Source organism: Pseudomonas sp. SDO5522_S412 (assembly GCF_054071215.1).
This window is the reverse complement of the sequence record NZ_JBSVWQ010000010.1, coordinates 1-55729: the sequence shown is the minus strand read 5'-3', so window position 1 is coordinate 55729 and position 55729 is coordinate 1. Positions and strand designations below refer to the sequence as shown.

Genomic DNA, 55729 nt, shown 5'->3' with positions numbered 1-55729 from the left:
CCGCACCCAGTTCATGCCGCGTCCCGGTGGCCGCGCGCCGGAGCCTGTTCGCGCAGAGCCGGCGCCGCTGTCGATGCCCGCTGCGCCGATTCTGACCGGCAAGGCCCAGGGCCTGAACCCGCTGGAAAGCGCCGCCGGCCAGTTGTTGGCGCTGCTGACGCGCCTGCGCAACACGATCTCGCACCCTGCGCCAGCGAGCCTGCGTGCGCAGCTGCTGGCTTACCTGCGCCAGTTCGAAGAACGTGCCGAGGCGGCCGGCGTGGCCCGCAACGATGTGCTGCTGGCGCGTTATGCGCTGTGCACCGCCCTCGATGAAGCCGTGCTGAGTACGCCGTGGGGCAGCGCCAGTGACTGGGGCAAGCAGAGCCTGCTGATCACCGTGCACAACGAGGCCTGGGGCGGCGAAAAGGTCTTCCAACTGCTGGATCACTGCCTGCAAAGCCCGCGGGAACGCCTGTACCTGCTGGAACTGCTGTACCTGTGCCTGTGCCTGGGTTTCGAAGGTCGCTACCGCGTGATGAACGATGGCCGCAGCCAGCTGGAAGCCTTGCGCGAGCGTACCGCTGCGGCGATTCGCAGTGCCCGTGGCGAGCATGAGCGCGAGCTGTCACCCCATTGGCGCGGCGTGACCGTGGCCCGTGATCGCCTGGCGCAGTTCATGCCGCCGTGGATCGCGGTGGCCATCGGCGTGGCACTGCTGTTGGCATTGCTGTTCGGGTTGCGGATGAAACTGGCGTCGGATGCCGAGCCGGTGTTCAAGAATATTCATGCCCTGGGGGAGATCCCGGTGCAGGCCATCGACCGTCCGGTGGCCCAGCCGAAAATCATTGAGCGACCGCGTCTGGCGGGCTTCCTGGTGGAAGACATCAAGGCCGGTCGTGTAGCCGTGGAAGATGCCGTCGACCGCTCCGTGGTGACCATCCGTGGTGATGAACTGTTCGCCTCGGCCAGCTCCAGCATCGTCGATGACTTCCAGCCGCTGATGCTGCGTATTGCCGACGCCATCCGCAAGGTCAAGGGCCAGGTGCGGGTCACCGGCCACAGCGATAACCGTCCGATTGCGACCCTGCGCTTCCCGTCCAACTGGGCGCTGTCCGAAGCGCGGGCAAAGTCGGTGCTGGAGATTCTCGCGGCCAAGACCGGCCAGCCGGAACGCTTCAGCGCCGAGGGCCGCAGCGACACCGAGCCGGTGGCGACCAACGCCACAGCCGAAGGCCGTGCGCGCAATCGCCGGGTAGAAATCACCGTATTGGCGGAGGGCGTCGAGTGAAGGCGTTTTTCAGTTTTGTGATTCGCTGGGTGATCCCGCTGCTGGGCCTGATCGCCTTGAGCCTGATCATCTGGTTTGTGGGCCCGTTGCTCGATGTGCTGGTGCCGGAAGGGCGCCGCTGGGCGCTGATCATCCTGGTGTTCGCGGTGTGGATTGCCTACCGCGTATTCCGGATTATCCAGGCCCGGCGCCAGGCCGCCGAAGTGATGCGCAGCCTCGCGGCGGAAACCCCGCCAGACCCTGCCAGCGTCGCCACCGCCGAAGAGCTGGCGACCCTGCGCCAGCGCATGGACGAAGCCCTGGCCCTGTTGAAAAAGGCCAAGCTGGGCGGTGACGAGCGCCGCAACCTGTATGAGCTGCCGTGGTACGTGATCATCGGCCCGCCGGGCTCGGGCAAGACCACCGCGCTGGTCAATTCCGGGCTGCACTTTCCCTTGGCGGCGCAGTTGGGTGCCGGTGCGGTACGGGGCGTGGGCGGTACGCGCAATTGCGATTGGTGGTTTACCGACCAGGCCGTATTGCTCGACACCGCTGGCCGCTACACCACCCAGGACAGCAACTCCACGGTGGATAAAGCCGCCTGGCTGGGCTTTCTCGACCTACTGAAAAAGCAGCGTTCCCGGCGCCCGATTGATGGTGCGTTTATCGCCATCAGCCTCTCGGACCTGCTGCTGGGCAGCGACGCCGAGCGTGCCGCCCATGCCGCCGCGATCCGCCTGCGCATCCAGGAGCTGTACACCCAACTGGGCGTGCGCTTCCCGATCTACCTGATGCTCACCAAGCTCGACCTGGTGCCGGGCTTCATGGAGTTCTTCGACAACCTGAGCAAGGAAGAGCGCGCCCAAGTGTGGGGCATGACCTTCGCCCTGGACGACGGCAAGAACAGCGACAGCCCGCTGGCCCATCTGCAAAGCGAGTTCGCCGGCCTGGAACAGCGCCTCAACGAGCGCCTGGTGGAGCGCCTGCAACAGGAACGCGACCCGGCGCGGCGCGACCTGATCTACGGTTTCCCGCAGCAGTTCGGCGCGTTGAAGGATTGCCTGCAAGGCTTCCTCGAAGGCGTGTTCAAACCCAACGCCTTTGAAGAGCGCGTCTTGCTGCGCGGTGTGTACTTCACCAGCGGCACCCAGGAAGGCAGCCCGATTGACCGCTTGATCGGCGCCATGGCCCAGAGCATGAACCTGGACCGCCAGCACCTGGCGCGCCAGACCGGCACCGGGCGCAGTTACTTCATCGAAAAACTGTTCACCGCCGTGGCGTTTGCCGAGCGTGGCCTGGTGGGCGTCAACCCGAAGGTCGAGCGCCGTCGCAAGTGGATTGCCCGGGGTGTGCTGGCCGCAACCGTGGCGCTGGTACTGGTCGTCAGCACGTTGTGGTGGGTGAGTTATCGCGCCAACCAGGCCTACATCGCCCAGGTTGACCAGAAGGTCGCGCCGTTGGGCCAGACCGTGCAGAACCTCAGCCCGGCACAGCGCGAAGTACTCGCGGTGCTGCCCCTGCTTAACGCCGTGAAGAACCTCGCGGGCGACTCGCCGAGCTGGTCCGAAGGCTTGGGCCTGTATCAGGGCGACATGCTCGAAGCCGAATCCGCCAGCGTCTACCGCAAGCTGTTGATCGCCGTGTTCGCGCCCCGTTTGGTGACGCGCATCGAAGAGCAACTGCACGGCGGCGGCAATTCCGACTTCCTCTACGAAGGCTTGAAGGCCTACCTGATGCTCGCCGACAGCGAGCATTACGACCCGGACTTCATCAAGGCCTGGATCGCCCTCGACTGGGACCGCAACCTGCCGCGCGACCTGCCGGCAGACCAACGCCAGGCACTGATCGGGCACTTGCAGGCCTTGTTCGAGCGGCATCCGCCCAGCGCCCGTCTCGACCCGCGCTTGATCGACGACCTGCGTCGGCAACTGCAGCAACTGCCGGTGGCCCAGCGCGTCTACGACCGTATCAAGCGCCAGAAACTGCCGGAAGGCGTGCCGGACTTTCGCATCAACGAAGCGGCGGGCCGTGATGCGGCGCTGGTGTTCAGTCGCAAGAGCGGCAAGCCGTTGGGCGAACCGTTGAGCGGTTTCTTCACCGCCAAGGGTTATCGCCAGGGCTTCCTGCTGGCCAGCCTGAACCAGACTGGCACCCTAGCTGAAGAGCAATGGGTACTGGGCCACGAGCAGGCCGACCAACAAAACGTCGTCAGCCTCGCCGCCGATGTGCGCCGCCTGTACTTCCAGGACTATCAACGCCAGTGGGATGCGTTGCTGGCGGATATCGACTTTGTGCCGATCACCAGCGTGGCCCAGGCGGCCGACGTCTTGCGGGTGATTTCCGGGCCGACCTCGCCGCTGAAGAAGCTGCTGGTGGCGGTCTCCAAAGAGACCGACTTGCAAGCGGAAGAACGCTTGCTGGCCGCCAAGGGCGCGCCGGTGGAAGGTGGCGTGGACAAGCTCAAGGAACGCCTCGGCAGCCTGCTTGGCCAGGACCAGCCAACTGCGAATGCACCAGCGGCCAGTGAAGATCCGGTGACGGCGCACTTCGCCGAACTCAACAGCATCGTCAGCAAGAACGAAGGCGAACCGGCAGCCATCGATGGCCTGCTGGCGGACATGAACGCGCTGTATGTGCAGGTCAGCGCCATGGTCGGTGCCAGTGGCGATGCGTTGCTCGGCGAAGCGAAAAACCAGGCGGCGGCTGCGGCCACGCGGGTCAGCCTGAATGCCGAACGCCAGCCGCCGCTGGTGCAGGGCATGGTCAAGTCAGTGGTCAACTCCACCACCAACAGCATGATGGGCGGGGTGCGCAACCAGCTGAATGCGGCGTGGGTCAGCGAAGTGGTGAACGTGTATCGCCAGTCCTTGGCCGGGCGTTATCCGATGTCGCCCGGCAGTGCGCGGGACGCGACCCTGGATGACTTCGGCCAGTTCTTCGGGGTGGGCGGGGTGATGGACAATTACTTCCGCAAGTACCTGCAACCTTACGTCGACACCTCCACGCAAACCTGGCGCTGGCAGCCGGGCGCGGCGCAGAAGCTCGGCATCGCGCCGGGCGTGCTGCAAACGTTCCAGCGTGCGGCGACCATTCGGGATGCGTTTTTCCGTGCCGGTGGCACCCAGCCGATCGTGCGCTTTGAACTCAAGCCGGTGGCGATGGACGCGACCATCACCCAGTTCCTGCTGGACCTGGACGGCCAGCAACTGAGCTACGACCACGGCCCGAGCCGCCCGGTCGCGATGCAGTGGCCGAATCCCGGCAGCATTGGCGTGGTGCGCATTTCCATCATGCCGCCGTCAGCCAGCGGGCGCTCCGGTGTAACGCTGGACGGCCCGTGGGCCTGGTTTCGCCTGCTGGAGCAATCGGACCTGACCGCCGGCAATTCGCCGGACCGCTTCAACTTGCGTCTGCGGGTCGACGGCGCGAGCATCTCCTACGAGTTGCGGGCCAACAGTGCGTTCAACCCGTTCAAGAGCCGCGTGCTTAACGGCTTCAGCCTGCCGGAGCGGCTATGACCACGCTGGGTTTCTACGGCAAGTTGGCGTGCCGCGGCGACTTTGTCAGCCGCGCGCTGCCCCAGAGTTTTATCGGCCCTTGGGACAGTTGGCTGGCGTCCGGATTGCTCGCCAGCCAGACCCGCCTCGGGGCTGACTGGCTGAATGCTTACCTGGTCAGCCCATTGTGGCGCTTCGTGTTGGCGCCGGGTGTGTGCGGGCCGGACGCGGCGGTGGGCGTGGTGATGCCGAGCATCGACCGGGTGGGGCGCTATTTCCCGCTGACGGTGGCTGCGCTGTTGGATCACGACACCGACCCGGCCTCCGTCGTTGGCGGCCCGGACACCTGGTTTGAACAGGTGGAAGAGTTGTTGCTGAGCACGCTGGACGCCGGCGCCAGCTTCGAAGGTTTCAGCGGCGGGATCGAATCCCTCGGCGCTCCAGCCTGCCAACCTCGCACCTTGGGTAGTCGCTTTGCGGGCTTGCAGCGTGTCAACGCCACAGACCCGCAGGCGCGGATGACTGCGCTTGCCGAACAGGCCTGCGAAGGCGCGAGCCTGTGGTGGGGCCGTGGTTCGCAACAGATTTCTCCCGGTTTAATGCGGTGTCAGGGCTTGCCTGCCGCCGACGATTTTGCGCAATTTTTGCTCGGCCAAGAAGGTGTTGTGTAGATGCGGTCCACGTTCAAATCCGCCAGCAAAAGCCACGTCGGCATGGTTCGCCAAGTCAATGAAGACGCTTGCCTCGACCTGCCGGAAAACGGCCTGTGGGTGGTGGCCGACGGCATGGGCGGGCACGCGGCGGGGGATTACGTCAGCAGCCTGATTGTCGACAGCCTGCGCAGCATTCCCGTGGGCCGTTCTCTTGAGGAATACACGGCGGCGTTGCGCAGCGACCTGCTGCGAGTCAACGGCGCGGTGCGCGAAGAAACCGCCCACCGTGGCGTGACCATGATGGGCAGCACCGTGGTGTTGCTCGCCACCCGAGGCTTGCGCGGCGTGTGCCTGTGGGCCGGCGACAGCCGCCTGTATCGCCTGCGCGACGGCCTGCTGGAAAGCATTTCCCGCGACCACAGCTACGTGCAGGACTTGCAGGACAGCGGCCTGCTCAGCGAAGCCGATGCGCGGGTGCATCCACGGGCGAATATCGTCACCCGCGCGATTGGCGTGGAAGCACAGTTGGCGTTGTCGTCGGTCGACCTGTTGATCGCCCCCGGCGACAGTTACCTGCTGTGCAGCGACGGCCTGAACAAGACCGTCGAAGACCACGAGATCCGCGAAGTACTGAGCCATGCCGAGCCGGACGAAATCGTCCGCAGCCTGGTGCACCTGGGGCTCAATCGCGGCGCGCCGGACAACATCACCGCCATCGTTGTGAAGGTGTCGACATGAACATCATCATTCCCGGCTACGACATCGAAGGCGAAATCGGCGTTGGCGCCATGGCCAGCGTGTACCTGGCGACCCAGCGTTCCCTGGAGCGCAAGGTGGCGCTGAAGATCATGGCGGCGGCGCTGGCGGCCGACCCGAGCTTCTGCGAGCGCTTCCTGCGCGAAGGCAAGACCCTGGCGCGCCTGTCCCACCCGCACACCGTGACCATCCATGACATCGGCAATGTCGGTGAGCTGTACTACATGGCCATGGAATACCTGCCCAATGGCACGCTCAAGGAGCGGATCGCCGCGGGACTGACGCCGGAGCAGGGGCTGACGTATATCCGCCAGATCGCCTCGGCGCTGGGTTATGCCCACGCCCAGGGCCTGGTACACCGCGATGTGAAGCCGGCGAACATTCTGTTCCGCGCGGATGGCACGGCGGTGTTGTCGGACTTTGGTATCGCCAAGTCCCTGGATGACCGCACGCAGTTCACCCAGGCCGGATTTGCCGTCGGCACGCCGAGCTACATGAGCCCGGAGCAGGCCCGGGGCCAGGAAATTGACGGGCGCGCCGACCTGTATGCGCTGGGCGTGGTGCTCTATGAAATCCTCGTGGGCAAGTTGCCTTACAACGGCACCGATGCGCTTTCCACAGCACTGGCACACCTGACTGAACCGCTGCCGGAATTGCCGGTGCACCACGGGCGCTATCAGGAGGTGCTGCGCAAGCTGCTGGCCAAGGACCCGGCGGAGCGCTTCCCGGATGCGGCGGCGCTGCTGCTGGCGCTGGATCAGTTGCCGAAGGAGGAGCAGGTAGAGGCGACGTTGATTCGGCCCCTGCCGATTCCGGTTGCGGTCTCCAATGACCTGGCCGGACTCACGCCGGTTTCCATCGAAATCCCGACCGAAAAGCCGCAGCCACAACCCGTGCGGCAACCGGTGGTGACGCCGACGCAACACTCGGCCGTGTCCGGACAAAACCGTGGGCCGGTGCTGGCGTTGGCGGCAGTTGCCGTGGCAGTCGCGCTGGCGATTGCGGGCGCAAGTTACTGGTGGTTGAAAGATGACGCGCCAGCCGCCGCGCCGCCGGTTGCCGAGGCGGCCAAGACCATCGCGCCGCCTGCCGCGCAACCGGTAGCGGCGCAGGTCGACGGCGGTCAACGCCCGTTGCTGATGGCCGGCAAGAAAACCCTGTTCCAGCGGGTACTGAGCAAGCCCGGCGCCAAGCTTTCCCACGAAGCGGGCGGGGCGCCTGGCGAAGGTTTGCCGGCGTTTTCCGTGCTCTATGTCTACCAACGCAAGGACGTCGACGGCAGCCCCTGGCTGCGGGTTGGCGCCGCCACCGACGGGCGCAGCGACGGTTGGCTGCCGGCGGCGCAAGCCAGCGACTGGAAGCAGAGCCTGGTGCTCAAGTTCACCGAGCGTTCGGGCCGGGCGCCGGTGATGTTCCTGCGTCAGTCCGCTGAAGTGGAGAAGCTTTTAGCCGATCCCGCAGCGGCGAAAAACCTGCTGCTCAAGGTGCAGAAAAACACCGAGGACAACCAGCAGGTGCTGGCCCTGGAGCCGACCGCAAGCGCCGTCCCGCAGAACCAGTTCTATTTGCTGCCGATCTTCGACTCCAAGGAGAGCTTCGACGAAAACGGCCAGCCGGTGCAGCTGCTCAACGTCGCCTCCATCGACCCTGGCAGCACACCTGATGTCATCGCCAAGGCTGTCGCTCGAACGCCGGTGATCGATGCCAGCGCCGATGCCTTCCGCACTGCGGTGGTGCTGGTGGTCGACACCACGGTGTCGATGCAGCCCTACATCGACCAGGTTCGCGATGTGGTCCACGAACTGCAAACCCGCATCGCCGAGCGTGGCGAACTGGACAGCGTGAGCTTTGGCCTGGTGGGTTTTCGCAACAGCATCAAGAAAACCCCCGGCCTGGAGTATGTGGCCAAGACCCTGATCACCCTCGACCAAGGGCGCGACCCGCAACGCTTCCTCGACATGGCGCGGCAGGTCAAAGCGTCGACGGTGTCCAGCCACTCGTTCAACGAAGACGCGTTCGCCGGTGTCATGCAGGCGGTGGAAGGCATGGACTGGTCCGGCTACGGCGGGCGCTTGATCCTGCTGGTGACCGACGCCGGTGCGTTGCGCAAGAACGACCCGTTCGCCACCACCCAGATGAACGAAGCCGAAGTACGCCAGGCTGCATTGGGCAAGCAGATCAAGATCTACGCCTTGCACCTGCGCACCGACGCCGGGAAGAAAACCCACAGCGGCGCCGAAACCCAGTACCGCACCCTGACCGCCGACGCCAACCCGCAGATCGGCGACCTGTACACGCCGGTGCCCGGTGGCGATGTGCGCAAGTTCGGCGAGCGGGTCGACGAGATCGGCACGGTGTTCGCCAACCTGGTGCATCAGGTGCGCAGCAACACGCCGCAGCCGGTGCCGCTGCTCAGTGCCGCGCCGACCCTGGCGGACAAATCCGCCGCCGTCGGTTACGCGATGCACATGGATTTCCTTGGCCGCAAAACCGCGAGCCAGGCACCGCAACTGGTGAGTGCCTGGACCGCCGACCGCGACCTGACCAACACCGCGCTGCCGGCCTTCCAGGTGTGCGTGATGTTGACCAAATTGCAGCTCAACGATTTGCAGCAATCCTTGAAACTGATCGTCGACGCGGCGCGCAAAACCCAGACCTCACCGAAGGATTTCTTCCAGGAAATCGCCAGCGCCTCGGCCTATATGAGCCGCGATCCACAGGCCTTGAAAAAGGGCGGCAACCTGGCGGACGGCGGCATCCTTGGCGAATACCTGGAAGGCCTGCCGTACCGCAGCAAGTCGCTGAACATGACCCAGGATTTGTGGCTGTCGTTGAGCGTGGCCGAGCAGGAAGACTTTATCGACGAGCTGGATTCGAAGATCCGCCTCTACGAAACCTTCCATAACGATGTGGCCAACTGGGTCCGTTTCGGCGATGCCGAGCCGGGTGATGCGTTGTACCGCGTGCCGCTGTCGACGCTGCCGTAATGCTGAACTTGAGCGCAGTGCACAAGAGCCGGGGCGTTGGTGCCCAGCGCTACAGCCTGGTGATACCGGGCTTGCAACTGCGTGCGGGTGAACAGTTGGCGGTGGTCGGGCCGAGTGGCTGTGGCAAGAGCACCTTGCTGGATTTGCTCGCGCTGGTGTTGGCGCCGGATCAGGTCGGGCAGTTCGATTTCAACCGCGTCGACATTGCCGGGCTTTGGCGTAGTGATCAGCAAAGCGCGCTGGCGGACCTGCGTAGTCGGCACCTGGGTTATGTGCTGCAAACCGGTGGCCTGCTGGGCTTTCTCGATGTGCGCGGCAACATTGCGTTGTCGCGGCAACTCCTGGGTTTGAAAGACGACGGCAGCGTGGCGCGGTTGGCCGAGCAGTTGGAAATCACTGATCAGTTGGACAAGAAGCCGACGGCGTTGTCCGTCGGCCAGCGTCAGCGGGTCAGTTGCGCAAGAGCCCTGGCCCACGGTCCGCAGCTGTTGCTGGCGGATGAGCCCACCGCTGCGCTCGACCCGTTGAACGCCGAGCGGGTGATGCAGGCGCTGTTGGCCCAGGCCCGGCATAACGGCGCGTGCTGCGTGATCGCCACCCATGATGAACCCCTGGCCCGGGCCAGCGGCTTGCAGGTGCGGCGCATCAGTTGCCGTCGCGACGCCGACGGCGGCGTCACCGCCACCCTTGGGGAGGCGTGCTGATGCGTATCGCCCTGGTGACTTCCCTGGCCTGGCAGGATTACCGCAACGATGCGTGGCTGTCGGTGTGTTCGGTGCTGGCGCTGGTGGCGGTGATCGCGCCGTTGCTGGTGTTGTTCGGCCTGAAATTTGGACTGGTTAGCAGTTTGACCGAACGTTTGGAGAACGACCCGGCCACCCGGGAAATTATTCCGTTGGGCGGTGGTCGATTCAGCAGTGAATTTGTCGAGCAGCTCCGCCAGCGCAGCGACGTGGCGTTCGCCTTGCCGCGCACCCGGCAGATTGCGGCGACGGCGCAGTTGGGGGCGGTGACGGTGGAGATGCTGCCGACCGCCGCCAACGACCCATTGCTGGCCGGCCTGCCGATGCCCAAGGGCCTGGATCAGATCGTGCTGAGCCACACCGCTGCCGAAAAGCTCGGGGCAAAGGCCGGGGATTGGCTGGAGGCGAGTTTTGGGCGCCAGGTGGCGGGGCGCGTCGAGTCGCAACGCCTGCGGGTTCAAGTGCTGCAGGTAGCGCCGCTGGAAGCCTTCGCCCGGGATGGATTGTTTGCGCCCTTGGGCTTGCTGGAAGCGGCGGAAGATTATCGCGATGGCCGCGCGGTGCCGGCGTTTGGCTGGGGCGGCGAAGCGGTGGGCGTCAGCGAACAGCGGGTATACCCGGCGTTCCGTTTGTATGCGCGGCGCCTGGTGGATGTGGAGCCGCTGCGGGTGTATTTCGCCGGGCAGAATCTGTTGGTGTCGACCCAGGCCCAGACCATCGCCCAGGTGCAGTCGTTGAGCCGCAACCTGTCGATCGTGTTCTGGATCATCGCCGGGCTGGCGTTGGCGGGCGCGTTTGCCGCGATCTTTGCCGGGGCGCTGGCGTCGGTTGCACGCAAGCGCCGGGAGCTGTCGGTATTGCGGTTGTTGGGGTTTTCCACCGCCAGGTTGTTGCTGTTTGTGGTGTTGCAGGCGCTCTACAGCGCGGGGTTTGCCGCTGCATTGAGTGGGCTTTTATATGGCTTGGCAGAGTCCGGCCTGAACCAATTATTCGTGCAGGTGCCGGGCGAATACGCCAGCCACCTGCTGGCGCGTCACTACGGCCTGGCCCTGGCAGCTGTCCTCGGCGTCAGCGCCGTGGCGGCGGCGTGTGGTGGTTGGCGTGTGGCGCGTATCCAGGCTTCTGAAGGAATCAGAGATGTATAAGTTACTGGGCGCCGCCATGGCGCTGACCCTGTCCTGTGTGGCCTGGGCCGATGAGGCGAGCGACAAGCTGGACAACCCCAAGCCGTTGCCGGACGACGTCAGCCTGCCGCTGCCCTGCGAAGGCAACATGGTGTTCCGCTATGCCTACGTGCTGGCCCAGGGCACCCTGGATGACCGCGAGATCAGCCTCGGCTACCCGTTCAGCGAAGGTGAAGCGGGCTATCAGCAGTCGTTCATTTCCGGTTATCGCCGCGACTTCATCAACGGCCAGTTCACCCTCAAGGACCTGCCCAAGGACTGGAACAAGGTCATCGCGCCGCTGATGCCGAAGACCGACGCCAAGACCCCGCTCAAGCCGATGCTGTACTTCATCGGCAAGTACGAAGTCACTGCGCGGCAATATGCGCAGGTCATGTCCCAGGCGCAATCCCTGGCCAGTGGCGAACCCGCCCCGGCGTGTGATGTACCTACCGGGATGGCGGCGCGCTTGCCGAAGGTCAAGCTGTCGCGCTTTGAAGCCGAACGCTTCTCGGCGGTGTACAGCGCCTGGTTGATGAAATACCACCGCGAGCTGCTGCCGGTGAGTGGTCGCGGTGCTTCGGCAGATGACGGCGGCCTGGGCTTTGTGCGCCTGCCTACTGAAGTGGAGTGGGAGTTTGCCGCGCGCGGTGGCCAGGCGGTCAGCCGTCAGGACCTGGAAGGCCGGCTGTTTCCACGGCGTACCGAGGGCAGCGAAAGCGATGGTCCCCTTGCCGATTACGCGGTGTTCAATCAGGTCGCGGGTGGCACCGGCCAGGCCGCACGGCTGATGCCCATCGGCACCAAGCTGCCCAACCCGATCGGCATGTTCGATGTGATCGGCAACGCGGCGGAAATGGTCCAGGAATCCTTTCAACTGGTGCACGCCGGGCGTCGTCAGGGCACCTACGGCGGGTTCGTGGTCAAGGGCGGCAACTATCTGGAAGGCGAGGGCACGCTGTTCACCGGCATGCGCCGCGAGTACCCGTTGTTCGCCGCCGACGGTACCGAACAAAGCAACGAGACCACCGGCTTTCGCGTGGCGATTGGCGCCTTGTCGGCACCGCGTTCGCGCTACAAGGAACTGTTCGCCCAGTGGCAGAAGGAAGGTCGCCTGGCCTCGCTGACCGATGCCATCGACGACGCCCAGGACCCGACCAAGCGCCTGGACAGCATCATCGCCGCCAGCGTCGACCCGCGCCTGCAAGCGGAGCTCGGCCTGGTCAACGAAGAGCTCAAGCGCAACGTCTCGCTGATCGCCCAGCAGCGCGAAGAAGCGGCCGGCAACCTGATTCAGTCCGCGGCCCTGGTGGCCGAAACCATCAACAACTACAACATCCGTCTGATCAATTTGCAGAAGAGCCGCCAACAGGCCATCGACGCCAAGGACGAGGCCAGCGCGCAGCTGTTCGCCACGGCGATCACCAATGGGCGCAGTGCGCTGGACGGCGCGGTGGCGATCTACATCGACAACCTGGCCACCGGCACGCGCTACACCGATGCGGTGATCCAGGCGCAGTTTCAACGGATCAAGGAAGAGTTGGATCGCAAGCCGGTACTGGGCAAGAGCCTGGTGACGCGTGCGACGTTATTCGTTCGCCATGTGGGCAACTACCGCAAGCAACAGCGGGCCGACCCGGCGACGATTTTGAAGGAATTGCTCGCAGCGAGCGGTCAGCGGTCTTGACCGCTGGTTGTACGGCGAGCTTGGAAGGGACTCAGGCGGCGGTGGGCCGCGCTGGGCAAGTCAAACTTAAAAGAGAACACAACGATGATTTTTTCCCGTAAGGCGGTTTCCAAGCGTCATCTGCTGCTGATTGTCGCAGGCTTCAGCACGGTGCTGACCGGTTGCGCAACGTCGCCGACCAACCAGGTCGCCTCGACCACCAAGGTCGAGTACTACCCGAACTGCTACGAGCCGGTGCAGCACTTGCGTGCTACCGATTCGGACCTGACCAAGTCGGTGGTCACCGGTGCCGCCCTGGGTGCGGCCGGTGGTGCATTGCTGGGCGCCCTGACCGGCGACTCCGACAAGCGCGGCCGCAACGCTGCCATCGGTGCAGCGGGCGGCGCCCTGGCCGGTGGTGCTGCGGGTTACTACACCGAGCGCCAGAAGCAGATCACCGATGACAACCAGCGCATCGCCTCCTACGCCACCGACGTCAACAAGCGTGCCTCCGACATCGACCGCAGCACCGCGTACGCCAAGGCGTCCCAGCAGTGCTACCAGAGCGCGTTCACCAAGCTGGTGGCCGACCGCAAGGCCAAGACCGTCAACGACGTTGAAGGCCGCAAGCGCCTGGCAGAAATCGTCTCGGGCCTGAAAGAGTCCAACGACCTGATCGTCGCGGTGAACGGCAAGGCCAGCGAAGACCTGAACAACTACACCCAGGCGTACGAGCAGGACCTGCAACAAGTGGGCGTACAACGTGCTGACGTGGTCACTGTTGCGACTGCCGATACCACGCCGGTGGTGACGCCAGCCAAAGGCAAGAAGCCGGTAAAAGTCGCGAAAAAGCCGGTACTGCCAACCGTGCCGAAAGAAGCCGTAGCCACCGAGAAAACCATCCAGACCGCCCAGACCAAACAAGCTGAAAGCAAGCAGGTTGCCAGCGCCGGTAAAGCGCAGATCGAAGGCACTTGCCGTGATCCGAACCTGGCGGATTGGGCACCGGTTCCTTGCCCTAACGTCTGAGGAAAGTTGTTGCTATAAGCGTTAAACGCCAGCCGATCTCCTGCTAAAACGGGAGATCGGTAGCGTTATTTGCACAAATCGTTAAACTGCTGCGGCCACCCAATAATTACACTGAGGCCGTGTGCATGAAATTTCGTTTTCTTCTCTGGATGCTTGGCCTGTTGATGGGCAAAGCCAGCCGCACCAACCCTGCGTTCCAGCAGCAGTTGGGTGACAAGGACCTGGCGTTCCAGTTGCAGACCCTCGACGGCAAGGTTGCCCGTCACTTCATCGTCAAAGACCAGCGCATTACCAGCCGCTCGGGTGTTCATCCCGCGCCTGCGTTTGCCATCGCCTTCAAAGACGCCGCCTACGGCTTCGCCACGATGCAGGCGAAGAACAAGCAACTGGCGTTCATGACGGGGATTCAGGACAAGTCGATCCAGATCAAGGGCAACCCGGCGCTGGTGATCTGGTTCCAGGGGTTGACCAAGTATTTGAAGCCGAAGAAAAAGCCCAAAGGCTAGGGGGGTTCTTCAGCAATACTGCGTCGCCTGCATTCGCGAGCAAGCCCGCTCACACATTCAATCCCATTCCAAAGTTGGAACTCGGTCGAATGTGGGAGCGGGCTTGCTCGCGAATACGGTGTAACAGGCGCCCGATTTATCCCTGGCTGAACTGCGAAGCCAACTCGCGCAACAACGTTTCCGCGTCCAGCACCTTGCTCACCACATCCTCTGCCTTGTCCCGGGTCAGCCCCAGGCGCTCAAGCAGTTCGTCCGGGATGGATTCATCCGGCCCCGAGCCGATGCCGCGGCTGCGCAACAAGCGCACCGCCAGGCACACCAGGTTCGGGTATTCCGCATATTGGCCGTCGTAGGTCGGGTCGTGCTGGAAGCGCAGGGCGGTGGACAGTTCGTCCGGCATGTCCCAATAGCGCATCAACCACGCACCAATCTGCTCGCGGCTGATGCCCAGCAGATGCTGCTCGATGTAGCTGTGGCACAGGTGCGGGTTGACCTCCAGGTGCCGGCAGATCAGTGAGAAGTGCGGCGGGAAGACGTGGGCCAGCAACAGGTAGCCGAAATTGTGCAGCAGGCCGGCGAGGTACGTCAGGCCGGCTTCCGGGCGCTGGGCGCGGGGCATGGCGCGGGTCAGGCCTTCGATGACGGCAGCGGTGTAGATCGACTGGTGCCAGTACGGCGTGGCCTGTTGCGGGTGGTCCTTGGGCAGGCTCAAGGTCTTGCCCAGGGCCAGGCCGAGTGCGAGGTTGATCACCAGGTCAAAGCCCAGCACGCGCACGATGGCGTCTTCCACCGAGCGGATCTTGCCCGGCGAGGCGTAGTAGGGCGACGCGGCCCAACTCACCACCTGGGCGGCCAGGGCCGGGTCGGTTTCGACCACGCCGGTGATGTCGTCGATGGTGGCGTTGGGGTCGACCCGCAGCTTGATGATCTTTTGCGCGGTATCGGCCAGCGGTGGAATTTCGATGGTCGCTTCCAGGCGTTGCTGGATACGGCGGGCGGTGAACGCCTGCATCGCCTGGGTGATTTCCTCGCGGTCGTCATTGGGGCGATCCAGGTTTGGCCGGATGTTGCTCAGCGGCTCGCCGAAATGCGCGGCGCTGGCCTTGGTCAGCATGCTCTTGAACGCGTCGCTGGAAATCTCCAGCAGCAGCCCGGCTTCGCCCGAGTGCACCAGCACGGTCGGCTCACGCAACAGGCTTTCTTCGTAGAGGCAGGGAGAGCTGGTCAGCGGCGGCAGGCCGGGCAGCAGGCTCAGGCTGTGCTTGCCGAGCATGCGCTCCAGGCGCTCCGGCGACACGGCCTTGAGGCGCCGACCGGTGAGCTCGGCGAGGCGATTAAGGTCCAGCAACTGGTTCTGTGGAAACAGCACCATGAGCGCACCCACGGCATCATCGAGCAGTACGGCTTGAACCTTCTGCGCCGGGTTCAGGCCGGGGCGTTCGGTAACTTCCGTGTAGCTGATGGCGAGCTTTGCAAGCAGCGTCCGAATCACCGAGGGTGCAGTCGGTGGAGCTGTGGCGAGGGCAACTTCTGACATGGCCTGAATCCAATTTCCTACAGTCATTGGAGTATAACCAGCTTGATACAAGTGAGGGTTGTCTAAGTGAGTCAGCCGTCACACTTGGCCGTATTGCTGCCCATGTCTCAGCCAGCGATCCAGCAGCGGGCTGACGTGTTCCGGCCAACGCTCCAGTAACGCCTGGGCCGCGTCGCGCACGGCGGGCAGCAAGTCGGCATCGCGCATCAGGTCGGCGACCTTGAATTGCAGCAGGCCGGTCTGGCGGGTGCCGAGCATCTCGCCGGGGCCGCGCAGTTCGAGGTCTTTTTCGGCGATCACGAAGCCGTCGTTGGTTTCGCGCATGATCCCCAGGCGCTGGCGACCGATCTGCGACAGCGGCGGGTGGTACAGCAGCACACAGTGGCTGGCGGCGCTGCCCCGGCCGACGCGGCCGCGCAATTGGTGCAGTTGCGCCAGGCCCAGGCGCTCGGGGTTCTCGATGATCATCAGGCTGGCGTTGGGGACGTCGACGCCGACTTCGATCACCGTGGTCGCCACCAGCAATTGCAGGTTGCCGGCCTTGAACTCGGCCATTACCGCGGCCTTTTCCACCGGCTTCATGCGACCGTGAATCAGCCCGACCTTGAGTTCACCCAAGGCGCTGGTGAGGTCTTCATAGGTGGTTTCGGCGGCCTGGCAGGTCAGCTCTTCGGATTCTTCGATCAGCGTGCACACCCAATACGCCTGACGGCCTTCGGCGCAGGCGCCGCGTACCCGTTCGATGACTTCGACGCGGCGGGTGTCGGTGACCAGCACGGTGTTGACCGGCGTTCGGCCCGGCGGCAGTTCGTCGAGGATCGAAGTGTCGAGGTCGGCGTAGGCGCTCATGGCCAGGGTGCGCGGGATCGGTGTGGCGGTCATGATCAACTGGTGCGGGCTCATGCGGCCGCCCACGCCTTTCTGGCGCAGGGCCAGGCGCTGCTGCACACCGAAGCGGTGCTGTTCGTCGATGATCACCAGCGCCAGATTCTTGAACTTCACTTCGTCCTGGAACAACGCGTGGGTGCCCACCACCATCGGGGCGCCGGCGGCGATCTGCTCCAGGGCGGCTACGCGGTTCTTGCCCTTGAGCTTGCCGGCCAGCCACGCGACTTCCAGGCCCAGCGGTTCGAGCCAGCGCTTGAAGGTGATGAAGTGCTGCTCGGCGAGAATCTCGGTGGGCGCCATCAGCGCCACCTGATAGCCGGCTTCGAGGGCCTGCAACGCGGCGAGGGCGGCGACCACGGTTTTACCCGCGCCCACGTCGCCCTGGATCAGCCGCAGCATCGGTTCTTTCTGGCTCAGGTCGTAGGCAATTTCGTTGCCGACCCGTTGCTGGGCGCCCGTCGGTGCAAACCCCAGGTTGGCCAGGTATTGCGCAGGCAGGCGCTTGGCCTTGGGCATGGCCGGCGCGCGCAGCGAACGCATGCTCTCGCGCAGGCGCTGCTGGGACAGTTGATGGGTCAGCAGTTCTTCGAACGCCAGGCGATGCTGGGCCCAGTGATGACCGAGAGCCAACTCGTCGACGTCGGCGTCGGCGGGTGGGTGATGCAGGTAGCGGATCGCATCATCCAGCGGCGCCAGTTGATAGTCGCGCGCCAGTTCCTGGGGCAGCCAGTCGGGCAGGCTTTTTGGCCCGAGCATCGTCAGAGTCTGCATGCACAGTTGGCGCAAGCGCTGCTGGGTCAGGCCCTCGGTGAGCGGGTAAATTGGCGTGAGGGTGGTGTCTACCGGCGGCGGTTCGTCGCCGGTAATCGCGCGGTATTCCGGGTGATAGATTTCCAGCCCCGAAGCACCGGGCCGGGCTTCGCCGTAGCAGCGCACGCGGGTACCACGCTTGAGGCCTTCCTTCTGGGCGTTGCTGAAGTGGTAGAAGCGCAGGCTCAGGCCGCCGGTGCCGTCTTGCAGGCGCACGACCAAACTGCGGCGCTTGCCCATCACCACGTCGGCGCCGCTGACGGTGCCTTCAACCACGGCGTCCTGCCCAGGGCGCAAGTGGCCGATGGGCACCACGCGGGTGCGGTCCTGGTAACGCAGGGGCAGGTGGAACAGCACGTCCTGGAGATTTTCCAGCCCGACCTTGGCCAACTTCTCGGCCATGGCCTCCCCGACACCCTTGAGTGCCGTCACCGATACCTGCGACAGCTCAGTCATACCGTTACTTAGCTCGCAGCAGGCGGCTTGGCCACCGAACACAGGCGGATCGAGTCGGCGAGGATTTCAATCGCTTTCGGACGCGGGAAGCTCGCACGCCAGGCAATCGCCACGGTGCGGAACGGTACCGGCGGCGTCAGTGGGCGCACGGCGATCACGCCGGGGGCGTAGTGATGGCTGTCGACCGCCGACAGCGGCAGGATAGAGATACCCAGGCCGGAGGCAACCATGTGGCGAATGGTTTCCAGGGAGCTGGATTCCACGGTGGTGTGCTTGGCGCCGTCGTTGCCCTTGGTCAGGGTCGGGCAGGCTTCCAGCACCTGGTCGCGGAAGCAATGGCCTTCGCCCAGCAACAGCAGGCTCTTGTCGTTGAGCAGGCCCGCGTCGATGGTGTCTTTCTGCGTCCATGGGTGGGACGCCGGCATCAGCACGTAGAACGGCTCATCGTAGAGCGGCAGCGTCAGCACATCCGCCTCGTTGAACGGCAGGGCGATGATGATCGCGTCCAGCTCGCCGTTGCGCAGTTTGTCGCGCAGCACGTGGGTGAAGTTTTCTTCGATATACAGCGGCATCTGCGGCGCGACGCGGTGCAGTTGCGGAATCAAGTGCGGGAACAGGTACGGGCCGACGGTGTAGATGGCGCCGACTTTCAGCGGGGCGGTCAGTTGGTTCTTGCCGGCCTGGGCCAGCTCGCGAATGCTTTGGGCCTGTTCCAGAACCTTCTGGGCCTGGGCGACGATGCCTTCGCCGACGGGCGTCAGGCGCACGGCGCTTTTGCTGCGCTCGAAAATCAGCACACCGAGTTCGTCTTCAAGCTTCTTCACACCCACCGACAGCGTCGGCTGGCTGACGTGGCAACGCTCGGCCGCGTGGCCGAAGTGCTGCTCTTGGGCGAGGGTAACGATGTAGCGTAATTCTGTAAGAGTCATAGCGGGCGTCCATGAGGTTGCGGGCCAAGCATACCGGCTGCAATCGATAGACGCACGTTATCAGACAGCGTAGGGGCCGCAACACCGGTTAATCGGGTATCGCCGCCCCGTATTTCACTTTTGCGGGTACTTGAAGGTGAAGGTTTCGGTGAAGGGAGCCCACCATTCAGGCACGCCGGTTTCCTTGTCTACATGGTGGAAGAAGCCCTTGATCTGTGGGCTTTCATAGCGCAACACCACGGTGTAGGTGCCGGGGCCGTCCATTTTCACGTTGTTGGCGTAGTGGGCGCCGTCTTTGGCCACCATCGGCAACAGCGTGCCGATTTCCTTGTAGTCGGGCGAGCCCTCCTTGACCAGTGAGTAGCTGATGGTCAGGTAGGGCACCCACTCACCGTTGGACAGGCCGTATTTGTTGTCGGCGGTGGCGTGCACATCGGTTTCAAGGTGTACCGAGTCCTTGCTCATCACCATGCCTGGCGGCATGGGCGCCATTTCGATGCCCACCAAGTACGAGGAGGCGATCTCCATGTCATTGATCTGCACCGGTCCGCCAATCGGGTATTCGCGGGCTTGGGCGAGGGAGGAAGCGGCCACGGCGCTGACGAGCAGCAGTGCGGCGGCGAAGGGGTTGCGCAGGTGTTTCATGGTGGGGCTCCTGGGGCGGTTAATGTGATTGTGTCGGGCGTGAATGCAGTAAACGGTTACCCAGCACCAGGAGCGAGAGGGTGACGAGCCACGCCACCAATTGAACGCCCAGAGGTCGGTCGGTGTAGCCCACCAGCGCGGTCAATGCGCGGCCGGTGAGGCTGCCATCGGAGACCAGCCAGGAGGTGTCCCAGAGCTGGTAGCCCCAGGCGGGAATCAGGTCGATACCGGCGAGGATCGCGGCGGCCCGGCCAGCCATGCCGGCGGCAAGCAAGGCGATCATCCAGCCGGTAATCGAGAACAGGCGCTTGAGGCTGATGGCGACCAGGCCGCGGTACATCAGCCAGGACAGCGCGGCGCCGGCGACGATGCCGAGCACGCCGCCGGCCAGCATTGACAGTGGGTCTGTCTGGCTGGATGCGGCGATGCCATAGAGGAACAGCACGATTTCCGAGCCTTCGCGCAGCACGGCCACGGTGATGACCACGGCCAGGGCCCAGAGTGATTTTTCACCCTTGAGTACTGAATTGCCGGCGCTGCGCAGTTGGGTCGCCAGCTCGCGACCATGACTGGCCATCCATAAGTTGTGCCAGCCCAGCATGACCACGGCGACCACCAGGATGGCCGCGTTGAAAATTTCCTGGCCGAAGCCTTGCAGCGCCTGGGTGATTGCGCCGGTAAACAGCGCCAAGATGCCGGCACCGAGCACGCCGGCTGCGATTCCGCCGCCAATGAACAGCCCACGTCTTGCCAGGCCCTGGGTGGCGGCCATCACGATGCCCACCACAATCCCGGCTTCCAGCACTTCTCGAAACACGATCAACAGACAGGCCAGCATGGCTTACTCCTTGGCCGCGACGGCGGTGACCGTGCCTTTGGCCTGGTCGGGGTGGTAGTCATCGAAGAAGGTGTAGGTGCCGGGATGCAGCGGGCCGGCAAACACCGTGATGGTGTTGCCGGGGACGATGATTTTTTCGAACTTCATGTCGTAGCTTTCGAACTCGTCGACGCTTTCATCGTGGCTGGTGAGTTGAATGCGAAAGCGCTCACCGGCCGGCACCTCGAACGTCGAGGGGCTGAAGGTGTGGTTCTGAATGACCAGGGTGACCAGCTGATCCGCCTGTGCAGCGACGGGTAAAGCCAATAGGAGGAGAGCCAGCCGGGCAAGGTTGGGCATGCCGAATGTCCGCTAATGAGAACTATTCGCGGATAATTAGCGTTGTCTTTAAGTGTTACAAGTGAAGATCGAGTTAGGTGTTGACTCGTTCAAGCCCGGTTCAGGTTGCGGTGATGCGGGGGGAGGGAGCAACAGCCGTGGGCACCCGAGAGTGCCCACGGTAGGGTTTAGCGGCGACGTTTTTCGATGTTGTAAACGAATGGTGCAACGATCTCGATGCTCCCGCCTTTCAACATGTCGGCCGGCGGCTTGGGCAGCGGCTGGGCACGACGGATCATGTCGAGGGTGGCGCGGTCCAGGTCGGCGTTGCCGGAGCGGCCCACCAGTTCGTAGGACAGCACGTTGCCATCGGCATCAACCACGAAACGCAGGCGGTTCAGGCCTTCCTTGCCACGCGCCTGGGCGCCCGGCGGGTACTTCTTGTACTTCTGCAGGTGGCCCAGCAGGGTACTTTCCCAGGTGGCCTTGGCCGCGATCTGCTGCGGTGAAGGGCCCGGTTGTGGCTGGGCGGATTTTTCCGTAGGCGCGTTGTTCTGCGGAGTTTCGCTCGGCGGCTCTTCGGAAGGTTTTTCCTTGGGCGGATCGGGCTTCTTCTCCACAGGCTTGGGCGGCTGTGGTTTTGGCTTGGGCTTGACCGGCTTTGGCACCTGGATCGTCGGCTTAGGTGCCTCGGCCAGTTTCGGCAATGGCAGCTCTTCGACTGGCGCAGGCGGCTGTGGCGGCGTGATCACCTTCGGCGGGGCCGGAGGTGGTGGCGCCGGCATCGGTGCCAGGTCGATGACCATGGCGGCCGGAGGCAGCTGGACCATATGTGGCGCCGACCACTGGAGCGCGATGATGATCGCGACGGCGTGGACGCCCAGCACGACGGCGAGGCTGGTGCCATAACGCGTCAGTTTGTGGCGCGTCGTGATCATTTCTTGGCTGCCGTCTCAAGTCCGACCAGGCCTACCTTGAGGTAGCCGGCCGCCCGCAGGGCATCCATCACGCTCATCAGGTCGCCGTAGTCCACGCCCTTGTCGGCCTGGAAGAAGATGGTCGTGTCTTTCTTGCCCTGGGTCTTGGCGTCGAGCACCGCGCCCAGGGTGTCGGATTTGACTTCTTCTTCGCCCAGGAACAGACGCTGGTCCGCCTTCACGCTGAGGAATATCGGTTTCTCCGGCCGCGGCGCAGGTTTCGCGCTGGAAGCGGGCAGGTCGACCTTGATATCCACGGTGGCCAACGGTGCTGCCACCATGAAGATGATCAGCAGCACCAGCATCACGTCGATAAACGGCGTGACGTTGATTTCGTGGTTCTCGACGAGCTCGTCGTCGCCTTGATTCAAATGCAGGCCCATGGCCGATTACCCCACTTTCACCATGTGCGATTGCGAGCTGCGCTCGGTAGGCAGGTGATCGAGGTCACGGCTGACCAGCAACAGGACTTCTGCCGAAGCGTCCGACACCTGCGCCTTGTAGCCGGCGATCGAACGGGCGAAGACGTTGTAGATCACCACCGCAGGAATCGCGGCAACCAGGCCCAGTGCGGTTGCCAGCAGGGCTTCGGCGATGCCGGGCGCCACGACGGCGAGGTTGGTGGTCTGGGTTTTGGCGATGCCGATGAAGCTGTTCATGATGCCCCACACGGTACCGAACAGGCCGACGAAGGGCGCGGTGGAACCGATGGTGGCCAGCACGCCGGTGCCGTTGCTCATGTTGCGACCGCAGGCGGCAACCAGGCGCTCAAGACGGAAACTGACGCGTTCCTTGATGCCTTCCTTTTCACGGGTGTTGGCCGACAGGCGCATCTCTTCGAGTGCGTCGTGAACCAGCAGGTGCGCCAGGGTGCCCTTCTTCGCCGCGCTTTCGCTGGCTTCTTTCAGGGTGGTGGCTTTTTTCAGGTGGACGATTTCAGTGCGCAGGCGACGCTTGGCGCCCAGCAGTTCGAAGCCCTTGGCGATCCAGATGGTCCAGGTGATGATCGAAGCGATGGCCAGGCCGATCATCACGATCTTCACGATGATGTCAGCGTTCTGGTACATGCCCCACGGCGACAGGTCGTGGGCCATGCCCAGGCTGTTGTCTTCTTCCAGCACGACGCCGGATTCGTCAGCCGGTGCGCCTTCGGCGGCCAGGGCCGGGTCGGTCGCGGCCGGTGCAGCGGCTGGCGCAGGAGCGTTTTGCTCTGTAGCTGGCGCGCTCGCTGCAGGCGGGGCGGCCGGCGCGGTGTTGTCGGCGAACGCGGCGGTCGGTGCCAGCAGGACGCTGAACAGCACTGCAGCAATCGCACGCCAGGCGCGGGATGGGCTGTGAGGCTTGGTTGGCGAAGCGGGGGATGTATTGCGTGTCATGCTGGCCGGACCTGAGAGAAAAAAATGAGTGAGCGTCCTTCCAGACCGTAACGGGTCGAGGACAAATGGGCGGTTATTATTGCAAGTAATTCTTGTTAACAGAAGTAATACAGTTACTTTATTTGTCGTTTTGCTGGCCGCTGGTCATCTGCGGGGGCTAACCTTGACCTTTAAGAACGGAGTTTTGTGATGTCTGCGCCTTCTGTGGTGATTGCCGGTTGCGGCGATGTCGGTAGCCGTCTGGCCACCCAATTGCTGGCCCAGGGCTGGGAGGTTCATGGCCTGCGGCGGGATATTTCGCGCCTTCCCAAGGGCGTTATCGGGATTGCCGGCGACCTGTTCAATGAAGACTGCCCCGATACCTGGCCGGTGGGCGGGGTGGATTACCTGGTGTATTGCGCGGCCGCCACCGATCACGACGAGGCGGGTTATCGTGCGGCATACGTGCAAGGGTTGCGGCATGTGCTGGAGTGGCTGAACGACTACGGCCAGGAGCCCAAGCACCTGTTGTTTGTGTCCAGCAGCAGTGTGTATGGGCAGCAGAACGGTGAGTGGGTCGACGAAAGCTCCGAGACCAAGGCAGGCGGTTATTCCGGCCAAGTCATGCTGGAAGCCGAGCAAGTGGCGTTGGATAGCGGCATTCCCGCCAGTGTTGTGCGCCTTACCGGGATTTATGGTCCAGGTCGGGAGTGGTTGTTGAGCCAAGTGCGCCAGGGCTATCGCGTGGCGATTGATCCGCCTTTATATGGCAACCGGATTCACGCGGATGACGCAGCGGGTTTGCTGGCGTTTTTGCTGCGGCACGTGGAGCAGGGCGGTGTGTTGGATAAGTGCTACATCGGCGTCGACGATGCTCCGGCCCCGCTGGCCGAGGTGGTTGCCTGGTTGCGCGAGTACCTTGGCGTGACCGAATGGGCCGAGAACGCCAGCGTACGGCGGGCCGGTAGCAAGCAATGCAGCAACGCCCGGGCCAAGGCGCTGGGCTGGGCGCCGCGATACCCAAGTTATCGCGAAGGGTACGCAGCGATTCTTGAAGGTTGATCGCGACCTAAAGAAAAAGGAGCCTAAGGGCTCCTTTTTTGCGTCACTGTTTTTCCAGCAACCACTGTCGTGGCCCGGGGGTAAACGAGGGTACCTCGTCGGCCTGGGCGGTGTTGATCGCCTGGAAGATCTCCAGTTGCTTGCCCTTGCGCGCAAAGATCCACGGGTTGCCCTGGCCGTTCAACTGCAGCCAGATACTGTCGTAGCCGCCGCTCATGGAGGCGCAATCGCCCGCCAGGCACAGCGAGTACTGATCGGCGCCGGGCAAGCCGGTCACCTGGCCATTGGCCTGGAACTGTACGGTGGCGCCTTCGCCAGTGCCGCTGCTGATTTTCCAGGTGCCGCCCATGTAGGCGGCGTACAGGGTGCGTTCGAAGTTGGCACCCAGTGGCGCGCCTTCGGGGGCTGGATCCTTGGCACGGGCGAACAGTTGCTCGGGCTCGTTATCATTGGCCCCTTGCAGCAGCAGCTTGCCTTTACGCTTGAGTTCAGTGGCGGAGCTGCCGTAGAAATCGACACTCCAGGCGCCGGATTTTTCACCCAGCAATTTGCCTTCAGCTACTTCAAAACCGTTGTAGTAGCGGGCCTGGGACGCTTTGGTGTTCACCTCCCATTCGAGGTTCGGACCATAGCTCTGCAGGGCTTCACGCAAAGGGCCGCCCTTGGCTGCCGCGTCGATGGCGGCCTGGTTGATCCAGGTGCCGCTCACATCCAGGTCGGCGGGATTGCTGGCGCAGCCGCCGAGCAACAGGGCGAGCAACGAAGAGGCAACGAGCGCTTTGCGCATTACGAAATCCTTCCAAGAACCAATTCGGCGCAGCCTTCCCGTGGAAGCGCTGCGCCGGATGTTTTACTCGATGACCAGAATGGCGTCCATCTCAACCTGCGCGCCCTTTGGCAGGGCGGCAACGCCGATGGCGGCGCGGGCTGGGTACGGCTGTTCGAAGTACTTGCCCATGATCTCGTTGACCTTGGCGAAGTGGCTCAGGTCGGTGAGGAAGATGTTCAGTTTGACGATGTCCTTGAACGAACCGCCCGCAGCTTCGGCAACCGACTTCAGGTTTTCGAAGACCTGGATGGTCTGGGCTTCAAAGCCTTCAACCAGCTCCATGGTTTTTGGGTCCAGTGGAATCTGGCCGGACATGTAGACGGTATTGCCCGCCTTGATCGCCTGGGAATAAGTACCGATTGCTGCTGGTGCCTTGTCGCTGGTGATAACAGTCTTGGTCATGAATGACTCCTTGTAATGGATGGGCTAGGCGCGCATGCGGGTGATGCGGATGACCCCGGTCAGGGCGCGCAGTTTCTTGATCACGCGGGCCAGGTGCACGCGATCGTGCACGCTGACCACCAGTTGGACCACGCTGATGCGGCCATCGCGTTCGTCCATGCTGATTTTCTCGATATTGCCGTCGGCCGCGTTCACGCTGCTGGCCAGCAGGGCGATCAGGCCGCGCTGGTGTTCCAGCTCGACCCGCAGCTCGACGTTGAATTCGCCAGTGACATCCTTTGCCCACGAAAGCTGGATGCATTTCTCGGGGTTGTGGCGGATTTCACTGATGTTGCGGCAGTTGTCCAGGTGCACCACCATGCCTTTGCCCGCAGACAAATGGCCGACAATCGGGTCGCCAGGGATCGGCGTGCAGCACTTGGCGTAGCTGAGCACCAGGCCTTCGGTGCCGCGAATCGCCAGCGGGCCTTCGGGGCTTGGCAACTGTTCGCCTTCGCCCAGCAAGCGGCGGGCGACCACATAGGCCATGCGGTTGCCCAGGCCGATGTCTTCCAGCAAGTCTTCGATCAGTTCCTGGCGGTACTCATGCAACATCGCCTGAACGCGTTCGGCCGGGATCTTGTCCAGTGAGCTGTCGAAGCCGTTGAGCACCTTGTTCAGCAGGCGTTCGCCCAGGCTGATGGACTCGGAACGGCGTTGCAGTTTCAGGGCATGACGGATGTGGGTGCGAGCCTTGCCGGTGACCACAAAGTTGAGCCAGGCCGGGTTCGGGCGCGCGCCCGGTGCGCTGACGATCTCCACCGTGGAGCCGCTTTGCAGCGGTTCCGACAGCGGGGCCAGTCGACGATTGATCCGACAGGCTATGCAGCTGTTACCCACGTCGGTGTGCACCGCGTAGGCAAAGTCGACCGCCGTGGAGCCTTTGGGCAGCTCCATGATCCGGCCTTTGGGCGTGAACACGTAGACCTCGTCCGGGAACAGGTCGATCTTCACGCTTTCGATAAATTCCAGGGAGTTGCCGGCACGTTGCTGCATTTCCAGCACGCCCTTGACCCACTGGCGGGCGCGGGCATGGGTGCCTTTTGGCTGCTCGTCGCCGGTGGATTTGTACAGCCAATGGGCGGCGATGCCGTTGTTGGCCATCTCTTCCATTTCGCGGGTGCGGATCTGGATCTCGATCGGCACCCCGTGCATACCGAACAGCGTGGTATGCAGCGACTGATAGCCGTTGGCCTTGGGAATCGCGATGTAATCCTTGAAGCGTCCCGGCAGGGGCTTGTACAAATTATGTACAGCACCCAGTACGCGGTAGCAGGTATCGACCTTGTCGACGATGATCCGGAACGCGTACACGTCCATGATCTCGTTGAAGGCCCGGCGCTTGCCGCGCATCTTCTTGTAGATGCCGTAGATGTGTTTCTGCCGGCCGCTGACCTCGCCCTCGATCTCATCGATCGCCAGGCAATGGCTCAGGGATTCTTCGATCTTGTTGACGATTTCCTTGCGATTGCCCCGGGCGCGTTTCACTGCCTGGTAGATGCGCGCGGAACGCATCGGGTGCATGGCCTTGAAGCCGAGGTCTTCGAACTCGATACGAATGGCGTGCATGCCCAGCCGGTTGGCGATGGGCGCGTAGATTTCCAAGGTTTCCTTGGCGATGCGCCGGCGTTTTTCACCGGACAGCACTTCCAGCGTGCGCATGTTGTGCAGCCGGTCGGCCAGCTTGACCAGGATCACCCGGATGTCCCGGGCCATGGCCATGGCCATCTTCTGGAAGTTTTCCGCCTGGGCTTCGGCCTTGGTCTCGAAGTTCATCTGGGTCAGTTTGCTGACCCCGTCGACCAGTTCGGCCACGGTTTCGCCAAATTGCGCACTGAGCGCTTCCTTGGCAATGCCGGTGTCTTCGATCACGTCATGCAGCATCGCGGCCATCAGGCTCTGATGGTCCATGTGCATGTCGGCAAGAATATTGGCCACGGCAAGAGGATGCGTGACATACGCCTCGCCACTGCGGCGGCGTTGGCCGTCGTGGGCTTGTTCGGCGTAGAAATACGCTCGGCGGACCAGGTTGACCTGGTCTGGGCCGAGGTAGGTCGATAAGCGATCGGCGAGGGCGTCTATGCTCGGCAAAGTATTAACTCCTGCCGTTGGCTGTGACCCCGCGCCGTGCTACGTCGACCAGGCATAGGCTTAGACGGCCTCGTTGGACTCGTCCTCGAACGCTGCGAACAGCGGTTCGTCTTCAACGATTTCGGCGTTGGCGATGAACTCGTAGCTCATCAGGCCTTCAGCGATTTCACGCAGGGCTACAACGGTAGGCTTGTCGTTTTCCCACTGGACCAGGGGCTCTTTGCCGCCAGTGGCCAGTTGACGGGCACGCTTGGTAGAGAGCATGACCAGCTCAAAGCGGTTATCCACGTGTTCTAGGCAGTCTTCAACGGTTACGCGGGCCATGGTATTCCTCGGAGCGAATGCAATATGCGCGCTGCCCGGTTGGGCGAGCGGACTGAACAGTTTAAAAAATCACCAGCGTTTAGGGAAGCGCTGATTTTTCGCAGGCCATCGCAAACGCGCTACAAGTGCCAATGTAAAGCCCCTGCAGCGGTTTTGGGAAGAGCCAATCAGCCGAGCAGTTCGGCCAATAATTTGCCGAAACGCTGCTGCTGACGCTTTTGCTGGAGCTGATTGGCGCGGAAAATCGCTTTCAGATCGTCCAGCGCGTGAGCGAAATCGTCGTTGATGATCAGGTAGTCGTAGTCGACGTAGTGGCTCATTTCACTGACGGCTTCACGCATGCGACCTTCGATGATCTCGTCGCTGTCCTGGCCACGATTGGTCAGGCGCTGGTGCAATGCTTCCAGCGAAGGCGGCAGGATGAAGATCGAGCGGGCTTTGGGCATCAACTGGCGCACTTGCTCGGCGCCCTGCCAGTCGATTTCCAGGATCAGGTCGTGGCCTTCGTCCAGGGTCTGCTGCAGGTGGCTTTGCGAGGTGCCGTAGAGGTTACCGAAGACCTCGGCGCGCTCCAGGAAATCACCGTGCTCGATCATCTTGACGAACTCGGTGCGCTCGACGAAGTGGTAGTGCACGCCGTTCACTTCACCCGGGCGCATGGCGCGGGTGGTGTGGGATACCGAGATGCGGATCTGCTCGTCAGCGTCGGTCAGGGCCTTGACCAGGCTGCTTTTGCCCGCGCCCGATGGGGCAGAAATGATGTAAAGGGTGCCGGTGCTGTGGGTCATGTCAGGGTGCCTTACTCGATATTCTGTACTTGTTCGCGCATTTGCTCGATCAACACTTTGAGGTTGACCGCCGCCTGGGTGCTGCGCGGATCAAAGGCTTTGGAGCCCAGTGTATTGGCTTCGCGGTTGAGTTCCTGCATCAGGAAGTCCAGGCGCCGACCGGCGGCACCGGCGGACTTGAGCACGCGGCGCACTTCCAGAATGTGGGTGCTCAGGCGGTCGAGCTCTTCGGCCACGTCGCTCTTTTGTGCCAGCAGGACCATCTCCTGCTCCAGGCGCACCGGATCCAGTTCGGCCTGCATGTCGGCGAAGCGGTCCAGGACCTTCTGGCCCTGGGTGGCAAGCATCTGCGGCACCAGTTCGCGCAGGGTCACCACGTCTTCTTCAATGGAGGTCAGGCGGTCGCTGATCAGGCGGGCCAGTTCGGCCCCTTCACGCTCGCGGCCGGCCTTGAGTTCTTTCAAGCCCTGGTTGAACAGGGCCAGCGCCTCGGCGTTCAACGCCTGTGGGTCAGTGGCATCGGCCACCAGCACGCCGGGCCAGGCCAGGACTTCCAGCGGGTTGATGGCGGCAGGCTGCTTGATCAGGCCGGCGATGGTTTCGGCGGCGGCGACCAATTGGGCGGCGCGCTCGCGATCCACCTGCAACGGCTTGCCGGTGGTTTCCTCGGTAAAGCGCAGGGTGCATTCCAGCTTGCCGCGGGAGATGCCCTGGCGCAGTGCCTCACGAACCGCGCCTTCGAGGTCGCGAAACGATTCCGGCAGGCGCAGGTGCGGCTCCAGGTAGCGGCTGTTGACCGAGCGCAATTCCCAGCTCAGGGTGCCTTGGACGCCGGCTTTTTCGACGCGGGCGAAGGCGGTCATGCTGTGCACCATGGAGGTACCTCGCGATGCAGTCCCGCAAACAGGCGGGCTGATGGGTAGATTGAAGCCGACAGGCTGCGAAGGCGCAGGATTGTAGCTCAAGGGGACGGGTGGCCCCAAACAGTGGCTTCGGTGCCCGGGTTTGTAACAGGATTTTTTAGCCGTGCCGATCAGGGCTGGCGGCTCTATAATGCTCGGCAGTTTTTCGTCCTCCGTACAGGTATCCCCTATGAAACGTCCAAGTGGTCGCGCTGCCGATCAGCTCCGCTCGATCCGCATCACCCGCAACTACACCAAACACGCCGAGGGATCTGTACTGGTCGAGTTTGGCGATACCAAGGTTATCTGCACCGTCAGCGTCGAAAACGGCGTGCCGCGTTTCCTCAAGGGCCAGGGCCAGGGTTGGTTGACTGCCGAATACGGCATGCTGCCGCGCGCCACCGGCGAGCGTAACCAGCGTGAAGCCAGCCGTGGCAAGCAAGGCGGCCGCACCCTGGAAATCCAGCGCCTGATCGGTCGTTCCCTGCGTGCTGCCCTGGACATGTCCAAGCTGGGCGACGTGACCCTGTACGTCGACTGCGACGTGATCCAGGCCGACGGTGGCACCCGTACTGCATCCATCACCGGCGCCATGGTTGCCCTGGTCGACGCGCTCAAAGTCATCAAGAAGCGTGGCGGCCTGAAAGGCGGCGATCCGCTCAAGCAGATGATCGCGGCTGTATCGGTAGGCATGTATCAGGGCGAGCCAGTGCTGGATCTGGACTATCTTGAAGATTCGGCTGCCGAGACCGACCTGAACGTGGTGATGACCAGCACCGGTGGTTTCATCGAAGTGCAGGGCACCGCCGAAGGCGCGCCATTCCAGCCGGCGGACCTGAATGCCATGCTGGCATTGGCCCAGAAAGGCATGACCGAGATCTTCGAACTGCAGAACGCCGCCCTGGCCGACTGATTCAACCCCAAGGAGCTACGCCATGAGTGACAGTCAACTTCCGCTGCCGACACCGTCCAAGGAAGTTCGCCAGTGGGCGATGCTCTGTCACTTCGCGGCGTTTTTCGGCTTGATGTTCCCGTTCGGCAGCCTGCTGGGGCCTTTGATTCTCTGGCAGGTGAAGAAGGACACGGACCCGTTCATTGATGACCAGGGCAAGGAAGCGCTGAATTTCCAGATCACCGTGGGCATTGCCTGGGCGGTCTGCTTCCTGCTGGGCTTTATCGTGATCGGCTTCGTGTTGATGACCGTCCTGGTGATCGGCGCGGTGGTGATGACGATCATTGGGGGCATCAAGGCCAACAAGGGCGTGGCTTATCGTTATCCGTGGACGTTGCGGTTGATCAAATAACCACCGCCCACAAAAAAACCGACAGCGATGTCGGTTTTTTTGTGCCTGGAAAAAGACCTTAGATGGTCAAGGTCCAGTCGTAGTCCACGATCAGCGGCGCGTGCTGCGAGAAGCGCGGCTGGCGTGGCAGGCGTGCGCTGCGCACGAAGCGGCGCAAGCCTGGCGTCAGCAGCTGGTAGTCAAAACGCCAGCCGAGGTTGAGCATCTCGGCCTGTTCGTTATCCGGCCACCAGCTGTACTGGTCGCCTTCGCGGCTGACTTCCCGCAGGGCATCGACATAGCCCATATTGCCGACAATCTCGTCCATCCAGGCCCGTTCCGGCGCGAGAAAGCCCGGTGATTGCTGGCTGTCGCGCCAGTTCTTGATATCCAGCTTCTGTTGCGCCACGTACAGCGAGCCACAGTAAATGTACTCGCGACGTTTGCGCCGCTGTTTATCCAGATAACGGGCGAAGTCGTCCATTAGCTTGAACTTCTGGTTCAAGTCTTCATCGCCATTCTGCCCTGATGGAAGCAGCAAGGTCGCGATGCTGACCTTGTCGAAATCGGCTTGCAGGTAGCGCCCGTAGCGGTCGGCTGTCTCGAAGCCGAGGCCGCTGATGACCGCCTTGGGTTGCAACCGCGAATACAAAGCCACACCGCCTTGGGCGGGAACTTCGGCATCACAGGCATAAAGGAAGTAGCCATCCAGTTGGAAGGCTGGGTCGTCCAGTTCAAAGGCGGAGGCGCGGGTGTCCTGCAGGCAGATGACGTCGGCATTCTGGGCTTGCAGCCAACTGAGCAAACCACGCTCGACTGCAGCCTGAATACCATTGACGTTCACACTGATGATCCGCATAAATGGCCCCAAAAATCGCGTGCGTGTATGATACACGCCGTCTACCTAATTAGCTAAATCCGTGGTATCTGAGGCTTTTTTCATGCAGGCGTATCAACGCGATTTTATTCGTTTTGCCATCGATCGCGGCGTATTGCGCTTCGGTGAGTTCACTTTGAAGTCCGGGCGCACCAGCCCTTACTTCTTCAATGCCGGCCTTTTCAACTCGGGTTCTGCCCTGGCGCAGCTGGGTCGTTTCTATGCGGCCGCCATCGTTGAAAGCGGTATTTCCTTCGACGTGCTGTTCGGCCCTGCCTACAAAGGTATCCCCCTGGCGGCCGCGACCGCCGTGGCGTTGGCTGAACATCACGAGCTGGATCTGCCTTGGTGCTTCAACCGCAAGGAAGCCAAGGCCCACGGCGAAGGCGGTAGCCTCGTGGGTGCGCCGCTCAAGGGCGACGTGCTGATCATCGACGACGTGATCACTGCCGGTACGGCGATTCGCGAAGTGATGCAGATCATCGCTTCACAGGACGGCGCCAAGGCGGCCGGCGTGTTGATCGCGCTGAACCGCCAGGAGCGCGGCAACGGTGAATTGTCGGCGATCCAGGAAGTGGAACGTGATTTCGCGATTCCGGTGGTGAGCATCGTGTCCCTGAACCAGGTGTTGCAGTTCCTGGAAGATGACCCGCAGCTCAAGCAGCATTTGCCGGCGGTCAAGGCTTATCGCGAGCAGTTCGGCGTTTAGAAGATCCATGTGGGAGCGGGCTTGCTCGCGAATACGGCTTGTCAGTTGATATATGTGTCGACTGACCCGCCGCTTTCGCGAGCAAGCCCGCTCCCACATTTTTAGACCGAGTACATAGAAAAGGCCCCGTTCAATCGAATTGAACGGGGCCTTTTTGTTTACCAGCGCTTAGGGGCGCTTGCGGTTGCTGATCAGGGTACCCACACCGGTATCGGTGAAGATTTCCAGCAGGATCGCATTCGGCACCCGGCCATCCAGGATCAACGAGCTGCCAACGCCGCCTTGCACCGCTTCCAGCGCGCAGCGGATCTTCGGCAGCATGCCGCCGTAGATGGTGCCGTCGGCGATCAGGTCGTCCACTTGCTGGGTCGTCAGGCCGGTCAAGACCTTGCCTTCCTTGTCCATCAAGCCGGCGATGTTGGTGAGCAGCATCAGCTTCTCGGCCTTCAGCGCCTCGGCCACCTTGCCGGCCACGAGGTCGGCGTTGATGTTGTAGGACTCACCGTTGGCACCGACACCGATCGGCGCGATCACCGGAATGAAATCGCCTTTCACCAGCAGGTTCAGCAGGTCGGTGTTGATGCCGATCACTTCGCCCACCTGGCCGATGTCGATGATTTCCGGCTGGGTCATCTCCGGGGTCTTGCGGGTCACGGTGAGCTTCTTCGCCCGGATCAGTTCGGCGTCCTTGCCGGTCAGGCCGATGGCGCTGCCGCCATGGCGGTTGATCAGGTTGACGATGTCTTTGTTCACCTGGCCGCCCAGGACCATCTCCACCACGTCCATGGTCTGGGCGTCGGTCACACGCATGCCGTCGATGAAGTGACTCTCGATGGACAGGCGCTTGAGCAGGTCACCGATTTGCGGGCCGCCACCGTGTACCACCACCGGGTTGATCCCGACGGCTTTCATCAACACGATGTCGCGGGCAAAGCCGGTTTTCAGCTCGTCGCTTTCCATGGCATTGCCGCCGTACTTGATCACCAGCGTCTTGCCGACGTAGCGTCGAATGTAAGGCAACGCTTCGGAAAGGACCTTGGCAGTATTGGCGGCGGCTTCGCGTTCGAGGGTCATTCAGGGCTCCGGTAAAAAATCAGAACGGTAATTGGAGATCAGGGGCAACACGTTTCAACTGGGCGTGGAACACGTCCTTGATGCGCTGCAACTCAGCCTCGGTATCCGCCTCGAAACGCAGCACCAGCACCGGTGTGGTGTTGGATGCGCGAACCAGGCCCCAGCCTTTGGCGTAATCGACTCGCACACCATCAATGCTGGTCAGGTCGGCGCCTTCGCCCCATTGCGCATCGTGCAGTGCGTCAATGATGCTGAATTTGCTCTCCTCGGTCACATGGATATTGATCTCTGGCGTAGAAATATCATTCGGGAAGGTCTGGAACAGCTCCTGCGCGGTCGATTTTTCCTTGCTGAGGATCTCCAGCAGACGAGCGGCGCTGTAAATGCCGTCGTCAAAGCCGAACCAGCGCTCCTTGAAGAACACATGGCCGCTCATTTCGCCGGCCAACAGCGCGCCGGTTTCTTTCATTTTCTTTTTGATCAACGAGTGGCCAGTCTTCCACATTAGCGGGCGACCGCCGTATTCCTTGATCAGCGGTGTGAGGCGGCGGGTGCACTTCACGTCGAAGATAATTTCGGCACCTGGGTTGCGCGCAACCACGTCGCGGGCAAACAGCATCAGCAGGCGGTCCGCAAACACGTTTTCGCCGGTGTCCGTCACCACGCCAACGCGGTCGCCGTCACCGTCGAAGGCCAGGCCGACGTCAGCCCCGGTCTCCTTGACCTTGGCGATCAGGTCTACCAGGTTCTCGGGCTTGCCTGGATCCGGGTGATGGTTCGGGAAGTTGCCGTCGACGTCACAGAACAGCGGGATCACTTCGCAGTTCAGGGCTTCGAGCAGTTGCGGGGCGATCACGCCGGCCGCGCCATTGCCGCAGTCCACCACCACTTTGAGGCGGCGCGCGAGTTTGACGTCGCCGGTGATTTGGTCAGAGTAGCGCTGCAGGATGTCGACTTTGGTGACGCTGCCTTCGCCGCTGGTCAGGTCGTTGGTCTTCAGGCGGGTGTGCAGGGCCTGGATCTGTTCGTTGGCGAGGGTATCGCCAGCGATGACGATCTTGAAGCCGTTGTAGTCCGACGGGTTATGGCTGCCGGTGAGCATCACGCCCGACTTGCCGGCCAGTACGTTGGCTGCGTAGTACAGCGCAGGCGTCGGCACCAGGCCCACGTCGCTGACGTGGCAACCGCTGTCGGCCAGGCCCTGGATCAGTTGCTCGACCAGCTCGGGACCGGACAGGCGGCCATCACGGCCTACGGAAACGTTGGGCTCGCCCTGTGCCAGGCTCTGGGAGCCAATGGCGCGGCCGATCCAGTAGGCGGTCTCGGCGGTCAGGGTCTTGGGGACCACGCCACGAATGTCATAGGCGCGGAAAATGCTGTCGGGAAATGTCGGGGCGACTCGGGCTGGGTTGCTCATTGCGGGGGGGAACTCCATCGATAAGGGGCTGGGCTGGCCTCAAGGGTGCTGACCGGCAGGCTCAAACTGAAGGGTAAGACGGCGTTTTTGGCATAGAGTTCGTGGTGCAAAAGTGCCATCGGCGCCGAAGCTCCGCCCTTTTGCCCCCTTAATGCCCTGATTTCACTGGGGAAACCTTGCTGGTAAGTTCCGCGCATTCTTCATCCTGAAAGGCCATGCGTTGGCATCAGGCCGGGTGAGGCACCCGGCTTGTTCGGCTAAGTCAATTCAGCTTAGTCAGTGGCTGCCGGAATGCCCGAAGCCACCTGCGCCGCGTTGTGTTTCGTCGAACTCTTCGACCAGCTCGAAGTGCGCCTGCACCACCGGTACCAGCACGAGTTGGGCAATGCGCTCGCCGACGGCGATATTGAACGCGGTCTGGCCACGGTTCCAGCAGGACACCATCAACTCGCCCTGGTAGTCCGAGTCGATCAGCCCCACCAGGTTGCCGAGGACGATGCCGTGTTTGTGGCCCAGGCCGGAGCGCGGCAGGATCAGCGCCGCCAGGCCCGGGTCGCCCACGTAGATCGACAGGCCTGTCGGAATCAGAATGGTCTGGCCTGGTTCAAGCACGGTGTCCTGCTTGAGCATGGCGCGCAGGTCGAGGCCGGCGGAGCCTGGTGTGGCGTAGGCCGGCAGCGGGAATTCGTTGCCGATGCGGGGGTCGAGGATCTTGGCTTGCAAAGCGTGCATGGAAATTAAACCTGGTTCAGCCGTTGGGCGATAAAAGAGATCAGTTGGCGGGCAATCTTGCCCTTGCTGGTCTGGGCGAAAACGGTAGCGTGCAACTCGCGGTCGATCACGCTGATGGCATTTTCCTCGCTGTTGAAGCCGATGCTCGGGTTGGCGACATCGTTGGCGACAATCAGGTCGAGGTTTTTGTCTTTCAATTTGCGTGCGGCATAGTCCAGCAAATGCTCGGTTTCGGCAGCAAAACCGACGCTGAACGGGCGGTCCTCACGGGTGGCGATGGTCGCCAGGATGTCCGGGTTACGGACCATTTGCAGGAGCAGGCCGTCGCCGCTTGTAGGGTCTTTCTTGAGTTTCTGCGGCGCAACCACCTCGGGGCGGTAGTCCGCTACCGCAGCCGAAGCGATGAACAGGTCGCAGGGAATCGCCGCTTCACAGGCCGCCAGCATGTCGCGGGCGCTGACTACGTCGATTCGGGTGACGCGATCCGGGGTCGGCAGATGCACCGGGCCGGTGATCAACGTCACACGGGCGCCTGCCTCGACCGCCGCTTCCGCCAGGGCAAAGCCCATTTTTCCTGAGCTATGGTTGGTGATGTAGCGCACCGGGTCGATGTTTTCCTGGGTCGGGCCGGCGGTGATCAGCACGTGCTTGCCGGTCAGGGCCAGGTGCTGGAAGCAGTCGGCGGCGCAGTGGGCCAGGTCGGTGGCTTCGAGCATGCGGCCCATGCCCACGTCGCCGCAGGCCTGGCTGCCGGAGGCCGGGCCGAAAACCTTGAGGCCGCGGCTTTGCAGGAGTTGGGTGTTGGCCTGGGTGGCCGGGTCGCGCCACATGGCCTGGTTCATGGCCGGGGCGATCGCGACGGTGGCGTCGGTGGCCAGTACCAGGGTGGTCAGCAGGTCGTCGGCAATGCCTTGGGCCAGGCGGGCGATCAGGTCGGCGGTGGCCGGGGCGATCAGCACCAGGTCGGCCCACTTGGCCAGCTCGATGTGGCCCATGGCGGCTTCGGCCGCAGGGTCCAGCAGGTCGAGGTGAACCGGGTGGCCGGACAAGGCCTGCATGGTCAACGGGGTGATGAATTCACTGCCGCCACGGGTCATGACCACGCGCACTTCGGCGCCTTGGTCGAGAAGCCTGCGAACCAGCTCTGCGCTCTTGTAGGCGGCAATGCCGCCGCCGACGCCGAGAACGATGCGTTTCCGATACAGACGCTGCATTGGCTTGCCTTTCCAGTTCAGTGATGGCGTTGCGATGCCCCCTCCCCAGGTGAAATCGCACGCAAAAAGATGGCCTAAGATACCACAGCGTCCGCCATGCAACAGCGGCGCACATGCACACGGAGGTGCCATGAGTATTCGCGATTGGCCTGCGGCAGAGCGTCCGCGGGAGAAGCTGTTGGAGCTGGGAGCGGAGAACCTTTCCGACGCGGAATTGCTGGCGATTTTCCTGCGCACCGGGGTGTCAGGCAAAAGTGCCGTGGACCTGGCGCGCCATCTGCTGGCGCAATTTGGCAGCCTTCGGGCGCTGATGGAGGCGAGGCAGCCGGTGTTCAGCCAGCATTTGGGGTTGGGGCCGGCGAAGTTCGCCCAGCTTCAAGCCGTACTGGAGATGGCGCGCCGTCATTTGGCTGAACGCCTGCGCAACGATTCGGTGCTGGAAAGCCCGGAGGCCGTGCGCGACTACCTCAAGGCACTGCTGCGCCACGAGCCTCACGAGATATTCGGCTGCCTGTTTCTCGACGCCAAGCATCGAGTGCTGGGTTTCGAAAAGCTGTTTCAAGGCACCATCGACAACGCCATCGTCTACCCGCGACAAGTGGTGAAGCGCGCGCTGGACTACAACGCCGCGGCGCTGATCCTGTGCCACAACCATCCTTCCGGCAGCCCCGAGCCCAGCATCGCTGATCGAAAATTGACCAAGGTGCTGCAAAAGGCGCTGGAGATGGTGGACGTGCGTGTGCTGGACCACATCATTGTGGGGGAGGGTGACCCGCTGTCGATGGCGGAATTTGGGTGGATGTAGGGGCTGGCATGCCAGCCCCTGGCAGGGGTCAGGGCTTGACGCTGACCTTGGAGTAATCCTGGCGCCCGAACGGGCTCACCTGATACCCCTCGACATTCTTGCGGGTCAGCGCAAACGCGGTCGGGTGCGCCAGTGGCAGCCAGAGCGCCTGTTGCTGGATCTGCGCCTGGGCCTGCTGGTACAGCTTGCTGCGCACGCCTTGTTCGCTGGTGGTCTTGCCGGCGCTGATCAGCTTGTCCAGCGCCGGGTCGCAGTAGCGGGCAAAGTTGGTGCCGGACTTCACGGCTGCGCAGGAGAACTGCGGCGTCAGGAAGTTATCCGGGTCGCCGTTGTCACCGGCCCAGCCCATGAACAGCAAGTCGTGCTCGCCGGCCTTGGCGCGGCGGATCAGTTCGCCCCACTCGATCACACGGATTTCAGCCTGGATGCCGACCTTGGCCAGGTCCGCCTGCAGCAGTTGTGCGCCCAGGCTGGGGTTGGGGTTCAGCAGGCTGCCCGACGGCCGGGTCCAGATCGTGGTCTTGAAGCCATCCTTGAGCCCGGCGCGATCCAGCAGTTGCTTGGCCTTGGCAATGTCCTGCGGATAGCCCGGCAGGTCCTTGGCATAGCTCCAGGTATTGGGTGGGTAAGGGCCGTTGGCGGCTTCGGCGGTGCCTTCGAATACGGCCTTCAGATAGCTGGCCTTGTCGAAGGCCAGGTTGATCGCCTGGCGAACTTCCGGCTTGTCCAGTGGCGGATGCTGGCTGTTGATGGCGACAAACGCGGTCATGAAGGCCGCGGTTTTCTCGATCTTCAGGTCGGCGTCTTTCTGGGCGGCATCAATATCCAGGGGCTTGGGCGACAAGGCGATCTGGCACTCGTCGCGACGCAGTCTCTGCAGGCGCACGTTGGCGTCCGGGGTGATCGCAAAGATCAGGTTATCTACCGCAGGCTTGCCGGCGAAGTAATCCGGGTTGGCCTTGTAGCGAATCGTCGCGTCCTTCTGGAAGCGCCCGAAAATGAACGGCCCGGTGCCGATAGGCTGGCTGTTGAGCTTCTCCGGGGTGCCGGCCTTGAGCAGTTTGTCGGCATATTCCGCCGGGTAGATCGAGGCAAAGCCCATGCTCAAGGCGGCGAGGAAGGTCGAATCGGCGTGGTCCAGGGTGAAGCGCACGGTCAGCGGGTCGAGGGCGTCGATCTTCTTGATCAGCGTGGGCAACTGCAGCGACTGGGCGTGGGGGAAGCCGCTCTGGGCGATCTTGTGCCAGGGGTTGGCCGGGTCGAGCATGCGCTCGAAGCTGAAGCGCACGTCTTCGGCGGTCAGGCTGCGGCTTGGCGTGAAGTAGTCAGTGCGGTGGAATTTAACGTCCGGGTGCAGCTTGAAGGTGTAGGTGAGGCCGTCCGGCGACACTTCCCAGCTGTCCGCGAGGCTCGGGACCAGCTTGCCGCTGGTGGCGTCGAAGTCCACCAGGCGGTTCATCAATACGTCTGCCGAGGCGTTGGTGGTGGTCAGCGAGTTGTATTGCACCACGTCGAAGCCTTCGGGGCTGGCTTCGGTGCAGACGCTCAGGGTAGTGGCCGCCTGGGCGTGTGCAGCAATAAAAAGAGGGGCTAGCAATAGCGGTAGGGCAGCGAGGCGCATATTCGGTTTCCTTTGCAGATCGAAGGCCCATCTGCGAGTGCAGTCTGGAAAAGTCCTACCGTAGTGGGCTGATTGACAAATGACTAGCCCATTTTTGCCTGTGCTTTTGCCGCAAATACTGTTTTGATGGCGCCTCAGGTCGTTTTGCCGAGCACTTTGCAGTGCGCGCGGGCGCTGTAAATCATTCTGTGCGACGAGCGGTTAGCTTCTATAGCGGCCCACCCTGGCAACGGTTCAGGCGTCCATGGCCTGGATTTACGCGTATAAAAGTACACGGCCTGTTGTTGCACTGGGGTCTTTCTGGTATAAAGCAGCGCTCTTTTCTAGGGGCCCGGTTCCTTCGCTAGTAGGTGTAGCCGGTAAGACCCTAAAGAAACGCGGCGCCTGGCGCCAAATGACTGAGAGATTAAGCGGCCAACCCATGCCGGGTTGGGCATGTGGTTTTAGAGGGCTGAGGCATGTCGAGAGTCTGTCAAGTTACCGGTAAGGGTCCGGTGACTGGGAATAATATTTCCCACGCAAACAACAAAACCCGTCGTCGTTTCCTGCCAAACCTGCAGCATCACCGCTTTTGGGTTGAAGAAGAGAAACGTTTTGTTCGTCTGCGCGTATCTGCCAAAGGCATGCGTGTTATCGACAAGCGCGGCATCACTGTCGTGCTGGCCGAACTGCGCCGCGACGGCAAAATCTAAGGAGCTAAATCATGCGTGAATTGATTCGAATGATCTCTAGCGCCGGTACTGGTCACTTCTACACTACCGACAAGAACAAGCGTACTACCCCGGACAAGCTCGAAAAGAAAATGTTCGACCCGCGCGTTCGCAAGCACGTGATCTACAAAGAAGGCAAAATCAAGTAATTGGTTTTCTTTCTTGTGAAAAAAAGCCCGTATCTCACGATGCGGGCTTTTTTTTGTGCCTGTTAAATGATCAGGCCTTTTCTTCGAACACCACGTAGATCTTGCGGCAGGGTTCCAGCACTTCCCAGGTGCCGCTGAAGCCGGCCGGAATGACGAAGCGATCACCGGCCCGCAAGGTCTTGGCGTTGCCGTCGGCATCGCGCAACACCGAAACACCCTGCACGATCTCGCAATACTCATGCTCGGTGTAGTTGACCTTCCACTGTCCGACTTCACCTTCCCAGACCCCGGCGCTCATCTGGCCGCACGGACTGTTGTAGTGGTTGTAGACGGTTTGCTCCGGGTCGCCCTTGAGGATTTTCTCCGCAGCCGGACGGTAGCGATCTGGCTCGGTCCTGGCCTGGCTGAAGTCGACGATATTCTGGATGTTCATGGGCGTGTCCCGTCTGGCCTGCGGTTGGAGAGCTCAAAGTCTATGTTTATTAAAATGAACATCGCAAGGGCGTTTGCTGCCGTTATGTCAAATATATTGAAACATCCATCGCCGCTGGTTTAGGGTGGCAGCTGCCTTGAGCCGAACAGCTGGCTGGCCGGGCAAGAATTCTTCGAAGGTGCCTGGGTACATCGCCCGGCCCTTGTATTCAATAAGAGGAGGACACTCGCATGACCACCCTGACCCGTGCCGACTGGGAACAACGCGCCAAGGATCTGAAGATCGAAGGCCGCGCCTACATCAATGGCGAATACACCGCCGCCGTTTCCGGCGACACGTTCGAATGCCTGAGCCCAGTCGATGGCCGCCTGCTGGCAACCGTTGCCAGCTGTGACGTCGCCGACGCCCAGCGTGCCGTAGAAAACGCCCGTGCCACGTTCAATTCCGGTGCCTGGTCGCGCCTGGCGCCAGCCAAGCGCAAAGCCACCATGATCCGTTTCGCCGGCCTGCTCAAGGCCAACGCCGAAGAGCTGGCACTGCTTGAAACCCTGGACATGGGCAAGCCGATCAGCGACTCCCTGAACATCGACGTCCCAGGCGCGGCGCAAGCGCTGAGCTGGAGCGGCGAGGCCATCGACAAGATCTACGATGAAGTCGCAGCCACCCCTCACGACCAGCTGGGCCTGGTGACCCGTGAGCCCGTCGGCGTTGTCGCGGCCATCGTGCCGTGGAACTTCCCGCTGATGATGGCCTGCTGGAAACTCGGGCCGGCGTTGTCCACCGGTAACTCGGTGATCCTCAAGCCATCTGAAAAATCACCGCTGACCGCCATCCGCATCGCTGCCCTCGCGGTTGAGGCCGGCATCCCGAAAGGCGTGTTCAACGTGCTGCCGGGTTATGGCCATACCGTGGGCAACGCCCTGGCGCTGCACATGGACGTCGACACCCTGGTGTTCACCGGTTCCACCAAGATCGCCAAGCAACTGCTGATTCGCTCCGGCGAGTCGAACATGAAGCGCGTCTGGCTGGAAGCTGGTGGCAAGAGCCCGAACATCGTGTTTGCCGATGCCCCGGACCTGCAAGCCGCCGCCGAATCCGCGGCTGGCGCCATCGCCTTCAACCAGGGCGAAGTGTGCACCGCCGGTTCGCGCCTGCTGGTGGAGCGTTCGATCAAGGATAAATTCCTGCCGCTGGTGATCGAGGCCCTCAAGGCCTGGAAGCCGGGCAACCCGCTGGACCCGGCCACCACGGTCGGTGCGCTGGTGGACACCCAGCAGATGAACACCGTGCTGTCGTACATCGAAGCCGGGCATGCCGATGGCGCCAAGCTGGTGGCCGGCGGCAAGCGCACGCTGCAGGAAAGCGGTGGCACCTATGTGGAGCCGACGATTTTCGACGGCGTGACCAACGCCATGAAGATCGCCCAGGAAGAAATCTTCGGCCCGGTGCTGTCGGTGATTGCCTTCGACAGCGTGGAAGAAGCCATTGCGATCGCCAACGACACCCAATACGGCCTGGCCGCTGCGGTGTGGACGTCGAACATCTCCAAGGCACACCTGACCGCCAAGGCACTGCGTGCCGGCAGCGTGTGGGTCAACCAGTACGATGGCGGCGACATGACCGCACCGTTCGGTGGTTTCAAGCAGTCGGGTAACGGCCGCGACAAGTCGCTGCACGCGTTCGACAAGTACACCGAGCTGAAGGCGACCTGGATCAAGTTGTAAGCTTCTAGGAACACCGCTGAAAAAAATGTGGGAGCGGGCTTGCTCGCGAATGAGGTATCACAGTCGCTGATGTATTGACTGGCGAGAGAGGGGGGGAGAAAATTCGCGGATGGAGGGATGGGGACACCGCATTCGCGAGCAAGCCCGCTCCCACACTGTTTTGTGTGATCTCCAAATAATCCACAGGAGCGTGGAAATGCGTTGGGCGACCTATTTCGCCGTGTTGGCGTCGGTCTTGAGCGTGGGCCTGGCCTTGGGCGTGAGCATGCCGTTGGTGTCCCTGCGCCTGGAAAGCTGGGGCTATGGCAGCTTCGCCATCGGAGTCATGGCGGCGATGCCGGCCTTCGGTGTGCTACTGGGTGCCAAGGTCTCCAGCGGCCTGGCCTCGCGCCTGGGCACGGCGAACCTGATGCGCCTGTGCCTGTGGGCGGGGGCGATTTCCATCGGCTTGCTGGCGGTATTGCCCAGCTACTCGGTATGGCTGGTGTTGCGGCTGATGATCGGGGTGATCCTGACCATCGTGTTTATCCTCGGCGAAAGCTGGATCAACCAACTGGTGATCGAACGCTGGCGCGGCCGTCTGGTGGCGCTGTATGGCTGCAGCTATGCCTTGAGCCAGCTGTCGGGCCCGTTGTTGCTGGGCGCGCTGGGTACGGACAACGATATTGGCTTCTGGGTGGGTGTCGGCCTGCTGACGTGCTCGCCGATCCTGCTGCTGGGCCGTTCCGGTGCGCCGACTGCCGAGTCTTTCAGCGTGACCTTTGGCGACCTGCTGCGCTTCTGCCAGGGCTTGCCGGCGATTGCCTGGGCGGTGGCGTTGTTCGCCGCATTCGAGGCGATGATTCTTACGTTGTTGCCGGTGTATTGCCTGCAACAGGGTTTCACCGCCGAGATTGCCCTGGCGATGGTCAGCACGGTGGTGGTCGGTGATGCGTTGCTGCAACTGCCGATTGGCGCGCTGGCGGACTACCTGCCTCGGCGCACGCTGTTTCTCGGCTGCGCGCTGATGCTGCTGGTGACGAGCCTGGCGATTCCGCTGTTGCTCGATACGCTGATGATCTGGCCGGTGTGGGTGCTGTTCGGGGCCAGCGCCGGCGGGTTATTCACCCTGTCGCTGATCCTGATTGGCGAGCGCTACCGCGACGACGCACTGGTGCGCGCCAATGCGCATATCGCGCAGCTGTGGGGCATTGGCTGCCTGATCGGCCCGCTGGTGGCCGGTGCCGGCAGCCAGTGGATCAGCGGGCATGCGTTGCCGTTGTTGATGGCGGCGGGGGCGTTGGGGTTGGTGATCCTGTTGCTGCGCCAAGGTGCGTTCGGCGCCGCACAACCCGCCTGAACTTGAAATGCGATCACCTGTGGGAGCCGGGCTTGCCCGCGATGGCGGAGTGTCAGCACCGGATACGTAAACTGACACTCCGCCATCGCAGGCAAGCCAGCTCCCACAGGTCCCGTCGCTGTTCTTAAAGCATGCGTTCCAGCCCGACGGATGTAGCAAACCAGGCATTGAACCGGCGCCACCAACTGCCGGGTTCGCGGGTCAGGGTGTGCAGTTGGCCGTTGTCTTCGGTCACCCATACCACCTGGCCATCCTGCAGCTTCGCCTGATAGCTCAACGGGGGCGCCATGCCCTCCAGTGCCAGGTTGCGCACGTGTTCCGCCAGTTCGGGACTGTCCACCAGCACCCCGACTTCGGTGTTCCACAGCACCGAGCGCGGGTCGAAGTTGAATGAGCCGATGAAGGATTTCTCCCGATCAAAGATGATCGCCTTGCTGTGCAGGCTGGAATCCGAACCGTGGAATGTACCTTTGCGGAACAGATGAGGTCCGCTGCCGCCACCGTCTCCCGGCTGGCGACGCAACTCGTATAGCTTCACCCCGTGTTCCAGCAGCGCCTTGCGATAGGGCGCATAACCGCCGTGCACGGCCGGTACGTCGGTGGCTTCCAGGGAATTGGTCAGCAGGCTTACCGATACACCGGCGTCCGCGCGACCGGTCAGGTATACCAGGCCAGGCTGGCCTGGAACGAAGTAAGCCGAAATCATCATCAGCTCATGGCTGACACCTTCCAGCTCGGGCGCCAGTTGGGTGGTCAGCAGCAGCCGTGGATCCGGATCGGCCTTGGCCAGCACCTTGCTCGGCGCATCCCACAGCGCCTGGTTCCAGGCCCAGATCAGCTCGCGACGCCAGATGTCCATGCGCGGCTGGGTCTTGTAGGTGCGCAGGCGGTTGTACAGGGCATGGTTTTGTTGGCGAGACTCGGCAAGGGAATCTTCCAGGCGTACGCGGGCACTGGCCAGGTCGCCTTTGGAAGCGCTGCTGACGAAGTCACCAATGGGTTTGCTCAGGGCACTGTTCCAGTACTGATCGAAACTGTGGCCGAGTTGCTCGGCCACCGGGCCCACGCTGAGCATGTCGATATCGGTGAAGTTGAGGTTGGGCTCGGCGTCGAAATACTCATCCCCCAGGTTGCGCCCGCCGACGATGGCCACGCTGTTGTCTGCCAGCCACAGCTTGTTGTGCATGCGCCGGTGTTGCAGCGACAGGTCGAACAGCCGTGCCATGGCCCGCGTCACGCCGGTGCTGCGGCCCAGGTGCAGCGGGTTGAACAGGCGAATCTGGATCTGCGGGTGGGCGGCGAGGGTGGCGATGATCTGGTCCAGGCCGTCGCTGGTGGTGTCGTCCAGCAGGATGCGCACGCGCACGCCACGGTCGGCGGCCTTGAGCAGTTCATCCACGAGCATGCGGGTGCTGATGCCGTCGTGGACGATGTAGTACTGCAAGTCGAGGCTGGTCTGGGCGTTGCGGATCAGTTCGGCGCGGGCCATGAAGGCTTCGCTGCTGTTGGGCAGCAGGCGGAACCCGGAGCGGCCTTTGTAGGGTGCGGCCTGGGCCTGGATCGAGCGGCCGAAGGAAGATTCGCTGGCCGGCAGCGCCTCGCTGGGTGTGCGTGGCGCGTCGATGGTGGCGCAGCCGCCCAGGGCCAGGATGCCCAGCAGGAAAAACGGTAATAGCCGGTGGGTCATCAATGACATGGGTTCCGAATCAGGGCGATTGTCGGCATATGACGGCTATTTCCTGTAAAAGGTCAGTCCATCGCTTCGGCCAGCAACCGGATGGCGGTCGCGCCGACCTTGCGTACAGCCTCTTCAATCTGCGGCGTTGGTTTGGCAGCGTAGTTCATGCGCAGGCAGTTCCTGTACTTGCCGGAGGCGGAAAAGATACTTCCCACGGCAATCTGTACACCTTCATCCACCAGCAGCCGGTTGAGTTTCAGGGTATCGAAGCCTTCCGGCAGTTCCACCCACAGCATGAAACTGCCCTGGGGGCGGCTGGCGCGGGTGCCTGCCGGGAAATAGCGGCTGACCCAATCGAGCATCAGGTCGCGATTGCGCTGGTATTGCGTGCGCATCCGCCGCAAATGTGGCTCGAAATGCCCACCTTTCAGAAACTCGGCAATCGCGATCTGCGGCTGGGTCGCGGTGGAGCCGGTGCTGATGTATTTCATGTGCAGCACACGCTCCAGATAGCGACCGGGTGCGACCCAGCCAATCCGCAGGCCGGGTGCGAGGGTCTTCGAGAAAGAGCTGCACAGTACGACGCGGCCATCTTCGTCGAAGGACTTGATGGTGCGTGGCCGCGGGTAGCTGTAGGCCAGTTCGCCATACACGTCGTCTTCGATGATCGCCACGTCAAAGCGCTGGGCCAGGGTCAGCAGTGCGCGTTTGCGCGACTCCGGCATGATGTAGCCCAGTGGGTTGTTGCAGTTGGGGGTCAACTGTATGACTTTGATCGGCCATTGTTCCAGTGCCAGTTCCAGCGCTTCCAGGCTGATACCGGTGAGTGGGTCGGTGGGGATTTCCAGGGCTTTCATGCCCAGGCCCTTCAGGGTTTGCATGGCGCCGTGGAAGCTTGGCGAGTCGACGGCAACGATGTCGCCGGGCTCGCAAATGGCGTGGATGCTGGCGGACAGGGCCTCGTGGCAGCCGGTGGTGATCACCAGGTCCTGGGGCGTCAGTTGGCAGCCTGAATCGAGCATCAGGCGGGCAATCTGTTCACGCAGGTCCAGGTTGCCATGGATAGTGTCGTAATACAGCCCCGGCATGTCCTGGCGCCGACTGATCCGGGCGAGGCTGCGTAGCAGGGGTTTCATGGTCGGCGACAATACATCCGGCATGCCCCGGCCCAACTGTATGGCGTCTTTGCGTGGCACCGCGCGGATCAGCTCCAGCACTTGGTCCCACTGGGAAATTTCCACCGGGCGCTGGGCCGGGCGGCCTACGGCGGGCAATGCCGGCAAGTCGCGGCCCACCGGTACGAAGTAGCCGGATTTGGGTTTGGGCATCGCCAGGCCGTTGTCTTCCAGTAAGCGGTAGGCCTGCTGCACGGTGCTCAGGCTGACCCCATGCTCCACACTCAAGGCCCGAACTGACGGCAATCTGTCGCCCGGGCGATAGAAGCCCTGCTCGATGCGCGTGCCCAACAGTTCGGCGAGGTTGACGTATAGGGTCATGGCGGTGCTTCCCGGTTACCAGTACAGATAGGCCGAAAATACAGGATTCAGCGGCCGATAGGCAGTATCTGTATGGATTTAATACAGGGTGGTTGAATCTGTCATGGTTTTACGCGCCGGCTCATCCTACGTACTCATGGCAACACGTTAATGAGGGGCAGGAAAATGAGCGGTATGAGCGATGTGCGGTTGGCGTTACACAGTCAGGAACTGGAAGCCGGGCAGGAGCGGCGCATGGCGGCGCGTACCAAGGCCCCCACACTCAGTTCATGGGCGTTGTTCTGGCACCGCATGCATACGCGCAAAACCTTGCTGGAGCTGACCCCCGAGCAACTGCGAGACGTGGGCCTGAGTGCCGAGCAGGCGCGCCGGGAAGGCTTGAAGCCCTTCTGGCGCGGCTGATTCAGACCAGTTCTTTCAATCGGTGCCAGAGCATTCCCAGCGCCAGCAGCGGCGAGCGCAAATGCTTGCCGCCCGGGAAAGTGATGTGCGGCACCTTGGCAAACAGATCAAAGCGCCCGCTTTGCTGGCCGCTGATGGCTTCGCCCAACAGTTTGCCTGCCAGGTGGGTGGCGTTGAGGCCATGGCCGGCATAGGCCTGGGCGAAATACACATTGGGCTGGTCGGCCAGTCGGCCAATCTGCGGCAGGCGGTTGGCGCCAATGCCGATCATCCCGCCCCACTGGTAGTCGATTTTCACGTTGGCCAGTTGTGGGAACACCTGCAGCATTTTCGGACGCATATAGGCACCGATGTCCTTCGGATCCCGTCCGGAGTAATGGCAGGCACCGCCGAACAGCAAGCGTCGGTCGGCTGACAGCCGGAAGTAATCCACCGTCACCCGCTGGTCACACACCGCCATGTTTTGCGGCAGCAACTCGGCTGCCTGGGCTTCGCTCAAGGGCTCGGTGGCGATGATGTAGCTGCCGGCGGGCAGCACCTTGCCGCTCAGATGCGGGTTGAGGCCGTTCAAATAAGCATTGCAGCCCAGCACCAGGGTCTTGGCGCGCACATTGCCCTGGGCGGTGTGAACGTTGACCTCCGGGCCGTAATCGATCCGCACCGCTTCGGAATGCTCGAACAACTGGACGCCCAACCGCTGTGCAGCGGCTGCCTCGCCGAGGGCCAGGTTCAGCGGGTGCAGGTGGCCGGAGCCCATGTCGATCATGCCGCCAACATAGCGGTTGGAGCCGATCACACTGCGCATCTCGCTGGCTTGCAGCAGGCGCACTTCATGGCGATAGCCAAGGCCTTGCAGCTCTTCGGCGTCGGCGGCCAGGTGTTCCAGGTCGCGGGGTTTGTTGGCCAGGTCGCAGTAGCCCCAGGTCAGGTCGCAGGCGATCTGCGAACGTTCGACCCGCTGGCGTACGATTTCCACGGCTTCCAGGCCCATCAGTTTCATCTGGCGCACGCCCTCGGCGCCGATGACGTTGGTGAACTGATCCAGGCCATGACCGACGCCACGAATCAGTTGCCCGCCATTGCGCCCGCTGGCGCCCCAGGCAATCTTGCGGGCTTCCAGCAGGACCACGCTGAAACCCCGTTCGGCCAGTTCCAGAGCGGTGTTGAGCCCCGAAAAGCCGCCGCCGACCACGCACACATCGGCCACGATTTCACCTGTCAGCACCGGATAATCAGGCTGCGGGAAACTGCTGGCGGCGTAGTAGGAATTGGCGTGCCGGGCGCTGGCGGTCATGGGGAGCATCCCTGTTTGGAAAATTTGACGCAGGATACAGCGGTCGGGCGAAGCTGTCTCACCGGGGGCTTTTAGGGCAGAATCCACGCCTATTCGCCGTTCGGTCCCTGTGTCGATGAGTTGCAACAGTCAGAAAGTCAACGCGCTGCGCCGGCAGATTCCCTCGTTCGAGTGTGTCCCGGGTTGCCACGACTGCTGTGGGCCGGTGACCACGTCCCCCGAGGAAATGTCGCGCCTGCCGCGCAAGACCGCTGCCGAGCAGGAAGCGGCGATGGACGAACTCAACTGCGTGCACCTCGGCCCCAATGGCTGCACCGTGTACGACGAGCGCCCGCTGATTTGCCGCTTGTTCGGCACCACGCCGACCTTGCCATGCCCCAACGACCGCCGCCCGGTGGAGTTGATCCACCCACGGGTGGAAAAGCAGATTCATGCGTACATGGCGTCGACGCGTCAGGTATTGGTCTAGCGGATGTCCCCGCTCCCACATTGGCCTGTGGTGCTGTCTTAATCCGGGATCGGCAGGTTCAGGCTCTCTTTCACCTCTTCCATCACGATATAGCTCTTGGACTCCCGTACGTGGGGCAGCTTGAGCAGGATATCGCCGAGCAATTTGCGGTACGACGCCATCTCCGAAATGCGTGCCTTCACCAGGTAGTCGAAATCCCCCGACACCAGGTGGCACTCCAGCACGTGGGGCAGTTTCAGCACGGCGCGTCGGAATTCTTCAAAGGTGTCGCCGGACTTGTAGTCGAGGCTGATCTCGACAAACACCAGCAGGCTACCCTTCAAATGCTGCGGGTTGAGCCGGGCGTTGTAGCCCATGATGATCCCTTCGCGCTCCAGGCGCCGGACCCGCTCGGTGCACGGCGTGGTCGACAGCCCGACCTTTTCCCCCAGTTCAGTAAACGAAATTCGCCCGTCGGCCTGCAGGATGCGCAGGATGTTGCGGTCGATCTTGTCCAGCTCCCGCTTGGTCTGAGTGTTGGTCCGCATAGGGGATGCTCCTCCGTGAAAAGGGTTTTTGCCGAGAATTGTCGCCAAATATAGGCAGTTATATAGTGAAATGCACTGGTGATTGCTTTTTATACTGCCCACATCTTTGTGCTGAACAACAAACGTCAGCGGTCAAGCCGTGATGAGGGAATAAAAATGCGCGTTCTGGTCTTGGGTAGCGGTGTCATTGGCGTGGCCAGTGCCTACTATTTGGCACGAGCTGGTTTTGAAGTGGTCGTGGTCGACCGTCAGCCGGCTGTGGCCATGGAGACCAGTTTCGCCAACGCCGGGCAGATCTCGCCGGGCTACGCCTCGCCATGGGCTGCGCCGGGTGTGCCGCTCAAGGCTATCAAATGGTTGCTGGAGCGCCATGCGCCCCTGGCGATCAAGGCCACCGCCGATATCGACCAGTACCTGTGGATGGCGCAGATGCTGCGCAACTGCACCGCCAGCCGTTATGCGGTGAACAAGGAGCGTATGGTGCGCCTGTCCGAATACAGCCGCGATTGCATCGACGAGCTGCGTGCCGAGACCGGCATCGCCTACGAAGGGCGCACTTTGGGGACTACCCAGCTGTTCCGTACGCAGGCTCAACTGGACGGTGCTGCCAAGGACATCGCGGTATTGAAAGAGTCCGGTGTGCCTTACGAGCTGCTGGACCGCGCCGGGATTGCCCGCGTCGAGCCGGCCCTGGCGAGCGTCACCGATATTCTTGCCGGTGCCCTGCGCCTGCCGAACGACCAAACCGGCGACTGTCAGATGTTTACCACCCGCCTTGCCGACATGTGCAAGCAACTGGGTGTCGAATTCCGCTTCGAGCAAGATATCCAGCGCCTGGACTACGCCGGTGACCGGATCAACGGCGTGTGGATCGACGGCAAGCTGGAAACTGCCGACCGCTACGTTCTGGCCCTCGGCAGCTACTCGCCGAAGCTGCTCAAGCCACTGGGAATCAAGGCGCCGGTGTACCCGCTCAAGGGTTACTCGATGACCGTGCCGATCACCAACCCGGCGATGGCCCCGACCTCGACCATTCTCGATGAGACCTACAAGGTCGCGATCACCCGTTTCGACAACCGTATCCGCGTCGGTGGCATGGCTGAGATAGCCGGTTTTGACCTGTCGCTGAACCCGCGTCGGCGGGAAACCCTGGAGATGATCGTCAACGACCTTTATCCTCAGGGCGGTGATTTGAGCCAGGCCAGTTTCTGGACCGGCCTGCGCCCGACCACGCCAGACGGCACGCCGATTGTCGGTGCTACCCCGTTCAAAAACCTGTTCCTGAACACCGGCCACGGCACCCTCGGTTGGACCATGGCCTGTGGCTCTGGTCGTTTGCTGGCCGACCTGATGGCGAAGAAAACCCCGCAAATCAGTGCCGAAGGCCTCGATATTTCCCGTTATGGCAACCACCAGGAGTCTGCAAAACATGTCAATCCAGCGCCAGCTCACCAATGAGCGCATGAGCCAGATCGTTGTTCACAGCGGTACCGTGTATCTGGCAGGGCAGGTCGGCGACGACATGAGTGCCGGGATTGAACAGCAGACCCGCGAAACCCTCGTCAATATTGAGCGTTTGCTGGACCTGGCCGGTACCGACAAGACCAAGCTGCTGTCGGTGACCATCTACCTGAAAGACATTGACGCCGATTTCGCCGGGATGAACGCGGTATGGGACAAGTGGCTGCCAAAAGGCGTCGCGCCGGCCCGTGCCACGGTTGAAGCGAAACTCTGCGAACCGGAAATCCTGGTGGAGCTGTCGGTTGTGGCCGCTCTGCCGTAAGCAAAAAATCCTCTCCCGGTGCCTGCGTTGTCAGCGGGTACCGGTTTTTTCTTCCCACCGCCGCCTAGAAGCCTGCCGCCATGCGTCCTGCCCGTGCCCTGATCGACCTCCAAGCCCTACGCCATAACTACCAACTGGCCCGTGAAGTCACGGGTGGGGCCAAGGCCCTCGCCGTGATCAAGGCCGATGCCTACGGCCACGGTGCCGTGAGTGTTGCCCAGGCGCTGGAAGCCGAGGCGGACGGGTTTGCCGTGGCCTGCATCGAGGAAGCGCTGGAGCTGCGGGCCGCCGGGATTCGCGGGCCGGTGCTGTTGCTCGAAGGTTTTTTCGAAGCCGACGAGCTGCCGCTGATCATCGAGCATGATTTCTGGTGCGTGGTGCATTCGCTGTGGCAGCTGGACGCGATTGAACAGGCGCAACTCAGCAAGCCGCTGACCGTCTGGCTCAAGCTTGATTCGGGCATGCACCGCGTTGGCTTGCACCCCAAGGATTATCACGACGCTTACCAGCGCCTGCTGGCCAGCGGCAAAGTCGCGAAGATCGTGCTGATGAGCCACTTCGCCCGCGCCGATGAGCTGGACAGCACCAGCAGCGAAGAGCAAGTGGCGGTGTTTGAAGCGGCGCGCCAGGGCTTGTCGGCCCAGGTCAGCCTGCGCAACTCGCCGTCGGTGCTGGGCTGGCCGAACGTTTCCAGTGACTGGGTACGCCCGGGCATCATGCTCTACGGCGCCACGCCGTTTGGCGAAGGCCAGGCCATCGCCGCGCGTTTGCAGCCGGTGATGACCCTCGAATCGAAAGTCATCTGCGTACGTGAACTGCCGGCCGGCGAACCTGTGGGCTACGGCGCCAGGTTCATTACCCCGAAACCGATGCGCATCGGGGTAGTTGCCATGGGCTACGCCGACGGCTACCCGCGCCACGCACCCACCGGCACCCCGGTGCTGGTGGCCGGCCAGCGCAGCCAGTTGCTGGGCCGTGTGTCGATGGACATGCTGTGTGTCGACCTGACCGACGTGCCCCAGGCCGGGCTCGGTTCCACCGTCGAATTGTGGGGCAAAAACATCCTCGCCAGTGACGTTGCCACCGCCGCCGACACCATTCCGTACCAGATCTTCTGCAACCTGCGCCGAGTGCCACGGCTCTATTCCGGCGCTTGAGCGGCACCCACGAATGGCAGATCCCGGGATTTAGGCCAAAGTGTTGTAAATACTGAACGCTGTCGCCATGATAACGCTCAATTACAACAACGCCTGAATCCTAGGAGGCTCCTGCATTGGACGTCGGCGAACGACTGCAATCCATCCGTAAACTGAAAGGTCTTTCCCAGCGTGAGCTAGCCAAGCGCGCGGGCGTCACCAACAGCACCATTTCGATGATCGAAAAAAACAGTGTCAGCCCCTCCATCAGCTCCTTGCGCAAGGTGCTGGGCGGCATTCCCATGTCGATGGTGGAGTTCTTTTCCGAGGAGATCCTCCAGGAAAAACCGACCCAGATCGTCTATAAAGCCAATGAGCTGATCGATATCTCCGACGGCGCCGTCACCATGAAACTGGTGGGCCGCGCGCATCCGAGCCGGGCGATTGCGTTCCTCAACGAGATCTACCCGCCAGGTGCTGATACCGGCGAAGAGATGCTCACCCACGAGGGCGAGGAAACCGGGATCCTGGTGGAAGGTCGCCTGGAACTGGTGGTCGGCCTTGAAACTTTTGTGCTCGAAGCCGGCGATAGCTACTACTTTGAAAGCACCAAGCCGCACCGTTTTCGCAATCCGTTCGAAGTGCCGGCGCGACTAATCAGCGCAGCCACACCCGCGAACTTTTAAGAAAAGAGGCGTCCTGCCTATGTCGCAGAGACGCCCGTAGCAGCATTCTGTCTTGCTGAATCTCCCCTTGGTTAATAGGGTTGTTTCGGCGGGGCGGGCTAACCGTTATACTTTCGCCGCCTGCGAAACCGTGGCCGCAGGCGTGAATAGCCACCATTGAGGGTGAACGCGTGAACCTAATTATGAAAATGCTGGCTGCACCAGCAACCGTACTGGCCCTATGGGCTGTCAGCGCTCAAGCTGCGACCAATGATGATATTGCCAAGCGCCTGGAGCCTGTAGGCCAGGTGTGCGTCCAGGGGCAAGAGTGCAAGGGGATGGAAGTGGCAGTGGCTGCGGGCGGCGGCGGCGGTGCGAAATCGCCGGATGACGTAATCGCCAAGCACTGCAACGCTTGCCACGGTACCGGCCTGTTGGGCGCACCGAAAATCGGTGACACCGCCGCCTGGAAAGACCGCGCGGACCATCAGGGTGGCCTCGATGGCCTGCTGGCCAAGGCCATTACCGGTCTGAACGCCATGCCGCCAAAAGGCACCTGCGCCGATTGCTCGGATGCCGAGCTTAAAGGCGCGATCGAGAAGATGTCGGGTCTGAAATAAACCGATCTTCGCCAAAAGAGCCGCTGACCAGCGGCTTTTTTGTGCCCGCGATTTGCCTTTTGAGGCTGTTCTTTGCAGCAAAGACCCGGCAAGCTCGGTCCAACCCCAATTCATGGAATGTTCGGGAGAAGTCGGATGGTGCAGTTGTGTTCAATCGAGCAAGCAGTCGACGACGTACTGGCACGGCTGCCGGCGCATATTCACATGGGCATGCCCCTGGGCCTGGGCAAACCCAACCTGTTCGTCAACGCGCTGTACCGGCGTATCGCCAAGTTGCCGGACCGGGCGCTGACCATCTACACAGCCCTGGCCCTGGGTCGCCCTACCTTGGGCGATGGTTTGCAGAAGCGCTTTCTCGAGCCCTTTATCGAACGGGTCTTCGGTGACTATCCCGAGCTGGACTTCCTCGCCGCACTGCGCAAGGACAGCCTGCCGTCGAACATTCACGTGCAGCAGTTCTTCATGCAGCCCGGCAGTTTGCTTCACAGCCTTTCGGCGCAGCAGGATTACGTCAGCAGCAACTACAGCCACGCTGCCCGTGATATCAATGCCGCCGGCCTGAACCTCGTCGCGCAATTGGTGGCCAGCAGCGCCGAACATCCGGATCGCCTGAGCCTGAGCTGCAACCCCGACATCACCCTCGACCTGTTGCCGATGATCGCCAAGCGCCGCGAGGCCGGTGAAACCATCCTGGTGGTGGGCCAGGTTCACAGTGATTTGCCCTACATGCCCGGCGACGCCGAGCTGGGCATGGATGAGTTCGACTTCCTGATCGACGAGAAGGACAGCACCACGCTGTTCTCCACCCCGAACATGCCGGTGGGTTTCCAGGATCACTTTATCGGTTTGCACGCCAGCACCCTGGTGCGCGACGGCGGTACCTTGCAGATCGGCATCGGCTCCATGGGCGATGCACTGACTGCGGCCTTGCTGGCGCGCCAGGCCGATAACGAGGCGTATCGCCTGTTGCTTACCGACCTGGATGTGTACCAATGGGCACCGCTGATCAGCCACGAAGGCGGCGTCGCACCGTTTGCCCGTGGGCTGTACGGTTGCAGCGAAATGTTCGTCAACGGCCTGCTGGTGCTGGCCGATGCCGGGATTGTGCGGCGCAAGGTATACCCGGACGTCGCGACCCAGGAGCGGGCCAACGCCGGCACCCTGGACGAAGCGGCACAGACCGACGGTATCTCGGTGCATGGCGGCTTCTTCCTCGGGCCTCGTAGCTTTTACGAGCGTTTGCGGGACTTGCCGCAGAGCAAGCGCCTGGAATTCAACATGACCCGCATCAGCTACATCAACGAGCTGTACGGCCAGGAAGAACTCAAGCGTTTGCAGCGCCTGGATGCGCGCTTCATCAACAGCGCGTTTACCGTGACCCTGTTGGGCGCGGGCGTGGCCGACCAGTTGGAAGACGGCCGCGTGCTCAGCGGTGTTGGCGGGCAATACAACTTTGTCGCCCAGGGCCATGCGCTGGAAGGCGCGCGCTCGATCCTGATCCTGCGCAGCTGGCGCGAATCGGGCGGCGAGGTCAGTTCCAATATCGTCTGGGAATACGGGCACTGCACGATTCCCCGGCACCTGCGAGACATCGTCATCACCGAATACGGCATCGCGGATTTACGTGGGCAGACCGATGCCAGGGTAATCGAGGCGCTGCTGAATATCACCGACTCACGGTTCCAGGAAGATTTGATCGAACAGGCGCAGAAGGCCGGGAAGTTGCCGAAGGATTTCCAGCTGGATCCGCGGTTTGCCGACAACACGCCGGAGCGTCTGCAGGGGATTCAGGCGCGGCATCCACGGCTGTTCCCGGAGTATCCGCTCGGCAGTGACTTCACGGATGAAGAGCGGGATTTGTTGCGGGCGTTGAACTGGCTCAAGAGCAAATTCAAGCTGACGGAGATTCTGGAGCTGGGCAAGGCGGCGCTGGATGCACCGGAGCCGGAAGCGTTTCCCGAGCATTTGGTACGGATGCGACTGGATAAGCCGGAGGGGTTGAAGGAGGACTTGTATCAGCGCCTGTTGCTAGCGGGCCTACAAGCTACCGCGCACTAACAAACACAGGAGATCAAATGTGGGAGCGGGCTTGCTCGCGAAAGCGGTGGATCAGTCGACCTATCCGGTGACTGA

At 62.3% G+C, this 55729-nt stretch carries 52 protein-coding genes and 1 pseudogene (1 of these 53 cut by a window edge); 27 read left to right on the top strand and 26 right to left on the bottom strand.

Annotated features, from left to right (window positions below):
* The 10 genes from ACW9I6_RS04590 to ACW9I6_RS04545 all read left to right on the top strand — a co-directional run.
* Positions 1 to 1270, top strand: the 3' portion of a protein-coding gene (locus tag ACW9I6_RS04590) for a DotU family type VI secretion system protein (RefSeq protein ID WP_457338941.1). Its footprint begins 20 nt before the window's first position; the window shows 1270 of its 1290 coding nt (coding positions 21-1290); its start codon lies beyond the left edge, outside the window; the stop codon is at positions 1268 to 1270.
* Entirely contained in the window at positions 1267 to 4767 is a 3501-nt protein-coding gene (gene tssM, locus ACW9I6_RS04585; RefSeq protein ID WP_087693719.1) for a type VI secretion system membrane subunit TssM, read from the top strand. Before ACW9I6_RS04590 ends, tssM begins: the two co-directional genes overlap by 4 nt.
* A complete protein-coding gene (gene tagF / locus ACW9I6_RS04580) occupies positions 4764 to 5417 on the top strand; it encodes a type VI secretion system-associated protein TagF (RefSeq protein ID WP_008439457.1) in 654 nt (217 codons plus the stop codon). The genes tssM and tagF overlap by 4 nt, the downstream gene beginning before the upstream one ends.
* Entirely contained in the window at positions 5418 to 6137 is a 720-nt protein-coding gene (locus ACW9I6_RS04575) for a PP2C family protein-serine/threonine phosphatase (RefSeq protein WP_003213320.1), read from the top strand.
* Positions 6134 to 9142, top strand: coding sequence for a serine/threonine-protein kinase (locus ACW9I6_RS04570; RefSeq protein ID WP_457338940.1), 3009 nt, complete (start codon positions 6134 to 6136; stop codon positions 9140 to 9142). The genes ACW9I6_RS04575 and ACW9I6_RS04570 overlap by 4 nt, the downstream gene beginning before the upstream one ends.
* Positions 9142 to 9846 (top strand): ABC transporter ATP-binding protein, encoded by a 705-nt coding sequence (locus ACW9I6_RS04565; RefSeq protein ID WP_177041061.1) that lies wholly within the window; start codon positions 9142 to 9144, stop codon positions 9844 to 9846. The genes ACW9I6_RS04570 and ACW9I6_RS04565 overlap by 1 nt, the downstream gene beginning before the upstream one ends.
* Complete coding sequence (locus ACW9I6_RS04560) at positions 9846 to 11030, top strand: ABC transporter permease (protein WP_457338939.1); 1185 nt, start codon at positions 9846 to 9848, stop codon at positions 11028 to 11030. The genes ACW9I6_RS04565 and ACW9I6_RS04560 overlap by 1 nt, the downstream gene beginning before the upstream one ends.
* Positions 11023 to 12735, top strand: coding sequence for a formylglycine-generating enzyme family protein (locus tag ACW9I6_RS04555; protein ID WP_003213313.1), 1713 nt, complete (start codon positions 11023 to 11025; stop codon positions 12733 to 12735). The genes ACW9I6_RS04560 and ACW9I6_RS04555 overlap by 8 nt, the downstream gene beginning before the upstream one ends.
* 84 nt (positions 12736 to 12819) lie before the next feature.
* Positions 12820 to 13743, top strand: coding sequence for a type VI secretion system-associated lipoprotein TagQ (gene tagQ / locus ACW9I6_RS04550; protein ID WP_457338938.1), 924 nt, complete (start codon positions 12820 to 12822; stop codon positions 13741 to 13743).
* 125 nt (positions 13744 to 13868) lie between these two features.
* Entirely contained in the window at positions 13869 to 14249 is a 381-nt protein-coding gene (locus tag ACW9I6_RS04545) for a hypothetical protein (RefSeq protein WP_008439448.1), read from the top strand.
* Between the two features lie 136 nt (positions 14250 to 14385).
* On the opposite strand, the gene ACW9I6_RS04540 is transcribed toward ACW9I6_RS04545, so the two are convergent.
* The 9 genes from ACW9I6_RS04540 to exbB form a co-directional block, all read right to left on the bottom strand.
* Positions 14386 to 15786, bottom strand: coding sequence for an aminoacyl-tRNA deacylase and HDOD domain-containing protein (locus ACW9I6_RS04540; protein ID WP_003213308.1), 1401 nt, complete (start codon positions 15784 to 15786; stop codon positions 14386 to 14388).
* A 78-nt stretch (positions 15787 to 15864) separates the two neighbouring features.
* On the bottom strand, positions 15865 to 17940 hold the full coding sequence (recG, locus tag ACW9I6_RS04535) for an ATP-dependent DNA helicase RecG (protein WP_003213306.1): 2076 nt from the start codon (positions 17938 to 17940) through the stop codon (positions 15865 to 15867).
* An 8-nt stretch (positions 17941 to 17948) separates the two neighbouring features.
* Positions 17949 to 18869: a hydrogen peroxide-inducible genes activator gene (locus tag ACW9I6_RS04530; protein ID WP_003213305.1), complete on the bottom strand. Its 921-nt coding sequence runs from the start codon at positions 18867 to 18869 to the stop codon at positions 17949 to 17951.
* Positions 18870 to 18983: 114 nt separating this feature from the next.
* Positions 18984 to 19514 carry an iron transporter gene (locus ACW9I6_RS04525; RefSeq protein ID WP_087693714.1) on the bottom strand — a complete coding sequence of 177 codons (531 nt, stop codon included), beginning with the start codon at positions 19512 to 19514 and terminating at the stop codon, positions 18984 to 18986.
* A 19-nt stretch (positions 19515 to 19533) separates the two neighbouring features.
* Positions 19534 to 20352 carry an FTR1 family iron permease gene (locus tag ACW9I6_RS04520; RefSeq protein ID WP_008439439.1) on the bottom strand — a complete coding sequence of 273 codons (819 nt, stop codon included), beginning with the start codon at positions 20350 to 20352 and terminating at the stop codon, positions 19534 to 19536.
* Between the two features lie 3 nt (positions 20353 to 20355).
* Entirely contained in the window at positions 20356 to 20691 is a 336-nt protein-coding gene (locus ACW9I6_RS04515; protein WP_003213299.1) for a cupredoxin domain-containing protein, read from the bottom strand.
* Between the two features lie 167 nt (positions 20692 to 20858).
* Positions 20859 to 21608, bottom strand: a complete 750-nt coding sequence (locus tag ACW9I6_RS04510; protein ID WP_003213297.1) for a TonB family protein — start codon at positions 21606 to 21608, stop codon at positions 20859 to 20861.
* Positions 21605 to 22030, bottom strand: a complete 426-nt coding sequence (gene exbD / locus ACW9I6_RS04505; protein WP_003213296.1) for a TonB system transport protein ExbD — start codon at positions 22028 to 22030, stop codon at positions 21605 to 21607. Before exbD ends, ACW9I6_RS04510 begins: the two co-directional genes overlap by 4 nt.
* 6 nt (positions 22031 to 22036) lie before the next feature.
* Positions 22037 to 23023: a tonB-system energizer ExbB gene (gene exbB, locus ACW9I6_RS04500; protein ID WP_457338937.1), complete on the bottom strand. Its 987-nt coding sequence runs from the start codon at positions 23021 to 23023 to the stop codon at positions 22037 to 22039.
* 189 nt (positions 23024 to 23212) lie between these two features.
* Between exbB and ACW9I6_RS04495 the strand changes: the two genes are divergently transcribed.
* Complete coding sequence (locus ACW9I6_RS04495) at positions 23213 to 24064, top strand: SDR family oxidoreductase (RefSeq protein WP_457338936.1); 852 nt, start codon at positions 23213 to 23215, stop codon at positions 24062 to 24064.
* Positions 24065 to 24107: 43 nt separating this feature from the next.
* Here ACW9I6_RS04495 and ACW9I6_RS04490 read toward each other — a convergent pair whose 3' ends face one another.
* The 6 genes from ACW9I6_RS04490 to ACW9I6_RS04465 all read right to left on the bottom strand — a co-directional run bounded on the left by ACW9I6_RS04490 (position 24108) and on the right by ACW9I6_RS04465 (position 29412).
* Complete coding sequence (locus ACW9I6_RS04490) at positions 24108 to 24851, bottom strand: hypothetical protein (RefSeq protein WP_003213290.1); 744 nt, start codon at positions 24849 to 24851, stop codon at positions 24108 to 24110.
* 63 nt (positions 24852 to 24914) lie between these two features.
* Positions 24915 to 25295, bottom strand: a complete 381-nt coding sequence (locus tag ACW9I6_RS04485; RefSeq protein WP_003213288.1) for a RidA family protein — start codon at positions 25293 to 25295, stop codon at positions 24915 to 24917.
* A 24-nt stretch (positions 25296 to 25319) separates the two neighbouring features.
* Positions 25320 to 27425, bottom strand: a complete 2106-nt coding sequence (spoT, locus tag ACW9I6_RS04480) for a bifunctional GTP diphosphokinase/guanosine-3',5'-bis pyrophosphate 3'-pyrophosphohydrolase (RefSeq protein WP_008439435.1) — start codon at positions 27423 to 27425, stop codon at positions 25320 to 25322.
* 60 nt (positions 27426 to 27485) lie between these two features.
* On the bottom strand, positions 27486 to 27749 hold the full coding sequence (rpoZ, locus tag ACW9I6_RS04475; RefSeq protein ID WP_003176920.1) for a DNA-directed RNA polymerase subunit omega: 264 nt from the start codon (positions 27747 to 27749) through the stop codon (positions 27486 to 27488).
* 167 nt (positions 27750 to 27916) lie between these two features.
* On the bottom strand, positions 27917 to 28537 hold the full coding sequence (gene gmk / locus ACW9I6_RS04470) for a guanylate kinase (protein ID WP_003213284.1): 621 nt from the start codon (positions 28535 to 28537) through the stop codon (positions 27917 to 27919).
* Between the two features lie 11 nt (positions 28538 to 28548).
* Positions 28549 to 29412, bottom strand: coding sequence for a YicC/YloC family endoribonuclease (locus ACW9I6_RS04465; protein ID WP_457338935.1), 864 nt, complete (start codon positions 29410 to 29412; stop codon positions 28549 to 28551).
* Positions 29413 to 29629: 217 nt separating this feature from the next.
* Between ACW9I6_RS04465 and rph the strand changes: the two genes are divergently transcribed.
* Positions 29630 to 30352: a ribonuclease PH gene (rph, locus tag ACW9I6_RS04460; RefSeq protein WP_003213280.1), complete on the top strand. Its 723-nt coding sequence runs from the start codon at positions 29630 to 29632 to the stop codon at positions 30350 to 30352.
* Between the two features lie 22 nt (positions 30353 to 30374).
* A complete protein-coding gene (locus ACW9I6_RS04455) occupies positions 30375 to 30743 on the top strand; it encodes a DUF4870 domain-containing protein (RefSeq protein WP_017476705.1) in 369 nt (122 codons plus the stop codon).
* A gap of 58 nt (positions 30744 to 30801) precedes the next feature.
* On the opposite strand, the gene ACW9I6_RS04450 is transcribed toward ACW9I6_RS04455, so the two are convergent.
* Positions 30802 to 31581 carry an exodeoxyribonuclease III gene (locus ACW9I6_RS04450; protein ID WP_003176915.1) on the bottom strand — a complete coding sequence of 260 codons (780 nt, stop codon included), beginning with the start codon at positions 31579 to 31581 and terminating at the stop codon, positions 30802 to 30804.
* Between the two features lie 82 nt (positions 31582 to 31663).
* Between ACW9I6_RS04450 and pyrE the strand changes: the two genes are divergently transcribed.
* On the top strand, positions 31664 to 32308 hold the full coding sequence (pyrE, locus tag ACW9I6_RS04445) for an orotate phosphoribosyltransferase (RefSeq protein WP_003213276.1): 645 nt from the start codon (positions 31664 to 31666) through the stop codon (positions 32306 to 32308).
* Between the two features lie 168 nt (positions 32309 to 32476).
* On the opposite strand, the gene argB is transcribed toward pyrE, so the two are convergent.
* From argB to coaBC, 4 genes and pseudogenes are all read right to left on the bottom strand, one after another.
* Positions 32477 to 33382 carry an acetylglutamate kinase gene (gene argB, locus ACW9I6_RS04440; protein ID WP_003213275.1) on the bottom strand — a complete coding sequence of 302 codons (906 nt, stop codon included), beginning with the start codon at positions 33380 to 33382 and terminating at the stop codon, positions 32477 to 32479.
* 19 nt (positions 33383 to 33401) lie between these two features.
* Positions 33402 to 34823, bottom strand: a pseudogene (locus ACW9I6_RS04435) (phosphomannomutase/phosphoglucomutase); the annotation flags it as partial.
* Positions 34824 to 35075: 252 nt separating this feature from the next.
* Positions 35076 to 35531, bottom strand: coding sequence for a dUTP diphosphatase (dut, locus tag ACW9I6_RS04430; protein WP_003213270.1), 456 nt, complete (start codon positions 35529 to 35531; stop codon positions 35076 to 35078).
* A gap of 5 nt (positions 35532 to 35536) precedes the next feature.
* The gene (gene coaBC, locus ACW9I6_RS04425; RefSeq protein ID WP_008439425.1) at positions 35537 to 36745 is read right to left on the bottom strand and encodes a bifunctional phosphopantothenoylcysteine decarboxylase/phosphopantothenate--cysteine ligase CoaBC; all 1209 of its coding nucleotides are present in this window, start codon (positions 36743 to 36745) and stop codon (positions 35537 to 35539) included.
* A 130-nt stretch (positions 36746 to 36875) separates the two neighbouring features.
* Between coaBC and radC the strand changes: the two genes are divergently transcribed.
* Positions 36876 to 37550: a RadC family protein gene (gene radC, locus ACW9I6_RS04420; RefSeq protein ID WP_087693709.1), complete on the top strand. Its 675-nt coding sequence runs from the start codon at positions 36876 to 36878 to the stop codon at positions 37548 to 37550.
* Between the two features lie 28 nt (positions 37551 to 37578).
* Here the strand turns inward: radC and ACW9I6_RS04415 are convergent, their stop codons facing one another.
* Positions 37579 to 39171: an ABC transporter substrate-binding protein gene (locus ACW9I6_RS04415; protein ID WP_008439424.1), complete on the bottom strand. Its 1593-nt coding sequence runs from the start codon at positions 39169 to 39171 to the stop codon at positions 37579 to 37581.
* Positions 39172 to 39629: 458 nt separating this feature from the next.
* Here ACW9I6_RS04415 and rpmB point away from each other — a divergent pair, with 458 nt between their 5' ends.
* Positions 39630 to 39863: a 50S ribosomal protein L28 gene (gene rpmB, locus ACW9I6_RS04410; RefSeq protein ID WP_003213263.1), complete on the top strand. Its 234-nt coding sequence runs from the start codon at positions 39630 to 39632 to the stop codon at positions 39861 to 39863.
* A gap of 11 nt (positions 39864 to 39874) precedes the next feature.
* A complete protein-coding gene (gene rpmG, locus ACW9I6_RS04405) occupies positions 39875 to 40030 on the top strand; it encodes a 50S ribosomal protein L33 (RefSeq protein WP_003176906.1) in 156 nt (51 codons plus the stop codon).
* A gap of 70 nt (positions 40031 to 40100) precedes the next feature.
* On the opposite strand, the gene ACW9I6_RS04400 is transcribed toward rpmG, so the two are convergent.
* Positions 40101 to 40463 (bottom strand): cupin domain-containing protein, encoded by a 363-nt coding sequence (locus ACW9I6_RS04400; protein ID WP_003213261.1) that lies wholly within the window; start codon positions 40461 to 40463, stop codon positions 40101 to 40103.
* Positions 40464 to 40693: 230 nt separating this feature from the next.
* Between ACW9I6_RS04400 and ACW9I6_RS04395 the strand changes: the two genes are divergently transcribed.
* Both ACW9I6_RS04395 and ACW9I6_RS04390 read left to right on the top strand, forming a co-directional pair.
* On the top strand, positions 40694 to 42187 hold the full coding sequence (locus ACW9I6_RS04395) for an aldehyde dehydrogenase (protein ID WP_003213259.1): 1494 nt from the start codon (positions 40694 to 40696) through the stop codon (positions 42185 to 42187).
* 196 nt (positions 42188 to 42383) lie between these two features.
* The gene (locus ACW9I6_RS04390; RefSeq protein ID WP_457338934.1) at positions 42384 to 43526 is read left to right on the top strand and encodes an MFS transporter; all 1143 of its coding nucleotides are present in this window, start codon (positions 42384 to 42386) and stop codon (positions 43524 to 43526) included.
* A 124-nt stretch (positions 43527 to 43650) separates the two neighbouring features.
* Here the strand turns inward: ACW9I6_RS04390 and ACW9I6_RS04385 are convergent, their stop codons facing one another.
* Positions 43651 to 45213, bottom strand: a complete 1563-nt coding sequence (locus ACW9I6_RS04385; RefSeq protein ID WP_003208738.1) for a phospholipase D family protein — start codon at positions 45211 to 45213, stop codon at positions 43651 to 43653.
* A gap of 62 nt (positions 45214 to 45275) precedes the next feature.
* Positions 45276 to 46700 carry an aminotransferase-like domain-containing protein gene (locus ACW9I6_RS04380; RefSeq protein WP_177116587.1) on the bottom strand — a complete coding sequence of 475 codons (1425 nt, stop codon included), beginning with the start codon at positions 46698 to 46700 and terminating at the stop codon, positions 45276 to 45278.
* A gap of 165 nt (positions 46701 to 46865) precedes the next feature.
* Here ACW9I6_RS04380 and ACW9I6_RS04375 point away from each other — a divergent pair, with 165 nt between their 5' ends.
* Positions 46866 to 47102 (top strand): DUF1127 domain-containing protein, encoded by a 237-nt coding sequence (locus ACW9I6_RS04375; RefSeq protein WP_023659297.1) that lies wholly within the window; start codon positions 46866 to 46868, stop codon positions 47100 to 47102.
* 1 nt (position 47103) lies between these two features.
* Here ACW9I6_RS04375 and ACW9I6_RS04370 read toward each other — a convergent pair whose 3' ends face one another.
* Positions 47104 to 48396, bottom strand: coding sequence for an NAD(P)/FAD-dependent oxidoreductase (locus ACW9I6_RS04370; protein WP_457338933.1), 1293 nt, complete (start codon positions 48394 to 48396; stop codon positions 47104 to 47106).
* Positions 48397 to 48511: 115 nt separating this feature from the next.
* Between ACW9I6_RS04370 and ACW9I6_RS04365 the strand changes: the two genes are divergently transcribed.
* Positions 48512 to 48865 (top strand): YkgJ family cysteine cluster protein, encoded by a 354-nt coding sequence (locus ACW9I6_RS04365; RefSeq protein ID WP_003208747.1) that lies wholly within the window; start codon positions 48512 to 48514, stop codon positions 48863 to 48865.
* Between the two features lie 38 nt (positions 48866 to 48903).
* On the opposite strand, the gene ACW9I6_RS04360 is transcribed toward ACW9I6_RS04365, so the two are convergent.
* Positions 48904 to 49392 carry an Lrp/AsnC ligand binding domain-containing protein gene (locus ACW9I6_RS04360; RefSeq protein WP_003206849.1) on the bottom strand — a complete coding sequence of 163 codons (489 nt, stop codon included), beginning with the start codon at positions 49390 to 49392 and terminating at the stop codon, positions 48904 to 48906.
* 156 nt (positions 49393 to 49548) lie between these two features.
* Between ACW9I6_RS04360 and dadA the strand changes: the two genes are divergently transcribed.
* From dadA to ACW9I6_RS04330, 6 genes are all read left to right on the top strand, one after another.
* The gene (gene dadA, locus ACW9I6_RS04355; RefSeq protein WP_003208750.1) at positions 49549 to 50850 is read left to right on the top strand and encodes a D-amino acid dehydrogenase; all 1302 of its coding nucleotides are present in this window, start codon (positions 49549 to 49551) and stop codon (positions 50848 to 50850) included.
* Complete coding sequence (locus ACW9I6_RS04350) at positions 50822 to 51175, top strand: RidA family protein (protein ID WP_003208752.1); 354 nt, start codon at positions 50822 to 50824, stop codon at positions 51173 to 51175. Before dadA ends, ACW9I6_RS04350 begins: the two co-directional genes overlap by 29 nt.
* Positions 51176 to 51255: 80 nt before the next feature.
* The gene (gene alr / locus ACW9I6_RS04345) at positions 51256 to 52332 is read left to right on the top strand and encodes an alanine racemase (RefSeq protein ID WP_457338932.1); all 1077 of its coding nucleotides are present in this window, start codon (positions 51256 to 51258) and stop codon (positions 52330 to 52332) included.
* 116 nt (positions 52333 to 52448) lie between these two features.
* A complete protein-coding gene (locus tag ACW9I6_RS04340) occupies positions 52449 to 52997 on the top strand; it encodes a cupin domain-containing protein (protein WP_003208755.1) in 549 nt (182 codons plus the stop codon).
* 182 nt (positions 52998 to 53179) lie between these two features.
* Positions 53180 to 53596, top strand: coding sequence for a c-type cytochrome (locus ACW9I6_RS04335; RefSeq protein WP_008439417.1), 417 nt, complete (start codon positions 53180 to 53182; stop codon positions 53594 to 53596).
* Positions 53597 to 53731: 135 nt separating this feature from the next.
* On the top strand, positions 53732 to 55654 hold the full coding sequence (locus ACW9I6_RS04330; RefSeq protein ID WP_003208758.1) for an acetyl-CoA hydrolase/transferase C-terminal domain-containing protein: 1923 nt from the start codon (positions 53732 to 53734) through the stop codon (positions 55652 to 55654).
* The last annotated feature ends 75 nt before the right edge of the window (positions 55655 to 55729 follow it).

What these genes read in the sequence shown, in the direction of transcription:
- tagF (WP_008439457.1), top strand. Translation starts at nt 4,764, where the DNA reads ATGACCACGCTGGGTTTCTACGGCAAGTTGGCGTGCCGCGGCGACTTT.
- ACW9I6_RS04575 (WP_003213320.1), top strand. Translation starts at nt 5,418, where the DNA reads ATGCGGTCCACGTTCAAATCCGCCAGCAAAAGCCACGTCGGCATGGTT.
- ACW9I6_RS04570 (WP_457338940.1), top strand. Translation starts at nt 6,134, where the DNA reads ATGAACATCATCATTCCCGGCTACGACATCGAAGGCGAAATCGGCGTT.
- ACW9I6_RS04565 (WP_177041061.1), top strand. Translation starts at nt 9,142, where the DNA reads ATGCTGAACTTGAGCGCAGTGCACAAGAGCCGGGGCGTTGGTGCCCAG.
- ACW9I6_RS04560 (WP_457338939.1), top strand. Translation starts at nt 9,846, where the DNA reads ATGCGTATCGCCCTGGTGACTTCCCTGGCCTGGCAGGATTACCGCAAC.
- ACW9I6_RS04555 (WP_003213313.1), top strand. Translation starts at nt 11,023, where the DNA reads ATGTATAAGTTACTGGGCGCCGCCATGGCGCTGACCCTGTCCTGTGTG.
- tagQ (WP_457338938.1), top strand. Translation starts at nt 12,820, where the DNA reads ATGATTTTTTCCCGTAAGGCGGTTTCCAAGCGTCATCTGCTGCTGATT.
- ACW9I6_RS04545 (WP_008439448.1), top strand. Translation starts at nt 13,869, where the DNA reads ATGAAATTTCGTTTTCTTCTCTGGATGCTTGGCCTGTTGATGGGCAAA.
- ACW9I6_RS04540 (WP_003213308.1), bottom strand. Translation starts at nt 15,786, where the DNA reads ATGTCAGAAGTTGCCCTCGCCACAGCTCCACCGACTGCACCCTCGGTG.
- recG (WP_003213306.1), bottom strand. Translation starts at nt 17,940, where the DNA reads ATGACTGAGCTGTCGCAGGTATCGGTGACGGCACTCAAGGGTGTCGGG.
- ACW9I6_RS04530 (WP_003213305.1), bottom strand. Translation starts at nt 18,869, where the DNA reads ATGACTCTTACAGAATTACGCTACATCGTTACCCTCGCCCAAGAGCAG.
- ACW9I6_RS04525 (WP_087693714.1), bottom strand. Translation starts at nt 19,514, where the DNA reads ATGAAACACCTGCGCAACCCCTTCGCCGCCGCACTGCTGCTCGTCAGC.
- ACW9I6_RS04520 (WP_008439439.1), bottom strand. Translation starts at nt 20,352, where the DNA reads ATGCTGGCCTGTCTGTTGATCGTGTTTCGAGAAGTGCTGGAAGCCGGG.
- ACW9I6_RS04515 (WP_003213299.1), bottom strand. Translation starts at nt 20,691, where the DNA reads ATGCCCAACCTTGCCCGGCTGGCTCTCCTCCTATTGGCTTTACCCGTC.
- ACW9I6_RS04510 (WP_003213297.1), bottom strand. Translation starts at nt 21,608, where the DNA reads ATGATCACGACGCGCCACAAACTGACGCGTTATGGCACCAGCCTCGCC.
- exbD (WP_003213296.1), bottom strand. Translation starts at nt 22,030, where the DNA reads ATGGGCCTGCATTTGAATCAAGGCGACGACGAGCTCGTCGAGAACCAC.
- exbB (WP_457338937.1), bottom strand. Translation starts at nt 23,023, where the DNA reads ATGACACGCAATACATCCCCCGCTTCGCCAACCAAGCCTCACAGCCCA.
- ACW9I6_RS04495 (WP_457338936.1), top strand. Translation starts at nt 23,213, where the DNA reads ATGTCTGCGCCTTCTGTGGTGATTGCCGGTTGCGGCGATGTCGGTAGC.
- ACW9I6_RS04490 (WP_003213290.1), bottom strand. Translation starts at nt 24,851, where the DNA reads ATGCGCAAAGCGCTCGTTGCCTCTTCGTTGCTCGCCCTGTTGCTCGGC.
- ACW9I6_RS04485 (WP_003213288.1), bottom strand. Translation starts at nt 25,295, where the DNA reads ATGACCAAGACTGTTATCACCAGCGACAAGGCACCAGCAGCAATCGGT.
- rpoZ (WP_003176920.1), bottom strand. Translation starts at nt 27,749, where the DNA reads ATGGCCCGCGTAACCGTTGAAGACTGCCTAGAACACGTGGATAACCGC.
- gmk (WP_003213284.1), bottom strand. Translation starts at nt 28,537, where the DNA reads ATGACCCACAGCACCGGCACCCTTTACATCATTTCTGCCCCATCGGGC.
- ACW9I6_RS04465 (WP_457338935.1), bottom strand. Translation starts at nt 29,412, where the DNA reads ATGGTGCACAGCATGACCGCCTTCGCCCGCGTCGAAAAAGCCGGCGTC.
- rph (WP_003213280.1), top strand. Translation starts at nt 29,630, where the DNA reads ATGAAACGTCCAAGTGGTCGCGCTGCCGATCAGCTCCGCTCGATCCGC.
- ACW9I6_RS04455 (WP_017476705.1), top strand. Translation starts at nt 30,375, where the DNA reads ATGAGTGACAGTCAACTTCCGCTGCCGACACCGTCCAAGGAAGTTCGC.
- ACW9I6_RS04450 (WP_003176915.1), bottom strand. Translation starts at nt 31,581, where the DNA reads ATGCGGATCATCAGTGTGAACGTCAATGGTATTCAGGCTGCAGTCGAG.
- pyrE (WP_003213276.1), top strand. Translation starts at nt 31,664, where the DNA reads ATGCAGGCGTATCAACGCGATTTTATTCGTTTTGCCATCGATCGCGGC.
- argB (WP_003213275.1), bottom strand. Translation starts at nt 33,382, where the DNA reads ATGACCCTCGAACGCGAAGCCGCCGCCAATACTGCCAAGGTCCTTTCC.
- dut (WP_003213270.1), bottom strand. Translation starts at nt 35,531, where the DNA reads ATGCACGCTTTGCAAGCCAAGATCCTCGACCCCCGCATCGGCAACGAA.
- coaBC (WP_008439425.1), bottom strand. Translation starts at nt 36,745, where the DNA reads ATGCAGCGTCTGTATCGGAAACGCATCGTTCTCGGCGTCGGCGGCGGC.
- radC (WP_087693709.1), top strand. Translation starts at nt 36,876, where the DNA reads ATGAGTATTCGCGATTGGCCTGCGGCAGAGCGTCCGCGGGAGAAGCTG.
- ACW9I6_RS04415 (WP_008439424.1), bottom strand. Translation starts at nt 39,171, where the DNA reads ATGCGCCTCGCTGCCCTACCGCTATTGCTAGCCCCTCTTTTTATTGCT.
- rpmB (WP_003213263.1), top strand. Translation starts at nt 39,630, where the DNA reads ATGTCGAGAGTCTGTCAAGTTACCGGTAAGGGTCCGGTGACTGGGAAT.
- rpmG (WP_003176906.1), top strand. Translation starts at nt 39,875, where the DNA reads ATGCGTGAATTGATTCGAATGATCTCTAGCGCCGGTACTGGTCACTTC.
- ACW9I6_RS04400 (WP_003213261.1), bottom strand. Translation starts at nt 40,463, where the DNA reads ATGAACATCCAGAATATCGTCGACTTCAGCCAGGCCAGGACCGAGCCA.
- ACW9I6_RS04395 (WP_003213259.1), top strand. Translation starts at nt 40,694, where the DNA reads ATGACCACCCTGACCCGTGCCGACTGGGAACAACGCGCCAAGGATCTG.
- ACW9I6_RS04390 (WP_457338934.1), top strand. Translation starts at nt 42,384, where the DNA reads ATGCGTTGGGCGACCTATTTCGCCGTGTTGGCGTCGGTCTTGAGCGTG.
- ACW9I6_RS04385 (WP_003208738.1), bottom strand. Translation starts at nt 45,213, where the DNA reads ATGACCCACCGGCTATTACCGTTTTTCCTGCTGGGCATCCTGGCCCTG.
- ACW9I6_RS04380 (WP_177116587.1), bottom strand. Translation starts at nt 46,700, where the DNA reads ATGACCCTATACGTCAACCTCGCCGAACTGTTGGGCACGCGCATCGAG.
- ACW9I6_RS04375 (WP_023659297.1), top strand. Translation starts at nt 46,866, where the DNA reads ATGAGCGGTATGAGCGATGTGCGGTTGGCGTTACACAGTCAGGAACTG.
- ACW9I6_RS04370 (WP_457338933.1), bottom strand. Translation starts at nt 48,396, where the DNA reads ATGACCGCCAGCGCCCGGCACGCCAATTCCTACTACGCCGCCAGCAGT.
- ACW9I6_RS04365 (WP_003208747.1), top strand. Translation starts at nt 48,512, where the DNA reads ATGAGTTGCAACAGTCAGAAAGTCAACGCGCTGCGCCGGCAGATTCCC.
- ACW9I6_RS04360 (WP_003206849.1), bottom strand. Translation starts at nt 49,392, where the DNA reads ATGCGGACCAACACTCAGACCAAGCGGGAGCTGGACAAGATCGACCGC.
- dadA (WP_003208750.1), top strand. Translation starts at nt 49,549, where the DNA reads ATGCGCGTTCTGGTCTTGGGTAGCGGTGTCATTGGCGTGGCCAGTGCC.
- ACW9I6_RS04350 (WP_003208752.1), top strand. Translation starts at nt 50,822, where the DNA reads ATGTCAATCCAGCGCCAGCTCACCAATGAGCGCATGAGCCAGATCGTT.
- alr (WP_457338932.1), top strand. Translation starts at nt 51,256, where the DNA reads ATGCGTCCTGCCCGTGCCCTGATCGACCTCCAAGCCCTACGCCATAAC.
- ACW9I6_RS04335 (WP_008439417.1), top strand. Translation starts at nt 53,180, where the DNA reads ATGAAAATGCTGGCTGCACCAGCAACCGTACTGGCCCTATGGGCTGTC.
- ACW9I6_RS04330 (WP_003208758.1), top strand. Translation starts at nt 53,732, where the DNA reads ATGGTGCAGTTGTGTTCAATCGAGCAAGCAGTCGACGACGTACTGGCA.